The organism is Limnohabitans sp. (assembly GCF_044361985.1).
Taxonomy (GTDB): Bacteria; Pseudomonadota; Gammaproteobacteria; order Burkholderiales; family Burkholderiaceae_C; genus Limnohabitans_A.
Genome location: NZ_JBIKHV010000005.1, coordinates 1 through 55,905, shown reverse-complemented (window position 1 = coordinate 55,905; position 55,905 = coordinate 1). Strand labels below are relative to the sequence as shown.

Genomic DNA, 55,905 nt, shown 5'->3' with positions numbered 1-55,905 from the left:
TCAGGCTGATCATGCCGTTTTTAACCTGCGGCAATTCGGTCACCAGTTCTTTGTACCAGCCGCTGTAAAAGGCACGCACGCTTTCTTGAATGAGCGCGTTGGGTGCGTGCAAAGACAAATGGGTGGACGCGGCCCACACCACCGGCCCTGTGCAATCGTGCGGTGCCACAGGCAGTTGCCAGGCATCGGCCATGGCCGCGATCTTGCGCGCCTCGGTCAAACCGCCGCACCAACTCAAGTCCAGCATGGCCACACCGGCCACACCGGTTTGCAGGTAATCCTTGAACCCCCATTTGTAGCTCAAGGTTTCGCTGGCACAAATCAGCGCCTTGCAGTCCACCGCGTACTGCTTGAGCAAATCCAGGCTGTCCATGCGAATGGCGTCTTCGTGCCAGAAGGTGTCGAATTCCTGCAAGGCACGGGAAATTTTTTGCGCCATGGGCAAGCGCCACAGGCTGTGGAACTCGACCATGATGTCCATCTTGTCGCCCACCGCTTGGCGAATTTTTCGGAAAGGCTCGAGCGCCGTGTTCAAGTCTTGCGGGCTGATGTATTGGCCATGAGACTTTTCAGCAGCCACATCAAATGGCCAAATCTTCATGCCGGTGATGCCCTCGCTGAGCAGCGACTCGGCCACCTCGTCAGCACGGTGCAAAAAACCCTGCAAGTCTTCATACGGTCCGGCATGGCCGCCCAGCCCCCAGTTGGCACTGGTCTGGTTCACATTGCTGCGGATGTACTGGTAACCGGCACAGGTGTTGTAAACGCGAATTTCATCCCGGCTCTTGCCGCCCAGTGCCGTGCACACCGGCATGTTGGCGGCCTTGCCAAAAATATCCCACAAGGCGATATCGACCGCCGAATTGCCACGGGTTTCAACCCCAGACCCCCGCCAGCCCAGATAGCCCGTGACGTCGCGTTGCCGTGACTCAATGGCCAACGGATCCTGGCCCAACAGTTTGGGGGCGGCCCACTCGTGCAAATAGGCTTCTACCGCTTGCGCGCCCATGAAGGTTTCGCCCAGACCTACCAAGCCTTCATCGGTGTGCAAGCGCACCCAGATGATGTTGGGAAATTCTTCCAGACGGATGGTTTCAAGTTGGGTGATTTTCATGTTGGCAAGGATTTCAGACGTTAAAAAAGCCCCACAGCTTTGGACTGTGGGGCTGACAGCGATGGCTCAACCGCCGCGCGACTTTTTCAATTCGTCCTGCACCACCTTGATGGCGTCGGCACCAATCGAGTCCTTGTGCTTGTCATACACCGAAGCCACCTTGGCACGTATGCGGTTTTGCTCGGCCGCACTCACTTCGTTGACCTGCATGCCTTTGGATTTGAGGCTGATCAAAGATTTTTCGTTCAAGGCACGGTTGGCAGCACGCTGAACTTTCTGGCCTTCCATGGCCGCATCACGCAACACAGCTTGCTCTTGGGGGTTCAGTTGGTCCCACAGTTTCTTGCTGTACAAAATCAAGAAGGGCGTGTAGGCGTGGCGTGTCACGCTCAGGTACTTTTGCACTTCGTTGAACTTTGAAGTTTCAATGGTCACAAAAGGATTTTCCTGGCCGTCAATGGTCTTGGTTTCCAATGCGGTAAACACCTCGCCAAAGGCCATGGGCACAGCGTTGGTGCCCAGGGTCTTGAAGGTGTCCAGGAAAATATTGTTCTGCATCACGCGAACTTTGACGCCATCAAAGTCTTCCAGCTTGGTCACAGGCCGCTTGCTGTTGGTGAGGTTGCGGAACCCGTTTTCCCAATAAGCCAGGTTGACCAAGCCTGCCGCTTCCAGCTTGGCATTGAAGTATTTGCCGGCAGCGCCATCAAGCACAGCATCGGCCTCTTTTTCGTTGGCAAACAAGAAAGGCAGATCAAACACCCCCAACTCTTTGATGATGCCCACCAGTGGCGAGCTGGAAGTGCACACCATCTCTTGGGTGCCGGCACGCAAGGCTTGGGTGGCTGGCAAGTCGCCGCCCGCTGCGCCGCCCCAGAAGGCGGTGATCTTCATCTTGCCACCGGTCTTGGCAGCCAAGACTTCTTGCATTTTCTTGACGCCCACACCCACTGGGTGATCTTCGTTCACACCATTGGTGAACTTGATATTACGGTCGGCAAACTGCGCCATGGCGCTGGATGCCACCAGGAAAGTACCCGCAATCAGGGCCACCAGATTTCTGCGTTTCAACATGACTGTCTCCTTTAAAAAAACACACACAGGGTTACGAAATCATCTCAGCATCCATTTCATCGGCTCGATGACGATGGACGGAAAAGCAATCAACAAGGCCAGCACGCCCAACTGCGCCCACAAGAAAGGCAAGACCCCCTTGAAAGCGGTGTCCATGTTGATCTTGGCCACGCCACACACCACGTTGAGCACCGTGCCCACGGGCGGTGTGATCAAGCCGATGGCGTTGTTCATGATGAACAGCACACCAAAATAAACCGGGTCAATGCCCGCCTTGATGACCAGCGGCATCAACACGGGCGTGAGGATCAAGACTGTGGGGGTGAAGTCCAGCGCTGTACCCACCACAATGACCAAGAGCATCAACACCACCATGAGCAAGGTCTTGTTGCCCATGAGGGGCTCCATCATGCGGGCCACTTCGGCCGGAATGTTGGCCACGGTGATGAGCCAGGCGCTGACCATGGCGGCGGCCACCAAAAACATGATCACGGAGGTGGTCTTGCCTGCCGCAAGAATCAGCCCGTACAGCTTGCTCCATTGCAATTCCCGGTAGACAAACGCGCCCACAATAAAACTGTAAACCGCAGCCACCACCGCAGCTTCGGTGGGCGTGAAGACGCCAAATTTCATACCGCCAATGATGAACACCGGCAAGCCCAAGGCCAAAATTCCTTCTCGGGTGGCTGTGATCTTTTCTGAGAATGGCATGCGCGGTGCAGGTTTAACGTTCTCGCGCTTGGCCAACCACCACCAGGTCAGGCCGATGGCTACACCCATCAAAATACCCGGCACGATGCCCGCCAGAAACAACTTGGTGATGGAGACGTTTGCCGCCACACCAAAAATTATGAAACCAATGGAGGGCGGAATCACCGGGGCGATGATGCCGCCCGAAGCGATCAAGCCAGCCGAGCGGCCCACGTCATAACCCGCCCGCTTCATCATGGGGATCAGCAAAGCTGCCAAAGCCGCCGTGTCGGCCACGGCAGAACCCGACAACGAAGCCATGATGACAGCCGCCATAACGGCCACATAACCCAAGCCGCCCCTGAAATGCCCGACCCAGGCCATGGCCAAATTCACGATGCGGCGGCTCAAACCGCCTGCGTTCATGAACTCGCCCGCCAACAAGAAAAACGGTACCGCCAACAAGGGAAAGTTGTCTGCACCATCCACAAAGCGCTGCGCCAAAATTTGGCTGTCAAACGCGTGGATCATGCCGTTGCTGGCCATGTAGGCCATCAAGCTCAAACCGCACACCAGCAAGGCGTAGGCAATGGGCATGCCCAGGGCCATGGCACCCAGCAAACTGAATACAAAAACGGCGATGGTCATGCGCGGCCCCGCACGTCTGGGGTCATGACGCCGGGTGTGCCACCTTTTGGCTGCAAGTCGTCGAGCACCACCGTGTCCTCAGACTCCACCACCATGACCAAATCCTCCTCTTTCAGGCGACCCGTCAGCAGCAAGCGCAATTGGTTGAGGTTCATCACGGCCATGATGCTGGCTGTCACGTAACCGATGCCATAGATCCAGATCATGGAAATGCCGACCACCGGTGAAATATTGGTCACTTGCAATTCGTGCATTTGCCAGGTGCCCCAAAAAAACAGCACATTGCAACCGAGCATCAGAATTTCGCTCATGAAAAAACACAGCTGTTTGCCAACCAGCGACAGACGCCTGACCACGGTATCTACCCCCAGATGGCCCTTTTCACGCATGGCCACCATGGCGCCAATGTAAGTCAACCAGATGAAGCAGTAACGCGACATTTCATCGGAGATCGATATGCCCGAATTGAACCCATACCGCAGGACCACATTGCCAAACACCATGATCACCATGGCCACCAGGCACGCCACCACCAGAAACTCCAGCAGTTTAAAAAAATAATCAATGGCTCTTTGCAAGCGATGCTCCCGTTTTCTGAATGCCCAATTTGGGGATGGCTCTTGCCTTGGATTTTGTTTTGATCTGCGTCGCACTGCCCGAGACCACAGGCAATTTTCGGCGTGATGACAGCACTTGCTCGATGTCTTCACTGGCGCCCTGGATCAGCACCATGATGGCGCGTTCGGCCTTGGCTGGTTCGCGGGCAATCACCGCATCGAGCACTGCCCGGTGCAAAGGCAGTGAATTTTTGGTGCCGTCCTTGATGCGGGTCGATATTTCAAAGCTGGTGCGCAGCAAGGCATTGAGTGCCTTGCTCATTTGATTCAGCATGCGGTTGTGCGAGGCTTGCAGCAAGCCTTGGTGAAAGCGCATGTCATGGCTCACGTAGTCACCGCCCTGTTCCACGGCTTTTTTCATGCCTTCGTAGGCCGCTTCGATCAGCGCGATGTCTTCGGGCGTGGCCCGTTCAGCGGCCAGACGGACCGCCGCAGGCTCGACCACACGGCGCAGCTCCTGCAAGTCCTTGAGGAACTCAGGCGTCAAACCACACTGCGCCTGCCAAGCCACCACATCGGGGTCAAACCAGTTCCAGTGGGCATCGGGCAAGACACGTGTACCCACTTTTGGGCCTGTGAACAGCAAGCCTTTGGCCACCAGGGACTTGATGGCCTCACGCACCACGGTTCTGCTCACACCCAATTCATCGCACAACAACGGCTCAGGCGGCAAGCTGGCGCCCACCGCATAGCGGCCAGACAAGATGGCGATGCCCAGTAAGTCGAGGGTGTGTCCGTGAAAATTCTTGATCATTTGAGAAATGAGTGTTCTTCCTTATCATATGATGATTGAAGCTTTGTTGCTGACCATGGTAAACCCTAGGACGGGTCCTGTTGGCGTCTAGGGTTTGCCCGCATGTCGCTGGCTTTACAAGCCAGGCTTGTTTTTCTATCGTCATACGATAATATTTTTTGATCGAACTTTCCCCATCAACCCGGACGGACACCATGAGCGATACACCCCGCAAAAAACCCGAAGAATTGCGCAGCCAACAATGGTTTGGCAGACAAGACCGCGATGGCTTTGCCTACCGCAGCTGGGTCAAAGGCAAAGGTGTCCCGCACGACCAATTTGACGGCCGCCCCGTCATTGGCATTTGCAACACCTTCAGCGAACTCACGCCTTGCAATTCACACTTTCGCACCTTGGCAGAACAGGTCAAGATCGGTGTGTATGAAGCCGGTGGGTTCCCCCTTGAATTTCCTGTCATGTCCTTGGGTGAAACGCTGCTGCGGCCGACCGCGATGTTGTACCGCAACCTGGCCAGCATGGATGTCGAAGAAAGCATCCGTGGCAACCCGATCGATGGCGTGGTGCTGCTGATGGGCTGCGACAAGACCACCCCCAGTTTGCTGATGGGTGCATCGAGTGCGGGCCTGCCGAGCATTGGTGTGTCGGGTGGCCCCATGCTGAACGGTAAATGGCGTGGCCAAGAGCTGGGCTCTGGCACTGGCGTGTGGAGCATGAGCGAGCAAGTGCGCGCAGGTACATTGAAACTACAAGACTTTTTTGAAGCCGAAAGCTGCATGCACCGCAGTCACGGCCACTGCATGACCATGGGCACCGCCAGCACCATGGCCAGCATGGTCGAGGCGCTGGGCATTGGCCTGCCTGGCAACGCCGCCTACCCCGCCGTAGATGGCCGCCGCAATGTGTTGGCCCGCGAAGCCGGTCGCCGCATTGTCGAGATGGTGCACACCGACCAGACCATCAGCAAGGTGTTGACCCGCGAGGCCTTTGAAAACGCTATTCGAACACTGGCCGCCATTGGTGGCTCAACCAACGCGGTGATCCATCTGATCGCCATCGCAGGCCGTCTGGGGCTGAAACTCACCATCGACGACTTTGAAAGATTGGGCAGTGACCTGCCTTGTCTGCTCAATCTGCAACCCTCGGGTGAGTTCCTGATGGAAGACTTCTGCTATGCAGGAGGCCTGCCTGTGGTGATGAAAGAGATCGAGCACCTGCTGCACAAGGACATCATCACCGTCACTGGCAAGAGCGTGGCTGAAAACATTGCCAAGGCAGAAAACTACGACCCGCGCGTCATCAAGAAATTTGATGCGCCTTTCAAGGAAAAAGCCGGCATTGCCATCTTGCGTGGCAACCTGGCCCCCCGTGGCGCGGTCATCAAGCCGAGCGCCGCCACCCCCTCCCTGATGGTGCACACCGGTCGGGCCGTGGTCTTTGAAGACAGCCATGATTTCCACAAGCGCATTGATGACGAGGCTCTGGACGTGGACGAAAACTGCATCCTGGTCCTGAAAAACTGCGGCCCCAAGGGCTACCCCGGCATGGCCGAAGTGGGCAACATGCCCCTGCCCCCCAAAGTGCTGCGCAAAGGCATCACCGACATGGTGCGCATCAGCGATGCGCGCATGAGCGGCACCGCCTACGGCACGGTGGTGCTGCACACCACCCCCGAAGCGGCAGCAGGTGGCCCGCTGGCCGTGGTGCAAAACGGTGACATGATCGAATTGAATGTGCCCAAGCGGAAACTGCAACTGCTGATCAGCGACGAAGAGTTGTCCAGGCGCTTGGCCCTGTGGCAAAAGCCTGAGCCTGCCATGACATCGGGCTACTGGAAACTCTACATCGACCACGTTTTGCAAGCCGACGAAGGCGCTGACATGGACTTTCTTGTCGGCCAGCGCGGCGCAGCCGTGCCCAAAGACAACCACTGAAACTAGGAGACATTCATGCGCATTTTGATCACCGGCGGTGCAGGATTTTTGGGCGCACGCCTGGCCCGTGAAATTTTGAAGCGGGGCCACCTCAATGGGCAAAGCATCACGGAGCTGGCCATTGCCGACCTGTTTCCTGCGCCCGCTGATTTGCAAGCTGACCCTCGCGTCAAAAGCCATGCAGGCCCGATGCTGGAGCAAGGTGACTTGTTCAAAAGTGGTTTCGATGGCGTGTTCCATCTGGCCTCTGCTGTGTCTGGCGAATGCGAACTTGACTTCGATCTGGGCATGCGTTCCAACCTGGACAGCACACGCTTGCTGCTGGACAGTCTTCGCGCTTCGGGCAAAGTGCCACGCTTGGTGTTTGCCAGCTCGGTGGCGGTGTTTGGCCCCGATGCTGCCAACCCCATGCCCGACAAGGTGACAGACACCACCCTGCCCTCACCACAGACCTCTTACGGCACGCACAAGCTGATGCTGGAGTACCTGGTGGCGGATTGCACCCGCAAGGGCTTCATCGATGGCCGCGCGGCGCGCCTGATGACCGTGGCCGTTCGCCCCGGCAAACCGAACGGTGCAGCCTCCTCGTTTTTCAGCGGCATCATCCGCGAGCCCCTGGCGGGCACCCCCACCACCTGTCCGGTAGACCCCGATGTGTCGCACCCGGTTTCATCGCCTGGCAACACCATTCACGGCCTCATCACTGTGTTCGAGGCCAGTCGGGAAGCCTTGGGCGGACGCATGGCGCTGAACCTGCCAGGCTTGAACGTGAAGGTCAGTGACATGCTGGCCGCACTCGAAAAAGTGGCCGGCCCTGCCGTACGGGCTCGGGTGAAATTCGAGCGCGACGAACGGATCGCGGCCATTGTGGCCAATTGGGCCAAAGGCTCAACCTCCGACCGCGCCAATGCCCTTGGCTTGAAAGCCGATGCCAGCTTTGAGGCCATCATTGAACAGTACATCGAGGACTGCAAAACCAGACCCGGTTACCCGGCCGAGGCCCTGAACGGGCTGAAATGAGTTGACTGAACACGCCACCTCATGGCCCGGCTGAGGTGGCCTGTTTCCGCGCATTAAAAATGTGTGCTGATCGCCCCGCTGATGCGGCCATCCTCTTCGATCAGCGCCATCCAGCGCCATTTATCAAACGTGGTGCATGGGTGAGAAATGCCCAGGGCCACCCGGTCTCCGACCTGCGGCCAAACCCCATCAGGGGCAAACACCATGTGGGCATGCTGATCGCTGAGCGCCTTCACCTGCCAGCTGTCAGGCGTGGCCTGGAGTGCATCTTTGCCTCGTTGCCCCTTGGCCGCCCAACGCACGGGCATGGGCATGCACTGGTCATACGACAGATCACGCCGCCCAGCGCTCAAGATGGCCAACCCCGGTTCGGGCACCGACTGCACCATGGCCCAGACCTCCAGCGCGGGCTGCAACGAAGCGCTCAAGCCTTCACGAGCTTCCACCAGCTTGAGGTAGCGGGCATAGTTCCAGTGGTCGTGCGTCACATAACAACCCGAGCGCAACACGCCTTGCACCGGGCGGCTTTTGACCTGCAATTTCAGCATCGGAATGACCAGATCGAACACCGCCGAGCCACCCGCAGACAGCAACACCTCTTGACTGCCCCACAGGTTTTGAGCATCCAGTTGCTGCACCAACGCCTGCACGCTGCGCACCAGGGCGCTCACGGCTTCGATGTCGTGCGCACTGTCGCATCGGCCCAAACCGCCTTCGTAGCACTCCACACCCCCCAGGCAAACCACCTCCGAAAGGGCCATGGCCTGGGCCAAGGTGAGGGCCTGTTCGTGCGTTCGGCAGCCCGTGCGGTAAGCGGCGATGCCCAGCTCCAGCAACACATCCCAGCAGCGCTTGTTATGGCGACGCAAGCCCCAGTCGGCCAGGCGCGCCAACTGCGCCAGCGAATCCACCAAGAACCAGACCCGGGCCTGTGGGTATTGCCGCAGCAACCCGTCCAGCCCATCAAGGTCGGCATCAGACACCAGCTGGTTGGCGATGATGGCGCGCTGCGCTCCCGCGGCCAGGCCCACGCGCAACTGGTGCACATTGGCAAAGGTCAGCCCCCAGGCACCCGCCTGCAACTGCATGCGAAAAAGCTCAGGCGACATGGTGGTTTTGCCATGCGGGGCCAATGCCACGCCCTTGCGCTGCACAAAGTCCTGCATCCAGGCCAGGTTGTGCGTGAGCGCAGATCGGCGCAATGTGGCCACCGGGTAAGACAATGTGTCGTCCAGCAGGTTCCAGCCACGCTCACCCAATTCAGTCAGGCTGCAGGGCTTGCCTGCCAGGGGGAAACCTTTGCATGCTGCGTCCAGTACGAATTCGTTTTCCATGTCCCTGTGCCCCCTTCATTCCTGATGCATGATCTGATTCATTCGGCTGCCATTCTCCCACTGCACACTGAGAAAACCTTTATTTTTTTGCCATGACATCCCCACTGAAAACACTGGACATCGTCGCCCTGGGTGAAGCCATGGTCGAGTTCAACCAGACCTCAAACCTGCCACCTGACGAAGCGCCACTTTACCTGCAAGGTTTTGGGGGTGATACCAGTAACGCGGCCATTGCAGGCGCTCGCGCTGGGGCGCGAGTGGCCTACCTCAGTCGCCTTGGCACAGACCGCTGGGGTGACCGCCTGATGGATTTGTGGCAACGAGAAAACGTGAACACCGGCAGCGTGCTGCGCGATGGGCAGGCGCCGACCGGCATGTATTTTGTCAGCCACGACGCGCAAGGTCACCACTTCAGCTACGCACGCGCCGGATCGGCCGCGAGCCGCATGCAAGCGCAAGACCTGACGCAGCACTGGGCTGAGGCTGTAGCAAGCAGCCACTGGCTGCACCTGTCAGGCATCAGTCTGGCGATTTCGGCATCGGCTTGCGACACTGCATTCGCCACCATGCAATATGCCCGCAGCACGGGCACGCGCGTGGCACTCGATTCCAATTTGCGTTTGTCACTGTGGCCATTGGCCCGCGCACAGGCCTGCATCCGCCACGCCGTCAGCCTGTGCGATTTATTTTTGCCCAGCCTAGAGGACATGACTGCACTCACAGGCCTCACCCAAGCGCAAGACATCATCGGCTGGAGCCACGCCCAAGGTGCAGCTCAAGTGGTGCTCAAGCTGGGCGCTGAAGGCGCGCTGGCGAGCGATGGCCAAAGCCTTCGCCAAGTGCCAGGCCACACGGTCAAGGCCATCGATGCCACCGGTGCTGGCGATTGTTTTGCAGGCAACTTGCTGGCGCGTCTGGCCGCTGGCGACGACCTGTGGGGCGCCACCGCCTATGCCAACGCTGCAGCATCCTTGTCAGTCCAAGGCTTTGGCGCTGTGGCCCCTTTGCCTTACCTTGATGCGGTGATGAACGTCCTGAAACCCACGGCAAAGGTCACACCAGCATGAGAGCCTTGATCACCATCGACTGGGGCACCTCTTCTTTGCGCGGCGCACGGCTTGACGCCGCTGGCCAAGTGCTTGAGTCACGCGAGTTCCCACGCGGCATCATGAGTGTGCAGCCGGGTCAGTTTGAAGCTGTGTTCAACGAACTCTTTGGCGACTGGATGCAAGCGCCCGGTGCGTTGTGTCTCATCTCGGGCATGGCAGGGAGCCGCCAGGGCTGGCAAGAAGCGCCTTATTGCCCTTGTCCCGCAGGCTTTGCCGAGTTGGGCCAGCACCTGCTGTGGCTGCAAGCTGACCGCATCGCCCTGGTGCCAGGACTGAGCTGCATGGCCGATGGCCCCTTGGGCATTCCCGACGTGATGCGCGGCGAAGAAGTACAAATTTTTGGCGCGTTGCAACTGGCCAGGCGCGACAGCGCCACGCTGGTGCTGCCCGGAACACACAGCAAATGGGTGCAAGTACAGGCGGGCCGCGTCACGCAATTTCAGACTTTCATGACCGGTGAAGTCTTTGCCCTGATGAGCCAACACTCTATTTTGGGTAAGACCCTGGATGCACACGGCGCCTTCGATGAAGCGGTCTTTTTACAAGGCATTGACCAAAGCCAACAAGCTGGCAGCGTGCTGCACCACCTGTTTGCGGTGCGCACACTGGGCTTGTTTGAACGCTTGCCCGCCGTGGCTTTGTCCAGTTATTTGTCGGGTCTGCTGATTGGTGAAGAACTGCGCACGCAAGCCTTGTCAACCGACTGCACCCCATTGATCCTGATAGGCAGCGAGGCACTCACCCTGCGCTACACCCTGGCCCTGCAACACCTGAACATCGACTGCCAAAGCCAGGGGGCCGAGGCCACCTGGGCTGGGCTGTTTGCACTGGCTTCCTTTTACCTTGCCGCTTCTCAGTGATCCACCCCATGAACACTTTTCCACCCGCCCTCATCACGTCACAAACACCGGCTGAAACCCTGGCGCAGGCCATGGCCCAGTTGCCGCTCATCGCCATCCTGCGCGGCCTCACACCGGCCGAAGCGCCCGGCATAGGTCAGGCACTGATCAGCAGTGGCTTTGCCATCATCGAAGTCCCCTTGAACTCACCCGAGCCCTTGCAAAGCATCGCCCTGTTGAGCCAACAGTTTCCACAAGCCCTGATGGGTGCGGGTACGGTGCTCAACGCACAGCAAGTGAAAGACGTACACGCTGCAGGTGGTCGACTGATCGTCTCGCCCAACTTCAATCCAGTCGTGGTGGCGCAAGCTTTGGCGCTGGGCATGGTGGTGCTGCCTGGTGTGTGCACCCCCAGCGAAGCCTTTGCGGCACTGGCCGCAGGGGCACACGGGCTCAAACTGTTCCCCGCCGAAATGATTTCTCCGGCCGCCGTCAAAGCCCTGCGGGCCATCTTGCCCCCACAAGCAGCCCTGATGCCCGTGGGCGGCATCACGCCTGACAACATGGCCGCCTACCGCGCTGCTGGTGCCAACGGATTTGGCTTGGGTTCGGCACTGTATGCACCAGGCCGCAACGCCGATCAAGTCAGAGAAAAAGCCATGACGTTTGCCAAGACCTTTTGCCATGGAGCCAGCGCATGAAGTTCAGAGGCGAAGGCGACCGAGCAAGAGTTGCACCTTGGACCGCAGCGCCTAGGACAGCTTGGAGGCTTGTCACCATTCGATCGGCAACCGGCCCCTTTATCGATAGAAACACCGATTAACCCCAGCTCAGAGTTGTGGTCAAATTACATTTATTGAATAAATAAATATGACCCTCTAAGCACCGCCCCCTTTTACAGAAGCAACCCGCTGTAAATTAACACCTGTCCGCTTTCAGATTTTGTATTTTTAAATCTTGCACCTGGTCACCATTTATGCCATCCGACTCACAAAAAAGCATACCCAAAACCCATCAAAAACCGGAAAAAGCATTGGCCACACGTGTCAAGAAAAGCACCGCACGGCCAAGCTTGAAAGCCCCACCTCTCGCCCTCTCCAAGACCGCACAGCCCCGACAACGAAAAGCACAAGCCGCGTCCAAATCAGACGTTGAGAGGGAAGAGCCCTCTTTGTATGGCCCAGACATCGGACGCCGCATTCGCAACTTGCGACACATCAAGGGCTTGACGCTCAAAGATTTGGCAGTCCGCACCTTTTGCTCTGAAAGCATGCTTTCCAAAGTCGAAAACGGCAAGGCGCAGGTGTCCCTGACCTTGCTCCACCGCATTGTTCACAGCCTTGACATCACGATCACTGCCTTGTTCAGCGAGTCACGAGCAGATCAAGGTGTCGTGACCCGGGCCAAGGAGCGCTCCACATTTCGCATTGATGCCAAAGGCTCCCGACTGGAGCGCCTGATACCCCCCAACCTGGGTCATTTGCTGGAAGGAAATCTACACATACTGGCACCGGGTGGTGGCAGCGACGGCATCCTCATGCACGAAGGTGAAGAGGTTGGGTATGTTCTGAGTGGCGTGCTGGCGTTGACCGTCAGCGGCGTGCAATATTTGCTGTATGCCGGTGACTCGTTTGTCTACCGATCCGAAGAGCCTCACAGCTATCTCAATCCCAGCGAAGTCACCACCCAGGTTTTATGGGTGAGCACGCCCCCCACTTTCTGAGCGTCCTGCCTGCTGCGATCCACTGGACACCGGATCAAATCAGCATGTTCCGAATGCGTTGTGCCATAGCCAACAACTGGCGGTCACTGTGACGGCCTCCCATCAATGACAAGCCCAGGGCTTTGCCATCCAGCACGGCAAGCGGCATCGTGACCTGGGGCAGACCCGCCATGGAGGCGATGCAAAGCAGGCTCATGGCGTTGGTGCGATCTTCATCACTGCTGGCATGTCCTTTGAGGGGGGCGAGATTGGCCACCGTGGGCATGCAGATCACGGCATCGTCCAAATAGGCATGAACGACTTCGGCGTGCTTGAGCATGCTGGCACGGGCGCGATTTGCCTCTTCATCCTGAATGGTCGAGGCCCATTCAAACCTTTCCTTGATGCCAGGCCCCAAGCGGGGTTGGTGGCTTCGAATCCAGGCGCCATGTGACGCCCAGGCCTCGTGACCTTGCACACAGCGGAACGCATCTTGCCAAGCTTGCAAATGGTCTTGCGCAAGACTGGCATGCGAGAGACCTTGAAAAGAAGGCACGATCCGATCAATCGATGCTTGCAAGGCCGAACGAAAACCAGGCTGAACACGCAGCCAGAGGTCCTCGGGTAAAGCCAGCTTCAAGCGATCGGGCGCGGCAAGCTTCTGATCGGGCGGCAAGACCACTGAGCCCACTTGCAGCAAGTGGTCAACACTTTTCGACATCCATCCTGGCACATCAAAACTGGGCGCCAGCGGCACAACGCCTTGGCTGGACAGAGCGCCATGGCTGGGCCGAAACCCCCAAAGACCACAAAAACTGGCAGGTAAGCGCACGGAGCCAGCAGTGTCTGTTCCAACTGCAAAATCACACAATCCTGCAGCCGCTGAAACAGCCGCCCCAGAACTCGACCCCCCCGGAATGCAATCCGGGTTGTGGGGGTTGACTGGGGTGCCGTAATGCATGTTTTCACCGACCAAGCTGTAAGCAAACTCTTCGGTGATGGTTTTTCCAACGATGCAAGCACCTGCATCCAGCAGCGTTTGAACCAGTGGTGCGTGACGGTCAGGCACCGCGTGGGATGCCAGCCAATCCGGATTGCCTGCGCCAGTGGGGTGGCCCGCCACATCAAACAGATCTTTGACGGACAGGGTCAAACCACTCAGCGGACCCTTGACTTGGCCTTCCAGCAGAAATGTCTCACCTGGAACAAAGGCATTCCAATTTTCGATAGCTTTCAAGGTGTCTCCAATACCCGGATGGGTTGTTGTGTCATCGCTTAACTCTTGATGCGAAATAGTTTCAGGGCATTTCCACCCTTGATCAAATCGCGGTCTGAATCGCTGATGTGGCCAACATCCCGGATCAATTTGACCGGATTGTCTTCCCCCATGTCAAACGGATAATCGGTTCCGAGAAGAACATGTTTGGCGCCGTAGCGGTCCACCAGATTTCCCAAAATACGCGCATCGTGGGTGATGCTGTCAAAATAGATTTTCTCGAGGTAACTGGAAGGCTTTTTTGTGATGACGGTCCTGGCATCTTCCCGAGCCCGCCAGGCATGGTCCATCCGGGCCCAATAACTCGCAATATAGCCACCGCCATGCGAGGCCAGAATTTTCAACTTAGGGTACCGCGCCAGCACCCCGTCAAAAATGAGATGCCCGAGTGCCAAACTCGTCTCGAGCGGATTGCCCATCACATTGTTGAAGTAATGTTCCACAAAGCGCTCGCCTTGTGAGAACCCCATGGGGTGCAAAAACACCACAATGCCCATGTCCTGGGCTTTGGCAAAAAATTTCTCCAGCTTCAGGTCAGGGTCGGTCAAATTTTTACCGTTGACATTGGTGCATATTTCAACGCCACGAAAACCCAGCACATTGACGGCGTATTCCATCTCCTGAATGGCAAGGTCAACGTCTTGCAGGGGGATGGTGCCCATGCCCACAAACCGATCTGGCTGCTGGGCCACCACGCGCGCAATGCTTTCATTGACATCACGGGCAATCTGGGCGCCCAGTTCAGGCTCGGTAAAGTAAAAATACTGCCCGGGCGCAGGCGAGATCACCTGAACATCAATGCCCATTTTGTCCATGTCCTTGAGACGAACCGCCACCTGGCTAAATTTGGCACCCCGCTCCTGAATCTGCTTCATGTTGACTTGGCGCGAAAGTTCGGTCGCGTAAACAGCGGTGGCATCGTGCTTGAAAGGGTGCAAATGCGCGTACTTTGCACTGACCTCAGGACTCAAGTAGTGGCAGTGCACATCCACCACCTTGGCGGATGCGGCCGGCTTAACCGACAAGCTTTTGGAGGTTTTTGCTGACGTCACCCGATTCGATGCCAGCGCTTTGCCCGCTGCCTTCACAAGGGGGGAAAGCCCAGGTGCAACGCCGGCACCTGCCGAGTGCATGTGCGCTGAGTTTTGACAAGATGATGAGCAGGTATAGAACATGTTTAAACCAGACATTGAAAGAAAATCAGCAACAGTTTTTGCTTCACTGCTGTACGGTCAAGGCGCATTCAATCCGATGCAATCGTGGCATGAAACTGGCCATCTATTGCGCATCCCACACCAACTGTGTGACCCGCTCAATGGTCAATGGCAAATGCCTGGCCCGGATGCCGATGGCCCTGTAAAGCGCATTGGCCACAGCCGCAGGGACAGGGCCAGCGGCGACTTCACCACTGCCCAGACTTGGACAATCTGGACGGTCCATCACATGGACTTCGATGGCAGGTATTTCGCTGAAGGGGATGATCGGATACGCCTCCCATGTGCGTGAAGTGATGCCATCTTGGTCCCACTTGACTTGCTCCTTCAGTGTCCAGCTCAGGGACTGCACGATGCCCCCTTCGATTTGATTGATCAAGCCATCCGGGTTGACCACCAGCCCAACATCAACCACTGCCCAAACTTTTTCAACCGTCACATTTTGATCGACCCGGATCAAGGCGGCGACGGCGCAATAGCCAGCCGAATTTTTGTAACGCCCAAAACCCAAACCCATGCCATGCAGACCATCGGGTTCGCCTTGTTGACGCCAATCGGACACTGCAGCAAGCTGTTCCAAAACAGCCACTGCGCGCGGATCGCTCAGGTGCTTCAGGCGAAAATCCAACGCATCCACCTCAAGCTTTTCCGCCATTTCATCCATGAAAGATTCAATTGCAAACAGGTTGACAAACGAACCTAAACTGCGCAACGCCGAAGTGCGAAAAGGTGCATTGGGTATGAAGCAGTAATCCACTTGCTGATGGGCAAAGTCGTACAAGGCGATGGCATTGCGATGTCCACCGCCCGCAGGCAAAGGCAGGTCGGCGGGCACAGGCTTTTCAGGCCCGCCCTCCACCTGCCAAGCCCCCAGCAGATTGACACCGGCGCCTCCCCCGGGACGGTTCAGATGCGAGTGACTCCAGACGGACAGATGCCACTGGGAAATCCGTCCTGCCGAATCCACCCCGGCCTGAATGTCCACCAGACTGGGTGCACCCAGCGGAGAAGCCGTCATTTCGTCCTCTCGCATCCATTGAACGCGTATCGGAAAACCCAATTGGAATGAAATGAATGCCGCATCAAACGCCACATCGTCTGCACCGTTGTGGCCGTAACAACCTGCACCGTGCATGTGAAAAACCTGAACCGCATCGAGGTCCAGGCAAAGCGCCTTGGCCAGGTCAGCACGAAGCGGGAAAACCCCTTGCGTATGAGACCAGACACTCATTCGGCCATCGACGAAATGAGCCAAGGCACACGATGGACCGATCGACGCATGTGCGATGTAGGGTCTTGAAAAACGCGCCTGGTACGCCATGATCGGCGCCTTGATGGTGCCATGTTCGTGAACCGTTTTGGATTCACCCGCCAAGCCCAGCATGAGCTCTTCGATGTCTGCAACAATAGGGAGAGGGTGCGGCAGTGAGAACTTCACCAAACTGCGGACTTTTTTCAAAGACCCGACCAAGCTCGCCTCATCCGGCCCGATAACCGCCAGAAAGTCGCGCGAATGCACCACATGGCTGATACCAGGCAACTCCGAAATGGCCTGGCTATCCACAAAGTCGATGGTCGATTCGCCCACTGGGCCCCGAATCATTCTGGCGTGCAACATGCCGGATAACACGACATCGTGAATGAACCCAGTGCGCGACAGCTTATGCATGAAATCAGGACGCTGAACGCTTTGCCCAACCCATCGGCGGGGGGGATTTGTATTGGATGTTTTGATCGCTTGCGCCAAATTCACCCGGTCCGCCAAAGACCAATAACTGCAGGTGTGCTGTGTCAGAGTGCTTGAAAAAACACCTCTGGCCAGCGCAATGTGCTCAGCTGCAACTGCCAGCTCCTTGACCGCTTGCGCCATGAAAAGGTCGCGGGCAAACAAGCAGGCCATGCGAACCGCGCTGCCGCCCTGGTCGATGCTCTGACTTCCCGCCGTTTGTCCTTCGTCAGGCCCAAAAAGCGTGTTGCCGCCTTCAAATTGGAGCTGATCAGGGTCAATGCCCAAGGCATCACAGGCGATTTGTTGCAACGCAATTTCGACACCCTGACCCAGCTCAACCTTGCCCGAATGCAAGGTAATCGGATCCGTTGCATTAAAAAACAACCATTGCAGAAGTTGAGGATTTTTTTCAATCCCCGGCGGCATCAAGGTCGAGGCCATCTCAGGGTTTCCTAAAAAGCAGGGTCGTCATCTCGGTGCCTATTCAAACATCAACACGCACGTCGAGATCCAACACGGCCAATCTTTGCCTTGCAAGATCAACCGCCTTGAGGATCCGGGAATGGGCTCCGCAACGACACAAATGACGGTCCAGTACGGCCAGAACATGGTCTTGCTCTGGCTGGCTGGACTGCTGGAACATCACGATCAGCGAAACCAGAATGCCATTGATGCAGTAACCACATTGAGCAGCCTGAACATCGATGAAAGATTGACGAACCACTGCGCCTACTTGGCTGGCCACCAAATGCTCAACCGTCTCCACGGTCTGGTTTGCAGCAGACTCCACAGGGGTGTCACAAGACGCCACCGCGCGTCCATTCAGCGAAACATGGCACGCACCGCAGTGGCCACTGCCGCAACCAAAGCGCGTTCCCTTGCATTGAAGCTGGTGACGCAAGGCGTACAAAAGCGGTGATTGCTGGTCGGCTTCGACGGATTGCCATGCACCGTTGAAATGAATAGGGGTCAGCATTTGGAATCCACAAGACCATCCGGGCATGGCAAAGACTTTCCGGCAGCGGGCTGGGCCGACATCGACTTGAGCAGCAAATGAATCACCGAACTGTCCCGGTCACCGTGACCATCTTGGTAAGCCATGCTGTAGAGCGCTCTGGCTTGATCAAAAACCGGTGATGGCGCACCTGCCGCTGCAACGAATTGAGAAATGATGCCCATGTCTTTTTGCCAAAGGTGCATCGACATCATCGGTGAATAATCGGCCGCCACCATCCGAGGGCCTCGCACTTGCCACATTCTGGACTGCCCTGCACTGTCACCAATCGCGGCAAGCACCAGGTCCAGGTTCAGTCCTGCTTTTTCTGCCAGCACCAAGGCCTCTGCAGCTGCTGCGTTGTGTATGGCTACCAGGTAATTAGCAATGAGTTTCAATTTCATGCCATTGCCAAACGCACCCAAATAAAACTGTTTTCTTGAAAAGCCCTCGAGAATGGCCGTGACTTTTTTATACGCTGCCAACGGACCACTTCCATAAACCACCAAGTCTTTGGTTTGCGCCTGCGACCCCGTCCCGGACAAAGGACAATCCAGCAAAACGATTTGGGCAGGACTGAGAATCCGCCGCGCCATCAACTTGTCTTGGATCGGCAAGGTGCTGGTTTCAACCAAAGTCATGCGCTTGTGCGCTGATGCGACGAGTGAACGGGACACCAACAGCAAAGCCTCGGTCGATGGCAGAGAACTGATCAAAACATCGGCGTTTTCAGCCACTTCCTGGACGGATTGCCCAACAGTGGCCTTGGCTTTCTTCAGCAGTTTTCGCCTTGAAGGATCGATGTCGTAGCCGCACACCCTAAAACCGGCTTGCTGCAGGTTCTGGGCCATGGCCAGCCCCATCACGCCTAATCCGATCATGCCAACGGTGGTCATCTGTGGGTTCAATGAAGTTGCGGTCAAAAAAGCCCTTGCCTTCAGGCTGACAATGGCGGCCTCTTTTGGTGCCAAGTTGTCACGCGCTGGAAAGCATCGGCCATCTTCAACAACTTGCCCTCATGAAATTCTCTGCCCACCAGTTGAAAAGCCACGGGCAAGGCATTCACAAAACCTGCGGGTACGCTCAACGAAGGCAGCCCCAAATAGTTGATGCCCCGATTGCAATGCGTGATGGCCGATATCTTCTTGGCGATCTCGCTCCAGTCACCCTTGGTGGTTTCGGAGATGCTGGGAACAGGTACCGGTATGGTGGGCAGCAACGCACAGTCAGCGTCTGCCATGGACATGTTCACCCATTGCAAAGCCAGCACTTTTTTGGCGGTGATGGCTTCGTAATAATCCATGCCGCTGAAATCAAAACCAGGCTTGAAACGCGCGAGGACTTGCTCTGCGTAATCTTGCGGCCGCTCCCGGATCCAGTCTTTGTGCAATGAAGCGGCCTCGACCGTCAGGACGATCGACATCATGCGGTTGATAACGGCCATGTCGGGTGGCTCGGTGCTGATGATGGAGGCCCCCAGGTCTTCAAAAACCCGACAAGCCTCAGCGATGCAAGCGGCCACACCGGCATCCAAATGTTCCAGGTAATACCCACCAGGAACCGCTATTTTCATGCCCCGCACCTGGCCATCGAGCATCGCTTCGTAATCCGGCACGGCTTGCAGGCTGGTGCTACTGTCCAGTGGATCGAAACCCGCAATGACCTTCAGCAAGCGGGCGCAATCGCGAGCGCTTCGGGCCAGGGGCCCGACACAATCGAGCGACCTGGACAAAGGCATCACACCAAAACCACTGACTCTTGACCACGTTGGCTTAAGGCCCGTGACGCCACTCATGGCCGAAGGGTGGCGAATAGAGCCACCCGTATCGGTGCCCAAGGAGGCACAGGTCAACATGGCTGCAACCGCCGCACCTGAGCCACTTGAAGAGCCGCCCGGGCAGTAATCTGTGTTCCATGGGTTGCGTACATGACCGTAGTGCGCATTGAACCCGGTGGGGCTCATGGCGAATTCAGCCATGTGCAAAAGCCCCATGTCGATGGCACCCGCCTCGTCCAGACGCGTCAATGAGGTGGCGGTCACCTCAGGCACGAAATCCCGCGTGATGATGGAGCCGTCATTTGTTTTTCTGCCACGGCGATAAAACAGTTCCTTGTGGGCCATCGGTACGCCGTGCAAAACACCCAATGCCCCCCCTTTTGCACGCTGCACATCCGCACTGCGCGCAGCGACCAACGCGGCATCCGATTGAAGAGAGGCCACACAATTGAGCTGAGGGCCCCATTGTTGAAGACGATCGAGCGCAATTTGGGTCAGTTGCTCCGAGCTGACCTCATGGCGCGCGATCGCATCTGCCGCTTCGCACAAACCCAAATTAGCGAGTTGGTCTGTCATGACTTTTGCCGTTGGTGGTTAACGAACACCCAAAAATCGCTGCATGGTGTCGCGGTCATTCATGAGCTCGTCGGCCAGGCAGTGGTGAACAATTTCCCCGGTTTCCATCAAGTACACCTCGTGGGCCACCGAGAGCGCGCTGTAAAGATTTTGCTCAACCAACAAAATGCCCAGACCGGTTTTTCCCAGTTCGGCCACAATTTCTTCCAGGTGCTGAACCATCACAGGCGCCAGCCCTTCGGTCGGCTCATCCATCAACAACATTTCGGGGTCTGTCATCAGTGCCCTGGCCACGGCCAGCATTTGACGCTCACCCCCCGACAGTTGTGTGCCCAGATTGTTTTTCCGCTCTTCCAGGCGTGGAAACAATTCATAAATTCTCTTGACCGTCCATTGGCTGCTTTCACTTTTGGAGGCAAATACCGTCAAGTGTTCCGTCACACTGAGTGAGGCAAAAAGCCGTCGTCCTTGGGGCACAAACCCAATGCGCTTGCCGGCAATGACGTGCGGACTGAGACCGACCAATTCATGACCGTCGTACTGGATGCTGCCTTTGCTGATGCGGGGCGGATTCAAACCCATGATGGAGCGAATCAGGGTGGTCTTGCCCATGCCGTTTCGTCCCAGCAAAGCCACCACCTTGCCTTTGGGCACTTTCATGTTGACACCCCGCAGGATGTGGGCGTCACCGTAATAACTGTGCAGATCGTTGATTTCAAGCATGGCGCGGCTTTCCCAAATAAACCTCTTGGACCTTTTCATCGACACGGATCTCATCAGGCGTTCCCCCGGTGAGCACTTGTCCGAAATGCAGGCAAGTGACGAAGTCGACCAAGCCCAGGGCCAGATCCATGTCGTGTTCAATCAATATCAAGGTGAGATCTCTTGGCAGTGCGTTGATGACATCGGCCATCTTCACGCGTTCGGCCGGTGACAAACCGGCAGCCGGCTCATCGAGCAACAGCAGCTTGGGTTTTTGCACCAGGGCCATGGCCATTTCCAATTGCCGCTGCTCACCGTACGACATGGTTTTGACTTCGGTGTTGCGCTGAGCGGTCAACTGCGAATTTTCAAGCGCCAAATCGATGGCTTCTTTTTCTGCAGGATTGGACTGGCCGCTGCCAAACAACGCAAATTTTCGACGCGAGAGTCCGCAAACTGCCAAGCGAATGTTTTCCTGCACCGACAACTGTGGAAACAGATTGGTGATCTGAAACGTGCGCGAAATGCCCAGACTGGCACGCTTGTTGGTTGTGAAGCGGGTCATGTCCACGCCGTCAAACTGAACCGTGCCGCTTGAGATGGGCACCACACCTGCAATGGCGTTGAACAATGTGGTTTTCCCGGCCCCATTGGGACCAATGATGGCTCGCCTTTGGCCTGCAGGCACCGACAAGGTCACACCGTCTACAGCCCGCAAAGCACCAAAGGTGACGCTCACGTTTTGAAGAGAAAGAATGGAATTCGTCACAAAAATATCCCTAGATGACCAGTGTGTCTGAGGGGGCTCAAACACACTGGTTGGCGTACTTCAAGGCTGATTGATCCAGTGATCAGGATTTCTTGATACCCTGAAACTCACGGCTGTAAGGAGGCTGCTTCATGTAAACCTCAGGATCGTATTTGCCAAATTGCGAAACGCTTGGGTAAACCTCAATCGGCACGTTCCAGAATTTGCCATCAGGCCTGGCTTTTGTTTCACGAATGAACACGTCATAGACGGGGTTGCCATAGCGGTCCAACTTGACCGGCCGACCCAATGGTGAGTTGGTCAACTCGGTCGACTTGACTGCATTGAGCAGTGCCGTCTTGTCCTCCACCCTGCCATTGATTTTTTTGATCGCTTCGGCAATCCACATGGCACCCGAATAAAGCGAAAAACCGTAAATCGAGGGCAGTTTTTCGTAGGCGGCGGTGTATTCGGCGACAAACTTCTTGGTGGCTGCGTTGTCAGCGCCCTCGGCAAAGTGAGCGGAAGAAATGATGCCACCCGCCTCAGCACCCAGGGTGCGAATCACAGATTGGTCCGTCAGGTTCATGGCGCCGTACATGGGCAACTTGCCCTGCAGACCAAAGTTCTGAAATTGCTTGATGAAGCGGTTGGCGTCAGCGCCTGTCTCCATGACGAAGACCGCATCAGCCCCTGCGTTCTTGATTTGTGCCAGGTAAGGGCTGAAGTCCGCCGTGTTGATGGGGTGCCAGAACTGCTGCACCACTTGACCACCCAATTCAGTGAAGGTTTGGCAGAAGCCACCGCACTGCTCATGGCCAAAGGTGTAATCCTGGGAAATCGTCACGATCTTGCGGACTTTTTTCACGTTGTACGCATATTCAGCCAATGGCCGAGGCATTTGGCTGGCGGAATAACCTGCAACACGGACGATGTTGGGTACCGCTTTGCGCTGCGTCAATTCATCGGCCGCCACGACGGGAATGAAATAAGGTGTTCCGCTGGAGCGCGCGTACTCGGAAATCGCCAAACCGGTGTTGGCCAATACGCTGCCCATTAGAAAATGGACATTGCGCTGCTCAACCAACCTGCGGGATTTTTGCAAAGCCATATCCGGGTTGGAACCGTCGTCTTCAATCACGATTTCAACCTGACGGCCCGCCAGCGTCAAACCGTTTTGCTTCCAGTACAACTCGAAGCCCTCCACCAGTTCTTTGCCTCCAGCAGCCAGCACACCCGTCAAGGGTGACAGCAATCCGATGCGTATAGGCCCAGTCTGGGCCTGCGCAGTATTGACCCATGGGGCTGCGCCAGCGGCAGCAGTCAACCCTAGGGATTGGATGAAATTTCTACGTTTCATGATGCACTCCTGATTAATGAACAAACAAAGGAAAAAACAACTCGGCTCTCTGACCTCTAGCGCTGACCTCTTGCGCTTACTTCTTCTGACGGGAATTGATGAAATTACGGGCGGCCCCAAGGACGCCGGTCGGCGCAAAGATCATGGTGAAAATGAACATGAAGCCCAGCACCATCAACCAGCGTTCGGTGTACAAACTGACCACGTTTTCCAAAGAAATGACCAGGATGGCCCCGATGATGGCGCCAAACAAGGTACCTACGCCGCCCACAATGGCCATCAGCAAACCCTCGACCGACTGCGCCAAAGCCACGGTTGAAGGGCTGACAAAACTGTTGAAGAATGCGTACAAGGCGCCCGCAATGCCAGCGAAGAAGCCCGACACCACAAAGCCAATGAACAAGTGCAAGGGCACGTTGTAGCCCAGTGTTCGCATGCGCGACTCGCTGTCCCGAATCCCTTTCAATGTGAGACCGAAGGGTGAATTGACAAACTTCCACATGCAGAAGGTCACCACCGAAAAGCAGGCTGCAACAAAGTAATACAGATTCTGTTTGTTGAGCAACCACGCCGGCGCCACACTGCCTCGAATGCCGTTTTCACCTCCGGTGACAGAGGTCCAACGCAGGCAAACACCCCAGACGATCATGCCGAGCGCCAGGGTGAGTAAGATGAAATAAACCCCTGAGGTTCTGATCGCCAAAGCAGCAAAGATCATGGAAATGACCACGGCGGCCAGCACCCCCAGCATTGCGCCCACCCACACCGAGCCGCCCACCACGGTGACGTAGTGCAAAACCACGTAGGTGGCTACGCCAAAGATGGCGCCATGACACAAGGAGGTTCGCCCCGTGAAGCCAGCCATGATGTCAACCGACATGGCCAGCATCGCAAAAATCAAGATTTCGGTCGCAATGCTGGTTTTGTAACCAGGCAAGAGCGTGGGTATCAGCGACAGAGCAACCAAGCCCAAAGCCGCATACAACATTTGCTTTTTAGTGAACAACATTCAAGCCACCTTTCCGAAAAGACCCAGGGGTCTAAAGGCCAACAAAATCGCCATGGGTCCGAAAATCACAAAGTAAGCCAGCTCAGGGAACCAGACCTGACCAAATGTGGACAGCATGCCCACCAACAAACTGCCCACAGCAGCACCCTTCAGGCTGCCACGCCCACCAATGATGACCACGGCCAGGCTGTAAACCAGAATCTCGGAGTCGGCCGTGGGATACAGGGTCAAGAATGCGCCCCCCATTACCCCGCCCAAGCCCGCCAAAGCCGAGCCCAGCATGAAGGTGTAAATGAACACGCGACGAATGTCCACGCCCATGGCGGAGACCGTTTCGGCATCATCGACCCCGGCCCGGATCAATGCCCCCAAACGTGTTTTGGTGATCAGCAAACCGAGCGCGATGAAAATCACAATGCCCACCAACAGCACAAACAATCGGTAGATCGGATACGTGATTTCCCCGAATTCAGCGGGGCCATCCAGGAAAGCAGGCACCTGAATGCTGAAGGTGTCACCCCCCCAAAGCACCAGCGCCAGGTCGTTGAGCACAAATGCCACACCCAGCGTGAGCAGCACCTGCCTGAGTTCGACACCACGCACAAACCGCAGCAGGCCATAGTCGATGAACAAGCCGATCAGGGCAACGCCAACGGCCGCCCCGATGGCCCCCAAAAAGAAATTGCCCGTGAGGTTGGCCACCGCCAACCCCAAATACCCACCAAAAAGGTACAGGGCGCCATGGGCCAGGTTGACAATGCGCATCAGGCCAAAGATCAGGGTGAACCCGCTGGCCACAACGAACAGCAAGGCTGCAAAAGTTGCGCCATTGAGGAGTTGAAATATCGTCATCGACACGGTAGATTCATCCTTTTAGATTGGGACTTTCGCCACTTTAAACACACCACTGATCCTGCGCGAGTCGGCTTGAGGCATTCAAAAACCAAGGCCTGAGCCGAACTCAAAACTGCGACGCCTGCGATCCGTACCAGTCAAGAATCTGCTCCCCAGTCCAGAACAAAACGTCTTTGCGTGCACGAATTTCGGTCAACAACTGCTTGTAATATTTGAGCCGATGGGGGGCGCCCATGATGTAGGGGTGCACCACCAACGCCATCACCCTGGCCGAATCGGCCGAGTCTTCGTAAATCTGCTCGAATTGATCGATGCCCCGTCGGTAGTATTCCGAAGCCGTGTGGTGCTGAATCAGCATCATCGCCACGTCGTTGCATTCTTGCGTGTAGGGCACATTGACGATGGGCTGGTGCCGTGTTTTCAAATACACCGGCTGGTCATCCAGCACCCAATCGCACACGTATTCATAACCGTTTTCAGACAGCAAGTCAGGGGTGTGCCAGGTTTCAGTCAAGCCAGGACCCAACCAGCCACGTGGCCGCTTGTGGGTAAAGGCCTTGATCGCATCGGTTGTCCTGGCGATGTCTTCCTGCTCGTTTTCCACCTTCTGCATGTTGCGCTGGGTGTAACCATGCCCCATGAATTCCCAGCCCCGATCAAGGGCCGCTTGAGAAATCGGTTCATAGGCCTTGATCGCCGATCCGTTGATCGCCAACACGGCCTTGATGTCGAGTTGGTCCAGCACTTTCAACATCCGCCAAAAACCCACCCGGTTGCCGTATTCATGCCAAGCCCAGTTGGGAATATCCGGCATGGGCGAGCCTCCGGCAGGCGGCGTCAGCACGGTTCGGGGCATCGTTTGCTCGATGTCCCACTCCTCAATGTTCACGATGTTCCAAACCACCATGCGGGCGCCACCTGGCAGCTTCAAGGGCTTGCGCGCATTGATCGGTGAATACTTGATCCGGTCCAGTGGCTTCATGCGATTACCTCCTGTCACCGATGGTGATTTCAAGATCGCTCAAGCCATCCACGCGGCCCAGCAAGCGGTCACCCGGAAGCACCGGCGCCACCCCGGCAGGCGTGCCGGTATAAATCAGATCGCCCTCACCCAGGTCGTACAAGTGGGAGAGGTTGCTGACGATCTCGGGCACAGTCCAGATCATCTTTTCAATCACAGAGTCCTGCTTGGCTTGCCCATTGACCGAGACAAAGATACGCCCTTGGCGGATGTGCCCAACCTCAGACACGGGGTGCAGTTGGCCACACGGCGCTGATGCATCAAAACTTTTACCGATCTCCCAAGGCAAGCCCTTTTTGCCAGACTCACGTTGACGGTCGCGCCGGGTCATGTCAAAACCCACCGCATAACCAAAAATATGGTCGAGCGCTTGCTCCTTGCTGACCGCACGCCCTGCTTTGCCGATGGCCACCACCAACTCGACTTCAAACTGGAAGTCATCGGTCGCAGGTGGATAGGGCAGTGACTGGCCACTCAGGACCAGCGAATCCCTGGGTTTTTGAAAGAAGAACGGTGGATCGCGCTCATCCGACTCTTTCATTTCCCGAATGTGCTCGAGGTAATTGCGCCCGACGCAATAAATCCTTCTGACAGGAAAGCTGGCGTCGGTTCCGGCCACCGGAACGGCCACCACAGCAGGCGCCTGGATGACGTAAGTCATTACTTGGCCGTCTTTCTGGCTTCTTGGTACCAATCCAGAATTTGTTCACCGTTCCAGTGCATCACACCCGTGTGTTTGGCCATGTGCTTGTAAACGTCCTCGAGGTACTTGATGCGAAATGGCTGGCCAGAAATGTAGGGGTGAATGGCAATGGCCATCACGCGTGGGCGGTCCGAGCCTTCCTGGTACAAGCGATCAAAGGTGTCGATGCATTTTTGCGTCCAATAAGACGCCTCATGATGCTGAACGGCCATCATGGGAATGTCGTTGTTTTCAACCGTATAAGGAATGGTGACCAAAGGCCCATGCTCGGTCTGGATCTCGGTCGGCTCTTCGTCGTAAACCCAGTCACCAATGTATTTGATACCTGCGGCTGCAAGATGGTCAGGGGTTTCATTGGTCTGCGTCAAGCCTGGGCCAAGCCAGCCCACAGGCCGCTTGCCGGTGAATTTTTCAATCACATCCAGTGAGCGTTTGATCATGGCAGGCTGGTCGGGCTCAAGGTGAATCGGCCCCTGCTGGTAGCTGTGACCCATGAATTCCCAACCCGAATCTAGGCAGGCCTGAGCTACCCGGGGGTAATCTTCACAAACACGGGCATTGATGGACAAGGTGGGCTTGATGCCGAGTTTTTCGTACATCTCATGGAAGCGCCAAAAACCTACCCGCATGCCGTATTCGTGCCAACTCCAGTTGGCAACGTCGGGCAACAAAACAGCCCCGGTCGGCGCCGGAATCACCTGACGGGCCATGGGCTTGCTGATGTCCCAAACCTCCAGATTGACAATGGTCCAGACAATGATCTTGCCGTCGTTGGGCAACTTCATGACCGGACGGTCAACAATGGCGCTGTAGGGCACCCGCTCTCGAGGAATCATGGTCATGCGGTCACTCCTTTATTTCTGGACGTAGTTAATTTCCCAGCTCTCAACAATCTGGCTGCCTGCTTGCTTCAATATCACGGACATCGGGCACCGGGCGTTCAAGTCTTCACGCAAGCGGACCATGTCTTGTTCGGTGCCTGAAGTCGTCGCCTTGACCATCAACTCGATGGTGGGAAAAGGCACCGGCACATCAGCAACCCGGTCTATGCCGCGGTGATCCAAATGGCCAAGCACATCAATTTTGTCGATCTTCAAATCGATCTTCATTTCCATGGCGATGCGCCGCGCAATCACGTTGGTGCACCCGATCAAAGCACCCAGCAGGGTCTCCAAAGGGGTCGGCCCCACATCGGTGCCGTGCCGGTAAGGCGGCTCATCGATCACAAAGGAATGACCGCGCACGCGAACCTCGGTCAGGCTGGCGGTAGGCGCGTAACCTTCAAGCGCCACCTTGATCAATTTGTGCTCTTTGACATTCAACACGCTATTTCCTTTTTGAGAAGATCAAGGCTGGGCCTGATGAGGGACTCCAAACTGTGAAAGTTAAAAATAGCCCCCTTCTTTTGCCAAGCCTTGACATTGGCCAGCGTCACGGGCAATCCAAAACGCTCACCTTGGGCCATTATTTTTTCGGCAATTTCGTCGAGTGCTTGTTGTACCTGGGGCACGGTGATGTCGCCGCCAAATCCCATGCTGTGGGACAAATCGTAAGGGCCAATCAGGAACACATCAAAGCCCTTGACGGCCAAAATTTGGTCGATGTTTTCCATGCCCGCCTCAGATTCAATCTGAGGGATGATGATGATGTCTTTGGCCCTGGCACCACAGGCATAGCGCACTGTTTCCAGAATTGAATGGGCCTCTTGTGCGGTCTCCACCCGGGGGATCACCAAGCCATCGATGCCTCGGTCCAGGTAGCTCACCCAATCTTCCACGTTACGGGTTTTGCTGCGCACCACGGCGGCAGCACCATGGTGCTGGGCGGCACGGGCCATGGGCCCCACGGATTCAATGCCGATACCAGCGCGCTCACAATCGATGAACAAAATATCAATGCCCAATCGGGACACCAAATCGGCCACATCGAAGCCACCGGCGAAGGTGTTGATGGCCAACACAGGCTGGTTAGCCTGAATTTTGTTCTTGGCGTTTGAACGGGCCGTCATGCTGTCTTTTTCAAATCAGTCAAGGACATGACTTCAGCGCTGGTCATCACAAAACCCAAGGCCGTTCGAATGCACAGCAAGGCCGCATCGTGCAAAGCGGGGTCGTCCATGGTGTCCACACAATCGCTGGGCACAATCACAGCGTAATCTCTGGAGCAGGCTGCCGACACCGTCGACAACACACAGCTGTTGGTGTTAACGCCCGTGACGATCAAGGTGTTGATGCCATGCGCTCGCAAAGTAAAGTCAAGATCGGTGCCAATAAAGCAGTCATACCGCTTTTTGGTGTTGACGATCCAATCCTTTGCCGGATCGATCACCTGGGGCATCACCGTACAACCGGGTGAGCCCTGAATGTTGTGGCGTTCCACATTTTTCCGTGTGGCGTTGGGATCGTCGGCACGCGTTCTCCAGAACGGGTTAGAACGGATCTCAGGCACATCGCGGTACGTGGTCACCATGTGGATGACAGGCCAATCCTGCTCCCGACACCAGCCAAAAAGACGCGAGGCATTGCCCAACACCCGATCGGCTTGGGCTTGCGTTTTGACGGGCATGGTGGCCACAGAAAGATCCATGTGCCCCCGATGCAAATCGATCGCGATGACCGCTGCCTTGACTTTGTCCACACCGAAGTTCATGGCTGCCTCAAATCAAAGGGTTGTGCGAAGTACTCAACAACTTTTTCTGGTTGATACCGAATCGGTCTGCCAACCAGTCCGCCAGGATTTCCTGGCCAATGGTCGGGTTGTCGTGCTGGCAGTGCTCAGCGCCCGTCTCTTCTTCAGACAACAACCTTAACGTGACATCCACACCTTTGGCTTTTCCGTAGTCGTAAACTTTTTGGGCTTGAGACACGGTCAGCACGTCATGACCACCGTGCATCACCAAAAATGGGCATTTCATGTTTTCGAGGTGCCCGTCCAGCGTGAAGTCGCGGGCTTTTTCCATCGATTCCTTCATCGTCGGCTTACCGAACACCCACTTGATGTGCTCGGCCAAACCATGCTCTTCTGAGGCATTGCCCCACAGATCGGTGATGGCCCAGATCGCACCGTGCGCGATGCAGGCGGCCAAGCGAGGCTCGTAGCAACCGGCGCGGGCTGCGTAATAACCGCCCAAGCTTGAACCTGCCAGCGCGATGCGCTTGGCGTCCACATCGTCACGCTTTTCCAACCAGTCAATGCACCTGCCAATAGGCACTTCGGTGTCCACCCGGTTGACCACTTTGTGACGGCGCAAGGTGCCTCCCTGGCCTGGGCCATCGATCATCAAGACCGAGATGCCACGCTGAAGCGCTCCATGGGCCTGCATGAACCACATTTCGTCTTTGATCGAATCAAGGCCACCCATGCAAATCAGCACAGGCTGGCGCTTCTCGGGGAAGGGTGCGCGCACAAAATAGGCGCAAATGTTGACGCCGTTTTCGTAGGGGATTTCCACTGCTTCGCCAGCAGGGTTCAGGTGCGAAATGAATTTCTTGCTGCAAGCTTCCATTTTCTCGAAGGTTGCCAAGCGGCGGGGATCTTCGGGCTTGAGGAAAAATTCGGCTTGACGGTAGTTGTTGGCCGCACGCAAGTAGCAATTCATGGCGGTTTTGATGTGCCCAATGCCCTCTTCTTCACAACCCCGATCCCAGTTGCGATTGCCGACATGCATCCATTCTTTGTGCCAACTCTCCAGGTCACCAGGAATCATGCGGCTTGCAGCCTGAAATGCTTCACTGACCGAGCCACCGCCCTCTTGGGTCTCACCCAAACCTCGGCGAAACTGATAGGCAAGCCAAGGATGGTCAGGCCAATGGTGCCAACCGTAGGGCTCGTAATGAGGCAAGCGGTTTTCAGTGATTTTTTCGATCAGATTGTCTTCTGCCATTTGGAAAGCTCCAGCTGATAAATTCCAGATACATTCACCACTTTCAAGTGACTTGAATGATGGTACGCCTTCCAAAAAAGTCTGTCTATATTTTTTTTCCAGTAATTACCCGGCGAATTAAAGTAAACAATTCAAGCGGCATGCTGGCGCATTTGCAAAGGCTTTTTGGCTGCCCACTGAACGCGCGCAGAGGCCTTGTCACGGCCAAGAAATCCAACGGGACGCAGGGGCCGATCAGGCCACCTCGCCCAGACGCCCCTCGCGAAAATCTGCCAAGGCCTGGTAGATCTCTTCCTTGGTGTTCATGACAAACGGGCCGTATTGCACGATCGGCTCCTTGAGGGGTTTGCCTGCCACCAAAATCAGCTGGGCATCTTTACTGGCCTCGATCACCACCCCATCGGCCTGCGATGCGTTGGCCAAAATCGCCATGCGTTGCGCTGGCACGGCCTGTCCTGCGATGCTGACTTGGCCTCGGTAAACATATACAAAAGCGTTGTGCCCAGCAGGCAGCGCTTGCTCAAAGCGTGAGCCCATGGGCATGTGCGCATCGAGGTAAATCGGCTGGGTGATCTCGCGGGTCACTGCACCCTGCACGCCATGGCTAGAACCGGAAATGACCGTCACCGCCACGCCTTCTAACGTCTTGAATTGCGGCAACTGCGCGTTTTGAAAATCGCGGTACCAGGGGGTGTTCATCTTCTCCGAGCTGTGCAAATTCAGCCAGAGCTGAAAGCCCTCCATCACGCCCGCATCTTGCTGCGGGATTTCAGAATGGATCACGCCCTTGCCAGCCGTCATCCATTGCACCCCTCCGTTTTGCAGCAAGCCTTCGTTGCCGGCGCTGTCGCGGTGCAGCATGCGTCCGGCGATCATGTAAGTCACGGTTTCAAAGCCCCGGTGCGGGTGGTCCGGAAACCCGGCGATGTAGTCGTCGGGCTTGTCGCTGCCAAAGGCATCCAGCATCAAAAACGGGTCGAGCCGGTGCTGCAGGTCTTGCGTGAGGATGCGGCTGAGCTTGACGCCCGCGCCGTCCGATGTGGCTTGGCCAGCCACCAGGCGCTCGATGGTCCGGGAAGTGGCAACAGGGTGGGGGGCGGCAGGACTGGACAAGGAATTCTCCTTTGAAATTTGGGATAAAGCTTACACCTGCATCCAACTCCGCAAGCGCTCATGCGCCTGCCCTTGCCAATCCGGCGGCAACTGGTGCTTGGCTTGCAGGTAGTGGTGGGTGTAAACGTCCAGGTAGGCCTGCAAGGTTTGAGCGACATGGGCCTCACCGGCCAACTCGAAGCAAAGCGAGGCGACTTCGCTGGTGCAAAAGTGGTCATCGCGCCGTGAACGACGCAGTTGGTAGCGCGAGACTTGCTCAGGGTTCAGACTGAGCACCGGCAAGGTGTTCAGGTACGGGCTTTTGCGAAACATCTTGCGCGCTTCGGGCCAGGTGGCATCAAGCAATATGAACAGCGGTCGCTGGCCTGTCGGCGTGGTTTGAATCTCGTGCACGACCCTTTCTGGCAGCACGAATTCACCCGGGAAAACCACATAAGGCTGCCACTGCGGATCGGCCAGCAGCGCCAGCAAAGCCGGGTCGACCTCGGTGCGGGCCCAGCCAAAAGCAAAGGTGTCTTGCACCACGTCAGCAATCAGCCAGCCGGTGTTGCTGGGCTTGAGCGGTTCGATGTCGGCCATCAACAAACACACGCCAGCCCGTGTGGACAACACGCTGCGCACAGCGCACATGCAGTGGCTGGGCACCAAACGGCAGCCGGCGCAGCGCTGGCCTTTGATGCCTCCGCGCGCCAGAAAGGGTTTGATGCTGCGGGCCAGTCTGGCGCTGCGCAAACGTGAAACGGCGTGCGGCTCAAGCGCCAAAGTGGGGACGGGCCGAGGCACGGTTTGGGGCACCGCCTCAAGCCGCTGTGGACATGCGCAATCTGCGGGCAGCATCTTCGGCCCGTGCATCGTCGATTTCACGCAGCACAGCGTGCATGTCCACATCGGCATGGGTCCGGTCAAAGCGCCCAGTGAGTGGGGTGTCGTTGCCCAGCAATCCGCTTTGGTACAGGCTCCAGATTTCAGGGCCGTAGTCGGTTTTCAAAAGGGTGGGCGCAAACTGCCCAAAAAAATCACGCAGGTTGCCCACATCGCGCATCAGCATGCGCTGCGCATGGTTGTTGCCTGCGGCATCCACGGCTTGTGGCAAGTCGATGATGACGGGTTCGTCCACACCGGCTGCACCCTCTTCGCCCGGAACATGCGCCAGCAAGATGTTGAACTCTGATAAATCCCCGTGCACCACACCCGCGCACAACATGCGCACCACCTCGGCAATCAGGGTCGCGTGGTGCTGCAAAGCTTGCTCGGGGGTGAAGGCCACATCGTTCAGGCGCGGGGCAGCATCACCATGCACATCGGTCACCAACTCCATGAGCAACACACCGTCAAAAAAATTGTACGGACGGGGCACACGCACGCCTGCAGCGGCCAGCCGATACAAGGCATCCACCTCGGCACTTTGCCAGGCGGCCTCTTGCTCTTGCCGGCCAAACTTGCTGCCCTTGGCCATGGCCCGGGCCGAACGCGAATTTTTGACCTTGCGGTTTTCGGTGTAGTCCACCGCTTGCCGGAAACTGCGGTGCGTGGCTTCTTTGTAGATCTTGGCGCAACGGGTTTCTTCTCCGCAGCGCACCACAAACACCATCGCCTCTTTGCCACTCATGAGTTGGCGCACCACGGTGTCGATCAGGCCCTCTTCAATGAGGGCTTGCAATCTGGGTGGCGCCTTCATCCAGGACGGTGCAAGGCACAGAGTTTGTTGCCATCCGGGTCACGCAAATACGCCAGGTAAATTTTGCCGGCAGGGGTTTCACGAAAACCAGGTGGGTCTTCGCAGGTGGCGCCCCCGTTGGCCACACCCGCTGCATGGAAAGCGTTGCCCTGCTCAGCAGACTTGACCGAAAAGCCAATCGTGCTGCCGTTGCCGTGGGTGGCAGGATCGCCGTTGATGGGCGTGGTGATGGCAAAAGTGCCTGTAGGGCTGCGGTAGAAATACCGGTTTTTGTTGGCCACTCCGGGGCCCAGGTCCAGCGTGCCCAGCAGGGCGTCGTAAAACTTTTTGGAAACTTCCAGGTCACTCACACCCAGCATCACATGACTGAACATTGCGTTCTCCTTTGAAACCCGGCATCGGGCGAATTGAATTCGGACAATGTTACTTGATGAACAGACGCCAGGGCGTGGTCAGCCCATCGGTCTGAGGGTCCCATGGGTTACCCAAGGGACAGCTGGTGACTGCGTGCACATCGGCCTTGTGGCAGCATCGGCATGAGAACTCCAACCCGACTTGTACAGAAGGCTTTTCACCATGCCCATTTCCAACACCCTTTCGTTTGGCCTGCAGGGCCGCGTGGTCATCGTCACCGGTGCCGCCAACGGCATTGGCGAGGCCTGTGCCAGGCGTTTCGCCGCCGAGCAAGCCCATGTGGTGCTGGCCGACGTGAACAGCGAACGTGGCAGCACCGTGGCCGCCGAATTGCGCGCCCAAGGCCAAAGCGCTGACTTCATGGTCTGCGATGTGTCGCTGAAAGCCGATGTCGACGCCCTGGTGGCCCATGCGCTGCACACCTTTGGTCGCATTGATGTGCTGGTCAACAATGCGGGCATTTTCAAGGCGGCCGACTTTCTGGACGTGACCGAGGAAGACTTTGATGCCGTGATCAAGGTCAACATCAAAGGCTCGTTTTTGATGGGCCAGGCCGCAGCCCGCGCCATGAAAAGCTCCGGGGGCGGATCAATCGTGAACATGAGTTCGGTCAACGCGGTGCTGGCCATTCCCAACATTGCCAGCTACAACGTGAGCAAGGGGGGCATCAACCAGCTGACGCGGGCCATGGCTTTGGCATTGGCCGACTTCGGCATCCGCGTGAACGCGGTCGCACCCGGCACCATTGCGACCGAACTGGCCCGCCAGGCGGTACTGACCAGCGAAGCCGCCGAAAAGAAAATCATGATGCGCACGCCCATGAAGCGCCTGGGCGAGCCCGACGAGGTGGCCAAGGTGGTCGCTTTTCTGGCCAGTGATGCGGCCAGCTACATCACGGGCGAGATCGTCACCGTCGATGGCGGGCGCATGGCGCTCAATTACACCGTTCCGGTGTGAGTCCACGCCACGCATCGCCCTTAAAAATGATTGACACGAAACATTGAACTGAAACGGAACCCGAACATGAGACTTCTTCACACCATGCTGCGCGTTGGCAACCTGCAACGCTCGATCGATTTTTATACTCAGGTCTTGGGCATGAAACTGCTGCGCACCTCTGAAAACCCCGAGTACAAATACTCGCTGGCCTTTGTCGGCTATGGCAACAACCCCGACCATGCCGAGCTGGAGCTGACCTTCAACTGGGGCACGGAAAGCTACGACATGGGCACGGCCTACGGCCACATCGCGCTGGGCGTGCCCGACGCGTATGCGGCGTGCGAAAAGATCAAGGCTTCAGGCGGCAAAGTCACGCGCGAGGCAGGCCCTGTCAAAGGCGGCAGCACCGTGATCGCCTTTGTGACCGATCCCGATGGTTATAAGGTCGAGTTGATTCAGCGGCCCGAGTACGCTGCAGGTCAGGGCTTGCGCTGAATTTGGCAGGCCTCGCGTGCCAGCGCCTCGATGCGCGCCCAGTCGCCCTGGGCCAGCGCATCGGCGGGCACCAGCCACGAGCCGCCCACACAGGCCACATTGGACAGGCTGAAAAAATCAGCCGCATTGCCTGGCGTGACACCCCCGGTGGGGCAAAACTTCACGTCAAAGAACGGGCCGCTCCAGGCCTTGAGCATCGCCGGGCCACCGGCCTGCATGGCCGGGAAAAACTTGAGTTCGGTGTAGCCGTCTTCTTGCGCCATCATGATTTCGCTGCCGGTAGCCACACCGGGCAACAGCGACAAGCCATGGTCGCGGCAAGCTTGGCCCACAGCTTTCGTATAACCGGGGCTGACTGCAAACTGCGCACCGGCTTTGGCGGCGGCAGCAGCATCTGCCGGGCTGCGCACCGTGCCTGCACCCACCACGGCACCGGGCACTTCTTTGGCGATCGCTTCCATACAGGCCAGCGCCTGCGGGGTGCGCAAAGTCACCTCGAGCATGCGGATACCACCGGCGAGCAAGGCCCGCGCCATGGGCACCGCATGCGCCACATCGTTGAGCACGATCACGGGGATCACGGGGGCGTCCTGCATCACTTGCAGAGCGGTCAATGGACGCTTGAAATTCACAGCCATGTGCAGGCTCCTTCTTCGGCTTTGAGCGCGTTACGGCGCATATTGGCAAACAGTTCACGGCCCATGCCCACGCCATTGGCAGCGCGCAGCTCGGCAGGCATTTGGGCCAGTGGGCGCGCCGCCCATTCGGCCTCACTCACCAGCACTTGCAGGGTGCCCGCCACACCGTCGAGGCGGATCAGATCACCGTCTTGCACTTTGGCCAACGGGCCGCCGGCTGCGGCTTCAGGCGAGACATGGATGGCCGCAGGCACCTTGCCCGAGGCCCCACTCATGCGGCCATCGGTCACCAGCGCCACCTTGAAGCCTTTGCCTTGCAGCACGGCCAGCGGCGGCGTGAGTTTGTGCAGCTCGGGCATGCCATTGGCTTGCGGTCCTTGCCAGCGCACCACACACACCACATCGCATTCCAGTTCAAGCGCCTTGAAGGCAACGTGCAACTCCTCCTGAGAATTGAACACGCGCGCGGGCGCTTCAATGATGTGCAGGGGTTCGGGCACAGCCGAGACCTTGATCACGCTGCGGCCCAAATTGCCTTGCAGCAGCTTCAGGCCACCGGTGGCGCTGAACGGGCTGGCTGCGGGGCGCACCACGGTGTCATCTCGACTTACACCCACGTCTTGCCAAACCAGTTGGCCGTCTTGCGAGGAAGGAATGCGGGTGAATTCGCGCAGGCCCCCAGCACGCACCGTCAACACATCGGGGTGCATCAACCCCGCGTCGAGCAGTTCGCGAATCACATACCCCGGGCCACCCGCAGCCTGGAACTGGTTCACATCGGCGCTGCCGTTGGGGTAGACGCGACTCAGCAAGGGCACCACATCGGACAAGGCTGAAAAATCGTCCCAGTCGATCACGATGCCTGCAGCGCGGGCCACCGCCACCCAGTGGATCAAATGGTTGGTCGAGCCGCCCGTGGCCAGCAAAGCCACCATGGCGTTGACGATGCAGCGCTCGTCCACCAGGTGCCCGATGGGGGTGAAATTCTTGGCCTTCACCAGCGCCAGCACGGTGCGGGCAGCTTCCCGGGTGAGTTCTTGGCGCAGGCCTTCGGCAGGGTTGATGAAGGCGGTGCCCGGCACATGCAGACCCATGGCTTCGAGCAGCATCTGGTTGCTGTTGGCCGTGCCATAAAAAGTGCAGGTGCCTTCGCCGTGGTAGGCGGCCGACTCGGCTTCGAGCAATTCAGGGCGGCCAACCAAGCCCAAAGCGGCTTGTTCGCGTACCTTGGATTTTTCGTTGTTGGACAAGCCACTGGTCATGGGGCCTGCAGGCACAAACACCGTGGGCAAATGGCCGAACTGCAAGGCACCAATCAACAGGCCCGGCACGATCTTGTCGCACACGCCCAGCATCAGGGCGGCGTCAAACACGTCGTGGCTGAGCGACACGGCCGTGGCCATGGCGATCACGTCGCGGCTGAACAGGCTCAGCTCCATGCCGGGGGTGCCTTGGGTCACGCCATCGCACATGGCCGGCACGCCACCCGCCACTTGGGCGGTGGCGCCCAGCTTGCGAGCTTCGTCTTTGATCAGGTCGGGGTAATGCTGCAAAGGGGCATGGGCCGACAGCAAGTCGTTGTAGGCATTGACGATGCCGATGTTGGGCGCACGCGGTGCCACCACTTTGATTTTGTCAAGCGCGGTGGCGCGGCCCTTGTCGGCATCGGGCATGGCGGCAAAGGCATGGGCCACGTTGGCGCAACCCAGGCGCTGCGCACCGGGGTCTTTGCTGGCAGCGGCGTCCACCTGCTGCAAATAGACTTGGCGGGTCGGGCGGCTGCGCTCGGTGATGCGGGCCGTGACGGCGGCCACCGTGGGGTGAAGTGTCATGGGCATGGGTCTGACCAATCAGCAAAAGGAGGTGTGGCAGTCGGTTGTTTCATGTCGAAAAGCTCAACTTGCAGTTGATGCACGCAAGTTGGTAACTAAGTTACATGATGAATGGTAACCGGGTTCACTCTTTTGGCGCGTTCTGCGGGTTACATACCGGGTACGACTTTCAGGCGCATGTGCAGAACGTCACTGTTGTTGCTCTTATGCGTCACTGAAAATGCTATTTTCAGCAGCAATGTATTTGGTCTGTTTGAGGCTGGAAGCCGCCGTTGTCTGCGGCACACCACAGTGACTGCTTCCGCCCTCTCCTGCCATTGGCCACTGGCTTGAATCGGGAATTGAGAAGTGGGAATTGACTCACGCTGGAGCTCTTAAAGCGTGTGCTGTGGCGGAACCGAGACCTTTGTAAAACGCCCAATTGACTACTGCGGAGCCGCCATATACAATTGCTATATACTTTTCGTGGAGGTCATCATGTCCATCGGCACTGTTTTCGTCAATAACCGTACCCAGGCCGTTCGTCTCCCTTTGGACGTGCGTCTACCCGAGGGTGTCCAAAAAGTAGAGATACGCGTCAAAGGTAACGAGCGCATCCTCGCCCCCCTAGGCCAAACCTGGGACAGCTTCTTTCTGGGTGGCCCCACAGTTAGCGACGACTTCCTGCCCGAGCGCGCCACCCAGCACCAGCCGGAGCGGGAGGCGCTCTGATGCTGCGTTACCTGCTGGACACCAACATCGTCATCTACGTGTTGAAGCGGCGACCTGTCGAGGTGCTTTCCACTTTCAACACCAACGCCAGCCGCATGGCAATTTCCTCGGTTACCCTCGCCGAACTCTTGCACGGTGCGGAGAAAAGCAGCCGGGTGAGCGAGAACCTAGCCGCTATCGAAGACTTTTGCAGTCGCCTAGAAGTTCTGCCCTATGGCCCCAAGGCCGCGCAACATTACGGAGTCATTCGCGCCGCCTTGGAAAAACTCGGCCAGCCTATAGGTGTGAACGACACGCACATTGCAGCCCACGCCCGCAGCGAAGGCCTGGTGCTGGTGACGAACAACATGGGGGAGTTTGCACGGGTGCCTGCGCTGGAAGCAGAGAACTGGGTCCACACAGCGCAGTAATTTACGAGTTGTCGTGCATCAGCCGCACAAAAGTGCGTCGACTGCCACGCCAAGTTTGCCGCGATAGCTGCGGCGGGCCAGCAGCTAACCTTTGACGTGATTGCCACGCCGAGAGCTCTCAGGCAGAGAGCTGCCGTTGTCTGAAGCACACCACAGTGACTGCTTTGGCTGCAAACCAGTCCATTTGACTGTCGCCTTGGTCGCTCAGAAAGACCAAATCGAGCTCCTTAGAAAAATTGAAACTTCAGGGACGCAAAACTGGAAAAGTAGCAACTTCAATGACGCATTGATAGTAAGTACTGTGACGCAAATTTCAGATCGTCTATAAAAATCAATAACTTAGAAACCTAGGGTTAGCAACTTCAAGGACGCTCCGCAGCATGCCACTGTTCAACGGATCGCCCTGCAAAACCTGCCCGTTTGCGGATGAATGCTCGCATGAAGGCTTGGGCGTTTTTATTTTCTCCGAAAATGGTTTCAAAATGGTCAAAAGGGCCCTGATTGCACATGACAGATACAACTGCCAACGCGCCAACCAGCTTGGCCCATGCCAACGGATCGCCTGCTTTTCAGGGCCCTTTGCTTGAGCATTTTCGAAAGCAGTGTGCCGCCGGTCAGGACTTGTGGGTATTTGGCTACGCCTCCTTGCTGTGGCGGCCCGAATTCGAGGCGCAAGAGCAGCACATCAGCCGTGTCTGGGGCTGGCACCGCGCCCTCAAAATGTGGAGCCGCCTGAACCGGGGCAGCCCAGAATGCCCCGGCCTGGTGTTTGCCTTGCTGCCCGGTGGCAGCTGCCAGGGCATGGTTTACCGAGTTGCCAAAGACCAGGCCGATAAAGTGTTGACGCGGCTTTGGGCCAGGGAAATGCCCATGGACGTCTACACCCCCTGCTGGCTGCCCTGCGCCACGCCCCAGGGCCGGGTCAAGGCGCTGGCCTTCACCCTGCCGCGCAGCAGCCCCAGTTTCACTGGTCACTTGCCTGCAGAAACCTACCGTCAGATTTTTCAGCAGGCGTGCGGACGCTTTGGCACCACGCGGGACTACGCCCTGCAAACCTACGAGAGCTTGCTCGCCCATGGCATCGAAGACCGGGCTTTGGCCGCTTTACTCCGCCATGCCGACTGAAGTGCGCCCTGTCCATCCTGCGTCTTAAGCCCCTGCCCTGCTCAAGCTCACCAGCACCACCCGGGCCGGCATCAACAGGGCATGCCTATACTTGCTGTATGAACATCGCCGACCTGCGCAAGAGCTACGAAAAAGCCGAGCTCAACGAAAACGCCTCCAACGCCGACCCCCTCAAGCAATTTGAGCAATGGCTGCAAGAAGCCATTGCGGCTGAAGTGCCCGAGCCGAACGCCATGACACTGGCCACCGTGGCCAGCAACCTGCGGCCCAGCACGCGCGTGGTACTGATCAAAGGCTGCGACGAGCGCGGCATTGTCTGGTACACCAATTACGACAGCCGCAAGGGCCAGGAGCTGGCGGGCAACCCTTTTGCCGCGCTGCAATTTCACTGGGTGGAGCTGGAGCGCGTGGTGCGCATCGAAGGCCGGGTCGAGAAAGTCAGTGACGAAGAAAGCGATGCCTATTTTCACAGCCGCCCACTGGACTCACGCATTGGGGCCTGGGCCTCACCGCAAAGCCAGGTGATCGAGGGCCGCACCGTGCTGGTGACCAACGCCGCCAAATACGCCGCGCAATTCATGCTCAGGCCGCCACGCCCACCGCACTGGGGCGGTTACCGTCTGGTGCCCGATGAATGGCAGTTCTGGCAAGGTCGCAAAAGCCGACTGCACGACCGATTGCGCTACTCGCAAGGCGATGGCCAATGGTTGCGTGAGCGACTGGCCCCCTGACCTGCCGCCGTTCCCGGGGCTGGCAAACAACCGGGCAGCCAGGCTGGGTGCTTCAGCTGGACAACACTGCGGTACTGCCCCGAACCACCAGTTCGAATGGCAGCAAGGACTGCGCTGCAATGACCTCACCCGAAATGGCGGACAACATGTATTGCGCAGCAATTCGGCCCAGATCCTGCGTGGGCAGGCTGACGGTGGTGAGCCCTGGATTGATGGCTTCAGCGATCTCGAGGTTGTCAATGCCGCAAATCGAAAGTTGTTCTGGAACCTTCAGATGCATGCGCTGGGCTTCGAGCAATGCGCCCACGGCCAAGAGGTCGTTGCCGCAAAAAATGGCCGTGGGCGGCTGCCGGGCGCTCATCAGCTTGCGCAGCCCCAGACGTCCCCCCTCCAGATTGAAAGCCTGCTCTGTGATCAGGCTCGGTTGAAGTGTCAGCTTGTGCTGCGTCAGTGCTTGGCGCACGCCCTCAATCCGGCTGCGAGCGCGGTCGTTGTGCGCGCTGAACCCTGAGATGACGGCGATGTCCCGGTGCCCCAGCCCCAGCAAATGTTCAGTGGCCATGCGGGCCGCCCCCGCGTTGTCAAAGCCCAAGGACGGCAAGCGCGGGTCGCAGGACCAAGTCAGCAGGGTGGGTTTACGCCAAACGCTCAGCGCCTCCCACAGCCGGGGGGCATGGTCGGTGCCGACCAGCACCAGAGCATCCACGCCACGCTGTTGCAAAGCACGCACCAATTCCAATTCAGTGCCCGGATCGTATTCATGGCTGGCCACCAACAGCTGGTAGCCCGCCTGCGCCAGCGTGGTCTGCATGGCCTGGGTGCTGCGGGCAAAAATGGCATGGTCCAGGGTGGGAATGACGCAGCCGACGGTGTGGGTGCGGCCTGATGCCAGCGCGCGAGCCGCCGCGACAGGTTGATAGTCCAGTTGCCTGACCGCCGCCATCACCTGCTCTTGCGTGTGGCTGCGAACCACACCGGGCTTGCTGAGCACACGCGATACAGTCGCGGTGGACACCCCCGCCAGCCGGGCAACGTCCTGAATCGTGGCGCTTTGTTTCATGGGGACTTAGCATGCCATAAGTCGCCGATCGATGGCACTTAAATGTAAGCCCTTTCAAATTTCATTTCGGTGTTTTCCCTGATTTCGCGGGCTATTCGGGTTTTCATGATTGACAACATCAGGCAACAAAACAAAAATCCATGCAAGCGCTTACATTTTGAAAGCACTCCAAAAATCCCTGTGAAAGGAAGCATGGTGGCCCTGGCCCAAGGAATAAGTTACCGCCGCTCAGCGCTGGGCGTCGCCACCCTTTTGCTGGTCATGGGCTTGTGGTACCTCAGCACCACTCTCACCGGCTGGATCAACCCGTCTCGCTTTCCGCGCCCAGTCGAAGTGCTCAGTGCTTTCACCTTCATCCAGACCGAGGGCTACGGCAACGGCAAGTTGCACCAGCACATTCTGCACAGCCTGAAACTGGTCGCGATGGGTTTTGCCGTGGCGGTCTCTATCGGCGTGCCACTGGGTTTGCTGATGGGCTACTCACGCCGGGCCGAAGCGCTGATCAACCCGGCTTTTTTGCTGCTGCGCCCCATCCCCCCGTTGGCCTGGATTCCTTTGGCCATTGTCTGGCTGGGCCTGGACGATGGCTCCAAAATTTTGGTCATCTTCGTGGCCGCCTTTGTGCCCTCGGTCATCAACAGTTACACCGGTGTTCGGAACATCGAGACACCGGTGATGGAAGCGGCCAGCATGTTGGGCATTCGGGGCTGGCGCATGGTCTCCGAGGTGTTGGTCCCAGGTGCCTTGCCCATGATTTTCACCGGGCTGCGGCTGTCTTTGCAGGCCAGTTGGACCACCCTGGTGGCGGCTGAACTCATTGGCGCACTTTACGGCTTAGGCAGCATCTTGAATCAAGCCGCACAGGACATTTTTCCCGCCATGATTTTGGTGGCCATGGTCTTTGTGGGCCTGTGCGGTGCGTCCACCACCTGGCTGTTGGGGGTGCTGGAAGAGCGCGCCATGCTCTGGCGCAAAGGACGGGTGGCCACATGAACAAAGACCTGAGCCGAGCCCAGTTTTGGGGCCTCACGGTCACCGGCACGGTGGCGTTTTTTGCCTTTTGGTACTTGGCCCGGGCGCTGCATTTTTCACCGCCCCAATTTTTGCCCATGCCGCACGAGGTCTTGCTCAAACTGTTTGAACTCATGAACACGCCGTTTGCCGGCGCCACCTTGCCAGAACACATGTACGCCAGCTTGAAGCGCTTTGGCATGGGTTTTGGATTGGCGGCCTTGGTGGGTATTCCGTTGGGTTTGTCGATGGGCTGGTTTCGCTGGCTGGACGATGTCGTGACGCCGCTCTTTGATGCGGTGCGCTTCATCGCACCCGTAGCCTGGGTGCCCTTTGCCGCGCTGTGGTTTGGCACGGGCATCGGTGGGCCCACTTTGATCATTTTTGCCGGTGCTTTTCCGCCCTGCCTGATCAACGCTTACCGAGGCGCACGCAACGTCGAGGTGCGCTACTTGGAGGCGGCCAGCATGCTGGGCGTGGGCAGTTTCAAAACCATCACCGAGGTGCTGTTCCCAGCGGCTGTGCCATCCATCATTGCCGGTTTGCGCATTGGCGCGGGGCTGGGCTGGTTGTCTTTGGTGGGGGCCGAGCTGATCGTGGCCAGCAGCGGCATGGGCAATCTGATTGTGCGCGCGCAAAGCGCCTTGGCCACCGACACGGTGATGGTGGGCATGATCGCCATCGGCGCCGTGGGCGTGGTGATCGACATCCTGATTCGGCGTGTGGAAAAGCAATTGCTCAAACACCGCAACGCTTGAACCGTCATTTTTCAAACCCAAACCCACCCATGGCCACTATCCAGTTCAACGATGTCAGCCGCGTTTTTCAGCGCGATGGCAAGGACTTTCTCATCCTCGACAAGATCCAACTCCTGGTGCAAGACCAAGAGTTCGTGGCCATCGTGGGGCCATCAGGTTGCGGCAAAACCACCTGCATGCGCATGGCGGCAGGGCTTGAATTCCCCAGCAGCGGCACCGTAAAAGTCAACGACGTGGTGGTCACCGAGCCTGGCCCCGACCGCGCCGTGGTGTTTCAACAATTTGCCCTGTTTCCCTGGAAAACGGTGCAAGACAACATCGACTTTGGCCTGCGCAGCAAAGGCATTGCCAAAGACGAGCGCGAACACCTGATTGCCCACTACATCGCCTTGATGAACCTCAAGGGCTACGAGAGCGCTTACCCCCACCAACTCTCAGGGGGCATGCAGCAACGCGTGGCCATTGCGCGCGCCTATGCGCTCAACCCTCAAGTACTGCTGATGGACGAGCCCTTTGGCGCGCTCGATGCGCAGACCCGTGTGGTCATGCAAGAAGAGTTGGTCAAGCTGGCGCGCAAAAACCCGCGCACCGTGCTGTTCATCACCCACGCAGTGGAAGAGGCGGTGTACCTGGCCGATCGCGTCGTGGTCATGACCAGTCGCCCCGGAAAAATCAAAGAGATTTTGGATGTGAAGTCTGTGCGCGAAGCCGAGCAGTGGGACCAACACAGCAAGATCGAAGACGTGATGGACTTGGAAAGCTTCGTCCATTTGCGCACCCGAATCTGGAAGTCTTTGCGTGAAGAGCACGCGGGCACGGATCATTAAAGCAACCACCAACCGAAGGAGACAACGACATGAAAAAACTCGCCGCCGCAGCCCTGGGTATCAGCCTCGTGATGAGCCTGTCTGGCACCGCACAAGCGCAAGCACTGACGCCTATCAAGATCAGCTACCAGCCCTCTCTTTATTGGGCTTTACCGTTCCACATCGCCACCGAAAAAGGCTGGTGGAAAGACGTGGGCTTGGCGCCCGAGTTCTCCACCTTCCCAGCGGGCGTGCCACAGATCGCGGCCTCAGCCGCAGGTTCTTGGGATGTGGGCGGCACGGGCTCGGTGCCTGCCGTGTTGGGGCATGTGCGTTTTGGCATCAAGACGATTGGCATCACCAATGACGAGTCGGCCGCCAACGGGCTGGTGGGCAGCAGCAAAGCCGCTGCTGATTTCGCCAAAGACCCTGCCGGTGCTTTGCGCGGCAAGACCATCACCTTGACGCAAAACTCGACGGCCGACTTCGCGGTGCAGGCCTGCCTGAAAAAGTACGGCCTCAAAAAATCCGATGTTGTCATGAAGAACATGGGCCAAGCCGAGATCATTTCGGCGCTGTCGTCCAACAACTCTGACCTGGCTGGCATGTGGGCGCCCAACACCTACACGGTGGAAGAAAAAGCGGGTGCAAAAATGCTGTGCAACGGAAAGGACAGCGGCGCTATTGTTCCGGGTGCCTTGATCGCACGCGGTGATTACGCCAAGCAGAATCCGCAAAACGTGGCCAAATTCCTCGCTGTCTATCTGCGCGCCTGGAGCTGGATGGGCGTGAATCGCCCCGAAGCCATTCGCATGATGAAAGACTTTTACGCCAAGGGTGGCGTCAGCATCAGCGATGCCGCGATGAACAAAGAGTTTGAAACCCGGCCTACCTTCACACTGGCCCAGCAACTCAAAACCATGGAACGCACAGGTGGCAACGCCAACTCCATGATGGATGGCTGGTTCACTGAACTGTCGGGCTTCATGCGCGAAACCGGTGCCGTGCAACAAGTGCCAGCGGTGGCCGACTTCGTGACCGATGAGTACATGAAGCTGGTGCAGGCCGACCCCAAACTGCGTGAGTTGGCCAACTCGACCCGGTAATTTTCCAAGCCAGAACCCGGAACATAAATCCTGGTTCTGGCGCACCCATTTTTCTGTCGACTTGTGCACGATTTGACGTGCATGGGGACTTCATTTGCCTCGATTCTTACAACACACTTCAGCCTGGAGATCAACGTGGCCATCACGTATTTAAAAAAAGCAGACAAGACACCCGAGACCGAAACAGCCAAGGCTCAAGAGGTTGTCAACACCATGCTGGCCGAGATCCAGAAAAACGGTGAAGCTGCAGTGCGCAAGTACGCCGCCGACCTGGACCAATGGACGGGCGAGATGGTCGTCACTCAGGCGCAGATCGACGCCAATGCACGCGAAGTGCCTGCACAGGTCAAGGCGGACATTGACTTCGCCATCAAGCAGGTCTTTGATTTTGCGCAAGCCCAGCGACGCTCTCTGTCGGAATTCCAGGTCGAACTGCACCCAGGTGTCACCGCCGGTCAGCGGGTGCTGCCCGTGAATGTGGCCGGCTGCTATGCCCCGGCCGGACGTTACGCACACATTGCGAGTGCCTACATGGGTGTGGCCACCGCCAAGGCGGCAGGTGTCAAGACCATCATCGCTTGCTCGGGGCCTTTTCGAGGGGGGCCGATGCACCCTTATCTGCTCTACGCCTTCAACAAAGCCGGGGCCGACATCATCATGACCCTGGGTGGGGTGCAAGCCATTGCCACCATGGCCTATGGTCTGTTCACAGGCAAACCAGCCGACGTGATCGTGGGCCCGGGCAACAAATTTGTAGCCGAGGCGAAACGCACCTTGTTTGGCAAAGTGGGCATTGACGTGTTTGCAGGCCCCTCAGAGATCGGCATCATCGCCGACGAAACGGCCGACCCGGCCATCGTCGCCAGCGACTTGGTGGGTCAAGCAGAACACGGCCACGAGTCACCCGCTTGGCTGTTCACCACCAGCCGCAGCTTGGCCGAAGAAGTCATGCGGCAAGTGCCCCCATTGATTGATTTGCTGCCCCCCACCGCACGCGATGCCGCCGGTGCCGCTTGGCGCGATTACGGCGAAGTCATGCTGTGTGACAGCCGTGACGAGGTGGTGGAAATCTCCGACCGCTATGCCAGTGAACACCTGGAAGTGCACGCCGCCGACCTCGATTGGTGGCTCAAAACACTGACCTGCTATGGCTCCTTGTTTTTGGGCGAAGAGACCACCGTGGCCTACGGTGACAAAGCCAGCGGCCCCAACCACGTGCTGCCCACCAAAGGCGCGGCGCGTTATTCAGGCGGCTTGTCGGTGCACAAGTTCCTGAAAACCTTCACTTGGCAAAAAATGACGCGTGAAGCCGCACGCGACATCGGCCTGGCCACCGCCCGCATCTCCAGGCTGGAAGGCATGGAAGCCCATGCCCGCACGGCCGATGACCGCTTGGCCAAATACTTTCCAGGCCAGTCGTTTGAACTGGGTGAACCCGTGAAAGTATGAGCATGAAGCACCCGTTCGATCAACACAGCGTTCAAAAACCTGGGGCCATCGCATGAACCGGTTGCCTGCTTCTTTTGATCTGACCGGTCGCACCGCACTGGTCACCGGGGGCAGCTCCGGGCTGGGCGAAGCCATGGCGGAGGCACTGGGCATGGCCGGGGCACAACTTGTCTTGATGGCCCGCAGACAAGACCTGTTGACGCAATCTGCTGAAAAAATGTCCGCCATGGGCATCTCGGTGCGCACCCTGGTTTGCGACCTCGCCTCTCCAGAGGCCGCTCAGGAAGGCGCACGCCAAACGCTGGCCCTCGGTCCGGTCGATATTTTGGTGAATGCAGCCGGCGTGAACCTGCGTGAACCTTTCGGAGATATCTCGGTAGCGAGCTGGATGACCCAAATCAACCTGCACTTGAGCGCCCCGTTTTTCCTGACCCAGGCGCTGGCACCAGCCATGAAGCAGCGCGGCTGGGGTCGCATCATCAACATCGGTAGCCTGCAAAGCCACCGGGCATTTGCCAACAGCGCACCCTATGGCGCAGGCAAAGGCGGCATCGTTCAGCTGACCCGGGCCATGGCACTCGAATGGGGCCCACACGGCATCACCTGCAACGCCATCGGGCCTGGATTTTTTCCGACGGCTTTGACAGCACCTGTCTTTGACAACCCGGAGTTGGTCGCACGGCATGCTGCACAAACCTGTTTAGGTCGAAATGGCGAGCTCTCAGACATCCATGGCCTGGCTGTTTTCTTGGCCAGCGATGCGTCCAGCTACATCACGGGCCAAACCATCATGATTGACGGCGGTTATACCGCCAAGTAGCACCCTCAAGCACATGGAAGAATCATGTCGTCACCAGGCGCGTCAATGCCTGCTCTGGAACACATCAAATGACCCGCTTTGACCAATCCCAATTGAAACCAGCCGACATTCATCCGGCCCTGCTCGGATCCTTGCGTCCCCCCAGCGGTGTGACACCGCTGAATTTCAGCCCTGGGCCTACATCCCTTGCGGCTGAAGTACAAGCTGGCATCAAGGCCTTGTTCGACGCGGAACGCATGTGCTCGATGTACCTCTCGCATCGATCGCCTGAGTTTTTAGACATCCTTGCCAGCGTGGTGCAACGCTGCCGCACGGCGATGAGCATTCCTGATCAGTATGAAATTCTTTTCATGCATGGTGGTGGGCACGGGCAGTTTGCGGCGGTTCCACTCAACCTTTGTCCCAAGGGCGATGAAAAAGCGACGTACCTGGTGAATGGCACCTGGTCCAAACGCGCCTTGTCCGACGCCTCAAAATACTGCCGCCCCATCGTTGTTTCCTCCGAGAACAAAGATGGCACGTTTACCCATAACCCATCCTTTGAGAATTTGGATCCCGAATCCAAGTACGTGTATCTATGCTCGAATGAAACGGTGAACGGGATTGAGTTGCATCAGCTGCCCAAGCTGGGCATCAAAGCACCCCTGGTCGTTGACGCATCGTCAGACTTTTCCACCAAGCCCATTGACTGGGTGGGCTGCAATGTGGGCGTTCTGTATGCCTGCGCATCCAAAAACATCGGTCACCCCGGCCTCACTCTGTGTGTCATTCGACGGGACTTGCTGGGCACGCCCAGTCAACTTTGCCCAGGCGTCCTGTGCTACACCACCAATGCCCGTGAGGGCAATTTGTGGAATACCATCGCCACCTTCAACGTTGAGGTGGTCAACATTTATATGCAGTGGATGATCGCGGAGGGTGGCGTGCAAGAAATGGAACGCCGAGCTATTGCAAAGTCGGCCATGTTGTACAACTTGATCGACAAGTCAGAGGGCTTTTATTCCACCCCCATCGCTGATCCCTCCATCCGCAGCCGCATGAACATCCCCTTTGATGTCGACGGTGGCGACGAGGAATCTACTCGAAACTTCTTGATCCAAGGCTGGGAGCAGGGAATCGTCGGCTTAAGAACACTGACCCCATTTGGGGTTGGGAAGTACTTGAGGGCCAGTTTGTACAACGGCGTCAGCATGGATCAAGTGGAGGTATTGGGCGCCTTCATGGCAGATTTCATGAAGACCTGTCGCACCCAACATTCGGCAGCGTGATGTCAAACACCCTTCAGCTGCCAGCACCAAACCATTCACACCACGCCTTAACTCGGAACACATCCCATGAAAGCACTCGTCTACACCAACCCACTCGAAGTCCAAATCCAGGAACGTCCTGAACCCGACTTGGTCCCGGGCGAAGTCGTTTTGCGCATTGACGCTGTGGGCATTTGCGGCTCCGACATGCATGCTTACCATGGGCACGATCCCCGCCGTAAACCCGGACTGGTTCTGGGGCATGAGTTCTGCGGCACGGTGGTCAAGAGCGCAGCTCCCGGCTTCGAGACAGGGCTGCGCGTGACGGGCAACCCACTGATCACCTGCGGTGTGTGTGACTACTGCGTGCAAGGGCGCAACAACCTGTGCAGCCGCCGCACCATGGTGGGTATGACCCGCCCCGGCGCATTTGCCGAGTTCATGTCCATCCCAGCCGCCTCTCTGATCGAGATGCCGCAAGACATGCCCGCCATCCAAGCCGCCCTGACCGAACCCGCTGCCACAGCGCTGCATGCCATCAACATGAGCCTCAAGGCCATGGCTCGACCTTTGCCAGAAAATCGCACGCTGATCATTGGCGGGGGTGCCATTGGCATGTTGGCCGCCTTGTTGCTCAAAAGCTATGGGGCGCGTGGCACGGTCTTGGCCGAAGTCAATCCGTTGCGACGCGAATCGGCCGAAAAACACGCCGGGGTGGTCACTTATGACCCCCGAACTGAGCAGCCCGAAGAAAATGGTTTTGACTATGTGATCGACGCCGTGGGCAGCAAGCTGACCCGCGTGGCCGCACTCAGCGCTGTCAAGCCTGGCGGTGTGGTGATGCACATCGGTCTGCAAGACTGGGCCAGCGAGATCGACATGCGCAAACTCACCCTGGCCGAAATCACCTTGATGGGCACCTACACCTACACCACGGCAGACCTGCGGGCCACGGTGAAGTTGCTGCATGAAGGCGCCTTTGGCGACTTGTCGTGGGTGCAAAGCATGCCGATGAGCGACGGCGCGAAGGCTTTTGCAGACCTGGACAGCGGCCAAATCGCCTCCAGCAAGCTGGTGCTGCTGCCCTGACAGAGCTGCCACCGGCATGCCTCATCGGGTAAACACCGACGTTAGAATTCATATAGATGATTTACATTAATTTCCAAGAACCAATGCCCAGCCTGTGCATTTTTTCAGGCACAGCGTGTTCCAGTCAGTCCACCCACTCCAGGAGAATCTTGTGATCCATTGCGTACTGCATGAAGAAAAAGACAGCGTTGCTGTTGTCGTCGTCGAAGGCATCGAAGCCGGTCAGAACATGACCGCGCTCATCCTGGACGACAACCGCACCATCACGATCAAGGCCAACGCGGCCATTCCCATCGGCCACAAAGTGGCCGTGAAGGCGATGGCCCTGGGTGACACGGTCATGAAATACGGCACAGACATTGGCAAAGTGGTCGCGCCCATTGCCATTGGCGACCACGCCCATGTGCACAACATCAAGACCAAGCGCTGGTGATCCGCTCGCCACTTGACCCCTCCTCTTTTTCAAGGCTTATCCCATGACCCTCATTGACAAAAACACCACTTTCTGGGGCTACCGCCGTGAAAACGGCCGTGTCGGCGTTCGCAACCACGTCATCATCTTGCCGCTGGACGACTTGTCCAACGCTGCCGCCGAAGCCGTGGCCCACGCGGTCAAAGGCACCATGGCCATTCCCCACCCCTATGGTCGTCTGCAATTTGGTGCTGACCTCGAGCTGCACTTTCGCACCTTGATCGGTGCAGGCTCCAACCCCAACGTGGCGGCTGTGGTGGTGATTGGCATTGAGGACAGCTGGACCAAGAAAGTGGTCGACGGCATTGCGGCCACCGGCAAGCCCGTGGTTGGCTTTGGCATCGAAGGCCACGGCGACCACGACACCATCATGCGCGCCTCCAAAGCGGCCAAGACCATGGTGCAGCACGCCACCAGTCTGCACCGCGTCGAGTGCCCTATCTCTGACCTCTGGATCTCGACCAAGTGCGGTGAGTCCGACACCACCTCAGGCTGCGGTGCCAACCCGACCGTCGGCAATGCCTTCGACAAACTCTATGGCCTGGGCACCACGCTGGTGTTTGGCGAAACCTCCGAGTTGACCGGTGGCGAGCATCTGGTGGCCGCGCGTTGCCGCACCGAGCAGGTGCGCACCGACTTCATGAAAATGTTCAACGACTACCAGGACATGATCAAGCGCCACGCCACCACCGACTTGTCTGACTCGCAACCCACCAAGGGCAACATCGCCGGTGGTTTGACCACGATCGAAGAAAAAGCGCTGGGCAACATCCAGAAAATCGGCAAGGAATGCATCGTCGATGGCGTGCTCGACAAGGCAGAGACACCCACAGCCCCCGGGCTTTGGTTCATGGACTCGTCCTCTGCCGCAGCCGAGATGGTCACGCTGTGCGCGGCCTCGGGTTTTGCGGTGCACTTTTTTCCCACAGGCCAAGGCAACGTGATCGGCAATGCGATCGTGCCCGTCATCAAGATCTGCGCCAACCCACGCACCGTGCGCCTGATGAGCGAGCACATCGATGTGGACTGCTCCGGCCTGCTGCAACAAGAGCAAACCATGGACGAGGCCGGTGACTTGTTGCTCGACATGATGATGCAAACCATCAACGGGCGCTTCACCTCGGCGGAAGCGCTGGGCCATCGCGAATTTGTGATGACCCGCTTGTTCGAAAGCGCTTGACCCCCCAAGGGCTGTGGAAACCTCCTCAGCCCTTTTTTTACACTCAGGAGACAGACATGCGCACCAGACGATCGGCACTTCACGCGTTGGCATCGGCTGCGGCCATGTCCGCCTTTCCCACCTCGGTTTTAGCGCAAGCAGCGAGCGACTTTCCGTCCAAACCGGTGCGCTACATCGTGCCGTTTGCGCCCGGTGGTCAAACCGATGTCATGGCCCGCTTGATCGGGCAACAAACCGGCATCGAATTCAAACAACCCATCACGGTGGACAACCGTGCTGGGGCCAGCGGCAATCTGGGCGCCGATCTGGCGGCCAAGTCGCCGCCCGACGGCTACACCTGGCTGGCCATCACTTTGGCACATGCGGTCAATCAGTCGCTGTTCAGCAACCTGCCTTACAGCCTGGAGAAAAACCTCACGGCTGTCGCGCACTTGGCCAGCAGCCCGTTGGTGTTGGTGGTCAACGAAAACAACCCAGCTAAAAACCTGGCCGAGTTTTTGGCCCAAGCCCGCGCCAAGCGCCTGAGCGGTGGCTCCAGCGGCAACGGCACGCCGCCCCATTTGGGGCTGGAACTGCTGGCCCTGAATGCCAAGTTGGAGGTCACCCACATCCCCTACAAAGGCGGTGCCCCCTCATTGAACGACCTGCTGGGTGGGCAAATTGACTTCATTGTCTCCAACCTGCCCGAAGCCTCAGTGCACGTGAAGGCTGGCAAACTGCGGGCTTTGGCCATCACCTCGGCCGCACGCCACCCTTTGTTGCCCGATGTCCCCACCTTCAACGAATCCGGTTTGCCCGGTGTCGAGTTGGAAAACTGGACGGGTTTGATGGTGCCAGCGGGCACACCCGTCGCCATCGTGGACAAAGTCGCGGCCTCAGCGATCCGCGCGCTCAAGTTGAAAGATGTCTCTGAACGCGTGGCGGCATTGGGCTTTGCCCCCACCGGTCTGGGCCCTGCCGCATTTGCCGACATTCTGAAAAAAGACGTGGCCCGTTGGCGTGAGATCGTCAAAACACGCAACATCCAACCTGGCTGACCAAGCCCCCACCCCACCCCTTTCAAGGCTTGGCTAAATGCTGCACCCGTTTCAAGAAATCCTGTCTCTGGTGCAAGCAGCGCTGGTCCACAACGGGGCCTCCCCGCTGCAGGCCCACGCCACAGCGCTGGCGCTTGTGACAGCACAAGCCAGCGGTTTGCCCTCACACGGGCTCTCACGCGTGTCCATGTACGTCTCGCACCTGCGCGCAGGTCGGGTGCTCGGGAATGCCGAGCCGAGCATCCTGCACGAACGCTCGGCAGCGGTGTTGATCGATGCGGGCAATGGTTTTGCATTCCCGGCTTGCCAACTGGCCATCGAGCAGGCCATCGGTCGGGCTCGGCAGCAAGGCATCGCCATCGCAGCGGTCACCAACAGCCACCATTTCGGCATGGCGGCCTACCATCTGGACCCTGTGGCTGAAGCGGGCATGGTCGGTATTGCCTGTGGCAACTCCCCGGCAGCCATGCCTGCAGCGGGCGGCAAGCGCGCCATTTTCGGCACCAATCCGATCGCAGCCATTTTTCCTCGAACAGGCCAGCCGCCGGTCAGTGTCGACTTGTCTTTGTCCGAGGTGGCCCGGGGCAAGTTGATGGTGGCTGCAGACAAGGGCGAATCGATCCCGCTGGGCTGGGCCCTCGACTCGGATGGAAATCCGACCACCGATCCGGCCAAGGGCCTGGAAGGCTCGATGCTGGCGATGGGCGGCACCAAAGGTGCGATGCTGGCACTGGTGGTTGAACTGTTGGTCACCACCCTGACCGGGGCCCATTTTGGCGCCGAGGCCGACACTTTTTTCAAAGCAGAAGGCAACCAGCCGCGGCTTGGCCAGGTCTTCATCGTGATCGACCCTGAGGCACTGGGCGGACAGGCGGTGTACAGCGAACGGATCGAGGCCCTGGTCTTGGCCATGCTGGCCGACGAGGGCGTGCGCCTGCCCGGCCAGCGCCGCATTCAGCTGCTGGCGACGGCCCAGCAAGCGGGCGTGGATGTGCCCCAGTCGACATGGGACGCCATCCGCGCGCTGTGCTGATGGGTCAGCCAAGAAAAGCCATGGGCAGCAGAGGTGCCCAGTTCAAAGCGCATGTACCGGGTGTCTTGATCTGCGCCCTGATTGCCTTGTCTGCGACCTTTTTGTCCGAACACTACGGCGGGCCCCAGCTTCTGTACGCCCTGCTCATCGGCCTGTCGCTGCATTTTTTGGCGCAACAAGGCAGCAACAGTGTGGGCATTCAGTTTTGCGCCCGCACCGTGCTGAGGTTTGGCGTGGCCTTGCTGGGCATTCGCATCACCCTGGACCAAGTGGCGCATTTGGGAGCCAGTGTGGGTTTGGTTTTGGTTTTGGCCGTGGGCCTCACCCTAGCATCGGGACTTTTGATGGCCCGGGCCTTTCGCCGACCCGCTGCGCACGGTCTGCTGTCGGGTGGGGCTGTGGGCATTTGCGGTGCCTCTGCGGCCATGGCCATCTCTGCCGTGCTGCCCCCTACACGCGAGAACGAGCGGTTCACCTTGATGGCGGTGGTCGGGGTCACGGTGCTGTCGACTTTGGCCATGGTGCTTTACCCCTTGTTTTTGAATGAGCTGCCCCTGTCAGCCCTGCAATCAGGCATTTTCTTGGGCGGCACCATCCACGATGTGGCCCAAGTGGTGGCCGCCGGAATGATGATGGGGCCTGAAGCGGGCGACGCGGCCACCGTGGTCAAGTTGTTCCGCGTGGTGTTGTTGCTGCCGGTGGTGATGTTGATCGCACTGGGCTACCGCCATTGGGGCAAGCAGCAAGAAGCCAGTGGTGTCACGCCTCCCAAACCGCCCTTGGTGCCCGGCTTTTTGGTCGGCTTTTTGGCGATGGTGCTGCTGGCCAGCTCTGGCTGGGTGCCCACCGAGGTGTCGAGCATGGCCAACAGCATCTCGCGTTGGTGCTTGGTCGTTGCAATTGGCGCAGCGGGTGTCAAAACCAGTTTGGGGGAACTGGCCCAACTGGGCTGGCAACCTGTCTTGATGCTGGTGACCGAGACGCTGGTGATCGCTGTTTTTGTGCTTTGCGCCCTGTTTTTCTTGCCGCTTGGGGCCTTCTAACGCAGCCTTGAGGCCGATGATGCGCCACTGTTCGGCCCCAAATATTTGTATTAAATTGCCCTTGAACAGCATTCATTTTCTTTTGGAAAGTCATTGCCCATGCTTTACCGCCAAGTCAAACGGCAGTTGATCAACGACATTCAGACCGGCGTAGCTGCACCGGGTGCAGCACTGCCCAATGAAAAAGATTTGGCCCAGCGCTTTCAGGTCTCGGTGGGCACCGTGCGGCGCGCCGTGGACGAGTTGGTGGCCGAACACGTGTTGCTGCGCCAACAAGGACGGGGCACTTTTGTCGGCAAGCTCGATCGCGAGCGCTTCATGTTTCAGTTTTTCAAAATCGCAGCACGCGACGGACACAGTGAATTTCCCGAGGTCAGGTTGCACAAATTTTCCAAATCCAGGGCCAGCCAAACCGAGGCCCAGGCCCTGGGGCTGCATGGCAGCCAGTGGGTGTTCCGAATTGAGAACATCTTGCACCTGCAAGGCCAGCCCGTGATCCACGACCGGATTGCCATCGCGGCGGCCATGTTTCCAGGCTTGAACCAAGCGTCCTTCACGGCCCGGACCACCACGATTTACGGCCACTACCAGGCCGCGTTTGGCATCACCATTGTGGAGGCCGATGAACGGGTGCGCGCGGAGCTGGTCACGCCCGAGAGTGCCCAGTTGCTCAACCTGGACGAGGCCACGCCGGTGCTGTGCATCGACCGGGTGGCGCACACCTTTGACCGCCAGCCCGCCGAGTTTCGGACCTCGATTGTGGACACCCGGCATTTTGACTACGTCTCGCGCATGCGAGAGATGACATGAACACGCTGGCCGCACAAGCCCGAGATTTTGCGCAGACCTTGGCGCTGGAAGCCGCGCACATGGTCCGCCAAGCCACTGGCCAGCAACATGCCGTCGAGTTCAAGTCGGCCGGTGACTGGTGCAGCGCGCTGGACCGCCGCATCGAAGACCACCTTCGGGCCCGCATCGCCGCAACTTTTCCAGCACACGGGTTTCTGGGAGAAGAAAGCGCCCAGGCAC

Annotated in this window: 58 protein-coding genes (1 of these 58 only partly in view); 27 read left to right on the top strand and 31 right to left on the bottom strand. The window is 57.9% G+C overall.

Translation table 11 applies throughout. The features are described from left to right. The 5 genes from ACIQ3A_RS02140 to ACIQ3A_RS02120 form a co-directional block, all read right to left on the bottom strand. Positions 1 to 1,114, bottom strand: partial view of a mandelate racemase/muconate lactonizing enzyme family protein gene (locus ACIQ3A_RS02140; protein ID WP_396430112.1) — the 5' portion only. 80 nt of this gene lie to the left of the window's left edge; the window shows 1,114 of its 1,194 coding nt (coding positions 1-1,114); its start codon is at positions 1,112 to 1,114; the stop codon falls past the left edge of the window. A 66-nt stretch (positions 1,115 to 1,180) separates the two neighbouring features. Next, positions 1,181 to 2,188 (bottom strand): TRAP transporter substrate-binding protein, encoded by a 1,008-nt coding sequence (locus ACIQ3A_RS02135; RefSeq protein WP_396430111.1) that lies wholly within the window; start codon positions 2,186 to 2,188, stop codon positions 1,181 to 1,183. 39 nt (positions 2,189 to 2,227) lie between these two features. Beyond that, on the bottom strand, positions 2,228 to 3,526 hold the full coding sequence (locus tag ACIQ3A_RS02130; protein WP_396430110.1) for a TRAP transporter large permease subunit: 1,299 nt from the start codon (positions 3,524 to 3,526) through the stop codon (positions 2,228 to 2,230). After that, positions 3,523 to 4,104 (bottom strand): TRAP transporter small permease, encoded by a 582-nt coding sequence (locus tag ACIQ3A_RS02125; protein ID WP_396430109.1) that lies wholly within the window; start codon positions 4,102 to 4,104, stop codon positions 3,523 to 3,525. Before ACIQ3A_RS02125 ends, ACIQ3A_RS02130 begins: the two co-directional genes overlap by 4 nt. Next, positions 4,088 to 4,897 carry a FadR/GntR family transcriptional regulator gene (locus ACIQ3A_RS02120; protein WP_396430108.1) on the bottom strand — a complete coding sequence of 270 codons (810 nt, stop codon included), beginning with the start codon at positions 4,895 to 4,897 and terminating at the stop codon, positions 4,088 to 4,090. The genes ACIQ3A_RS02125 and ACIQ3A_RS02120 overlap by 17 nt, the downstream gene beginning before the upstream one ends. Positions 4,898 to 5,091: 194 nt before the next feature. Here ACIQ3A_RS02120 and ACIQ3A_RS02115 point away from each other — a divergent pair, with 194 nt between their 5' ends. Both ACIQ3A_RS02115 and denD read left to right on the top strand, forming a co-directional pair. Then, positions 5,092 to 6,828 (top strand): IlvD/Edd family dehydratase, encoded by a 1,737-nt coding sequence (locus tag ACIQ3A_RS02115; protein WP_396430107.1) that lies wholly within the window; start codon positions 5,092 to 5,094, stop codon positions 6,826 to 6,828. 15 nt (positions 6,829 to 6,843) lie between these two features. Continuing rightward, positions 6,844 to 7,848 carry a D-erythronate dehydrogenase gene (gene denD, locus ACIQ3A_RS02110; RefSeq protein WP_396430106.1) on the top strand — a complete coding sequence of 335 codons (1,005 nt, stop codon included), beginning with the start codon at positions 6,844 to 6,846 and terminating at the stop codon, positions 7,846 to 7,848. A gap of 53 nt (positions 7,849 to 7,901) precedes the next feature. Here denD and ACIQ3A_RS02105 read toward each other — a convergent pair whose 3' ends face one another. Further along, a complete protein-coding gene (locus ACIQ3A_RS02105) occupies positions 7,902 to 9,182 on the bottom strand; it encodes an amino acid deaminase (RefSeq protein ID WP_396430105.1) in 1,281 nt (426 codons plus the stop codon). 92 nt (positions 9,183 to 9,274) lie between these two features. Between ACIQ3A_RS02105 and ACIQ3A_RS02100 the strand changes: the two genes are divergently transcribed. From ACIQ3A_RS02100 to ACIQ3A_RS02085, 4 genes are all read left to right on the top strand, one after another. Next, positions 9,275 to 10,249, top strand: a complete 975-nt coding sequence (locus tag ACIQ3A_RS02100) for a sugar kinase (RefSeq protein WP_396430104.1) — start codon at positions 9,275 to 9,277, stop codon at positions 10,247 to 10,249. Continuing rightward, entirely contained in the window at positions 10,246 to 11,151 is a 906-nt protein-coding gene (locus tag ACIQ3A_RS02095) for a 2-dehydro-3-deoxygalactonokinase (RefSeq protein ID WP_396430103.1), read from the top strand. The genes ACIQ3A_RS02100 and ACIQ3A_RS02095 overlap by 4 nt, the downstream gene beginning before the upstream one ends. Before the next feature lie 8 nt (positions 11,152 to 11,159). Then, positions 11,160 to 11,831, top strand: a complete 672-nt coding sequence (locus ACIQ3A_RS02090) for a 2-dehydro-3-deoxy-6-phosphogalactonate aldolase (protein WP_396430102.1) — start codon at positions 11,160 to 11,162, stop codon at positions 11,829 to 11,831. Positions 11,832 to 12,301: 470 nt separating this feature from the next. Beyond that, positions 12,302 to 12,853 carry a helix-turn-helix domain-containing protein gene (locus tag ACIQ3A_RS02085; RefSeq protein ID WP_396430101.1) on the top strand — a complete coding sequence of 184 codons (552 nt, stop codon included), beginning with the start codon at positions 12,302 to 12,304 and terminating at the stop codon, positions 12,851 to 12,853. 34 nt (positions 12,854 to 12,887) lie between these two features. On the opposite strand, the gene ACIQ3A_RS02080 is transcribed toward ACIQ3A_RS02085, so the two are convergent. From ACIQ3A_RS02080 to ACIQ3A_RS01975, 22 genes are all read right to left on the bottom strand, one after another. Further along, positions 12,888 to 14,069, bottom strand: coding sequence for an amidase (locus tag ACIQ3A_RS02080; protein ID WP_396430100.1), 1,182 nt, complete (start codon positions 14,067 to 14,069; stop codon positions 12,888 to 12,890). A 38-nt stretch (positions 14,070 to 14,107) separates the two neighbouring features. After that, on the bottom strand, positions 14,108 to 15,160 hold the full coding sequence (locus tag ACIQ3A_RS02075) for an amidohydrolase family protein (protein ID WP_396430099.1): 1,053 nt from the start codon (positions 15,158 to 15,160) through the stop codon (positions 14,108 to 14,110). A gap of 226 nt (positions 15,161 to 15,386) precedes the next feature. Beyond that, positions 15,387 to 17,492, bottom strand: a complete 2,106-nt coding sequence (locus ACIQ3A_RS02070) for a molybdopterin cofactor-binding domain-containing protein (RefSeq protein WP_396430098.1) — start codon at positions 17,490 to 17,492, stop codon at positions 15,387 to 15,389. A 43-nt stretch (positions 17,493 to 17,535) separates the two neighbouring features. After that, positions 17,536 to 18,027, bottom strand: coding sequence for a (2Fe-2S)-binding protein (locus ACIQ3A_RS02065; RefSeq protein WP_396430097.1), 492 nt, complete (start codon positions 18,025 to 18,027; stop codon positions 17,536 to 17,538). Further along, positions 18,021 to 18,941 carry an NAD(P)-dependent oxidoreductase gene (locus ACIQ3A_RS02060; RefSeq protein WP_396430096.1) on the bottom strand — a complete coding sequence of 307 codons (921 nt, stop codon included), beginning with the start codon at positions 18,939 to 18,941 and terminating at the stop codon, positions 18,021 to 18,023. Before ACIQ3A_RS02060 ends, ACIQ3A_RS02065 begins: the two co-directional genes overlap by 7 nt. 41 nt (positions 18,942 to 18,982) lie before the next feature. Next, entirely contained in the window at positions 18,983 to 20,398 is a 1,416-nt protein-coding gene (locus ACIQ3A_RS02055) for an amidase (protein WP_396430095.1), read from the bottom strand. Positions 20,399 to 20,416: 18 nt separating this feature from the next. Beyond that, a complete protein-coding gene (locus ACIQ3A_RS02050; RefSeq protein WP_396430094.1) occupies positions 20,417 to 21,121 on the bottom strand; it encodes an ABC transporter ATP-binding protein in 705 nt (234 codons plus the stop codon). Further along, positions 21,114 to 21,869, bottom strand: a complete 756-nt coding sequence (locus ACIQ3A_RS02045; protein WP_396430093.1) for an ABC transporter ATP-binding protein — start codon at positions 21,867 to 21,869, stop codon at positions 21,114 to 21,116. The genes ACIQ3A_RS02050 and ACIQ3A_RS02045 overlap by 8 nt, the downstream gene beginning before the upstream one ends. An 82-nt stretch (positions 21,870 to 21,951) precedes the next feature. After that, positions 21,952 to 23,208, bottom strand: coding sequence for an ABC transporter substrate-binding protein (locus ACIQ3A_RS02040; protein ID WP_396430092.1), 1,257 nt, complete (start codon positions 23,206 to 23,208; stop codon positions 21,952 to 21,954). 76 nt (positions 23,209 to 23,284) lie between these two features. Next, complete coding sequence (locus tag ACIQ3A_RS02035) at positions 23,285 to 24,217, bottom strand: branched-chain amino acid ABC transporter permease (protein WP_396430091.1); 933 nt, start codon at positions 24,215 to 24,217, stop codon at positions 23,285 to 23,287. Next, entirely contained in the window at positions 24,218 to 25,069 is an 852-nt protein-coding gene (locus ACIQ3A_RS02030) for a branched-chain amino acid ABC transporter permease (protein ID WP_396430090.1), read from the bottom strand. A 109-nt stretch (positions 25,070 to 25,178) separates the two neighbouring features. Next, entirely contained in the window at positions 25,179 to 26,054 is an 876-nt protein-coding gene (locus ACIQ3A_RS02025; RefSeq protein WP_396430089.1) for a polysaccharide deacetylase family protein, read from the bottom strand. Positions 26,055 to 26,058: 4 nt separating this feature from the next. Beyond that, positions 26,059 to 26,754 carry a fumarylacetoacetate hydrolase family protein gene (locus ACIQ3A_RS02020; protein ID WP_396430088.1) on the bottom strand — a complete coding sequence of 232 codons (696 nt, stop codon included), beginning with the start codon at positions 26,752 to 26,754 and terminating at the stop codon, positions 26,059 to 26,061. Continuing rightward, complete coding sequence (locus tag ACIQ3A_RS02015; protein ID WP_396430087.1) at positions 26,754 to 27,638, bottom strand: polysaccharide deacetylase family protein; 885 nt, start codon at positions 27,636 to 27,638, stop codon at positions 26,754 to 26,756. The genes ACIQ3A_RS02020 and ACIQ3A_RS02015 overlap by 1 nt, the downstream gene beginning before the upstream one ends. 12 nt (positions 27,639 to 27,650) lie before the next feature. Beyond that, complete coding sequence (locus ACIQ3A_RS02010) at positions 27,651 to 28,121, bottom strand: OsmC family protein (RefSeq protein ID WP_396430086.1); 471 nt, start codon at positions 28,119 to 28,121, stop codon at positions 27,651 to 27,653. Then, a complete protein-coding gene (locus tag ACIQ3A_RS02005; RefSeq protein ID WP_396430085.1) occupies positions 28,115 to 28,804 on the bottom strand; it encodes an HpcH/HpaI aldolase/citrate lyase family protein in 690 nt (229 codons plus the stop codon). Before ACIQ3A_RS02005 ends, ACIQ3A_RS02010 begins: the two co-directional genes overlap by 7 nt. Continuing rightward, entirely contained in the window at positions 28,801 to 29,445 is a 645-nt protein-coding gene (locus ACIQ3A_RS02000; protein ID WP_396430084.1) for a cysteine hydrolase family protein, read from the bottom strand. The genes ACIQ3A_RS02005 and ACIQ3A_RS02000 overlap by 4 nt, the downstream gene beginning before the upstream one ends. 7 nt (positions 29,446 to 29,452) lie before the next feature. Beyond that, positions 29,453 to 30,679 (bottom strand): alpha/beta hydrolase family protein, encoded by a 1,227-nt coding sequence (locus tag ACIQ3A_RS01995; RefSeq protein WP_396430083.1) that lies wholly within the window; start codon positions 30,677 to 30,679, stop codon positions 29,453 to 29,455. A 234-nt stretch (positions 30,680 to 30,913) separates the two neighbouring features. Next, positions 30,914 to 31,792, bottom strand: a complete 879-nt coding sequence (locus ACIQ3A_RS01990) for a pirin family protein (protein WP_396430082.1) — start codon at positions 31,790 to 31,792, stop codon at positions 30,914 to 30,916. A 30-nt stretch (positions 31,793 to 31,822) separates the two neighbouring features. Next, on the bottom strand, positions 31,823 to 32,629 hold the full coding sequence (locus tag ACIQ3A_RS01985; protein WP_396430081.1) for a tRNA-uridine aminocarboxypropyltransferase: 807 nt from the start codon (positions 32,627 to 32,629) through the stop codon (positions 31,823 to 31,825). After that, positions 32,592 to 33,470, bottom strand: a complete 879-nt coding sequence (locus ACIQ3A_RS01980; RefSeq protein WP_396430080.1) for a PA4780 family RIO1-like protein kinase — start codon at positions 33,468 to 33,470, stop codon at positions 32,592 to 32,594. Before ACIQ3A_RS01980 ends, ACIQ3A_RS01985 begins: the two co-directional genes overlap by 38 nt. Continuing rightward, complete coding sequence (locus ACIQ3A_RS01975; protein WP_396430079.1) at positions 33,467 to 33,844, bottom strand: VOC family protein; 378 nt, start codon at positions 33,842 to 33,844, stop codon at positions 33,467 to 33,469. Before ACIQ3A_RS01975 ends, ACIQ3A_RS01980 begins: the two co-directional genes overlap by 4 nt. A 202-nt stretch (positions 33,845 to 34,046) precedes the next feature. Between ACIQ3A_RS01975 and ACIQ3A_RS01970 the strand changes: the two genes are divergently transcribed. Then, positions 34,047 to 34,841 (top strand): SDR family NAD(P)-dependent oxidoreductase, encoded by a 795-nt coding sequence (locus tag ACIQ3A_RS01970; protein ID WP_396430078.1) that lies wholly within the window; start codon positions 34,047 to 34,049, stop codon positions 34,839 to 34,841. 66 nt (positions 34,842 to 34,907) lie between these two features. After that, entirely contained in the window at positions 34,908 to 35,318 is a 411-nt protein-coding gene (gloA, locus tag ACIQ3A_RS01965) for a lactoylglutathione lyase (protein ID WP_396430077.1), read from the top strand. Here gloA and eda read toward each other — a convergent pair. Continuing rightward, the gene (eda, locus tag ACIQ3A_RS01960) at positions 35,303 to 35,956 is read right to left on the bottom strand and encodes a bifunctional 4-hydroxy-2-oxoglutarate aldolase/2-dehydro-3-deoxy-phosphogluconate aldolase (protein WP_396430076.1); all 654 of its coding nucleotides are present in this window, start codon (positions 35,954 to 35,956) and stop codon (positions 35,303 to 35,305) included. The genes gloA and eda overlap by 16 nt on opposite strands. Continuing rightward, on the bottom strand, positions 35,947 to 37,788 hold the full coding sequence (gene edd / locus ACIQ3A_RS01955) for a phosphogluconate dehydratase (protein ID WP_396430130.1): 1,842 nt from the start codon (positions 37,786 to 37,788) through the stop codon (positions 35,947 to 35,949). The genes eda and edd overlap by 10 nt, the downstream gene beginning before the upstream one ends. 477 nt (positions 37,789 to 38,265) lie before the next feature. On the opposite strand from edd, the gene vapB reads away from it, so the two are divergent. The 4 genes from vapB to pdxH all read left to right on the top strand — a co-directional run bounded on the left by vapB (position 38,266) and on the right by pdxH (position 40,765). Continuing rightward, positions 38,266 to 38,499: a type II toxin-antitoxin system VapB family antitoxin gene (gene vapB, locus ACIQ3A_RS01950; protein ID WP_396430075.1), complete on the top strand. Its 234-nt coding sequence runs from the start codon at positions 38,266 to 38,268 to the stop codon at positions 38,497 to 38,499. Continuing rightward, positions 38,499 to 38,909 carry a tRNA(fMet)-specific endonuclease VapC gene (gene vapC / locus ACIQ3A_RS01945; protein WP_396430074.1) on the top strand — a complete coding sequence of 137 codons (411 nt, stop codon included), beginning with the start codon at positions 38,499 to 38,501 and terminating at the stop codon, positions 38,907 to 38,909. Before vapB ends, vapC begins: the two co-directional genes overlap by 1 nt. A gap of 507 nt (positions 38,910 to 39,416) precedes the next feature. After that, on the top strand, positions 39,417 to 40,034 hold the full coding sequence (locus tag ACIQ3A_RS01940; protein WP_396430073.1) for a gamma-glutamylcyclotransferase: 618 nt from the start codon (positions 39,417 to 39,419) through the stop codon (positions 40,032 to 40,034). Positions 40,035 to 40,132: 98 nt separating this feature from the next. Beyond that, on the top strand, positions 40,133 to 40,765 hold the full coding sequence (pdxH, locus tag ACIQ3A_RS01935) for a pyridoxamine 5'-phosphate oxidase (RefSeq protein ID WP_396430072.1): 633 nt from the start codon (positions 40,133 to 40,135) through the stop codon (positions 40,763 to 40,765). A gap of 52 nt (positions 40,766 to 40,817) precedes the next feature. On the opposite strand, the gene ACIQ3A_RS01930 is transcribed toward pdxH, so the two are convergent. Then, complete coding sequence (locus ACIQ3A_RS01930; protein WP_396430071.1) at positions 40,818 to 41,825, bottom strand: LacI family DNA-binding transcriptional regulator; 1,008 nt, start codon at positions 41,823 to 41,825, stop codon at positions 40,818 to 40,820. A gap of 192 nt (positions 41,826 to 42,017) precedes the next feature. Between ACIQ3A_RS01930 and ACIQ3A_RS01925 the strand changes: the two genes are divergently transcribed. From ACIQ3A_RS01925 to ACIQ3A_RS01855, 15 genes are all read left to right on the top strand, one after another. Further along, positions 42,018 to 42,818, top strand: coding sequence for an ABC transporter permease (locus ACIQ3A_RS01925; RefSeq protein ID WP_396430070.1), 801 nt, complete (start codon positions 42,018 to 42,020; stop codon positions 42,816 to 42,818). After that, complete coding sequence (locus tag ACIQ3A_RS01920; RefSeq protein ID WP_396430069.1) at positions 42,815 to 43,594, top strand: ABC transporter permease; 780 nt, start codon at positions 42,815 to 42,817, stop codon at positions 43,592 to 43,594. The genes ACIQ3A_RS01925 and ACIQ3A_RS01920 overlap by 4 nt, the downstream gene beginning before the upstream one ends. Before the next feature lie 29 nt (positions 43,595 to 43,623). Beyond that, positions 43,624 to 44,421, top strand: a complete 798-nt coding sequence (locus ACIQ3A_RS01915; RefSeq protein WP_396430068.1) for an ABC transporter ATP-binding protein — start codon at positions 43,624 to 43,626, stop codon at positions 44,419 to 44,421. Between the two features lie 29 nt (positions 44,422 to 44,450). Next, positions 44,451 to 45,506 carry an ABC transporter substrate-binding protein gene (locus ACIQ3A_RS01910; RefSeq protein WP_396430067.1) on the top strand — a complete coding sequence of 352 codons (1,056 nt, stop codon included), beginning with the start codon at positions 44,451 to 44,453 and terminating at the stop codon, positions 45,504 to 45,506. A gap of 135 nt (positions 45,507 to 45,641) precedes the next feature. After that, positions 45,642 to 46,955 carry a histidinol dehydrogenase gene (gene hisD / locus ACIQ3A_RS01905; protein WP_396430129.1) on the top strand — a complete coding sequence of 438 codons (1,314 nt, stop codon included), beginning with the start codon at positions 45,642 to 45,644 and terminating at the stop codon, positions 46,953 to 46,955. Between the two features lie 52 nt (positions 46,956 to 47,007). After that, on the top strand, positions 47,008 to 47,775 hold the full coding sequence (locus ACIQ3A_RS01900; RefSeq protein ID WP_396430066.1) for an SDR family NAD(P)-dependent oxidoreductase: 768 nt from the start codon (positions 47,008 to 47,010) through the stop codon (positions 47,773 to 47,775). Positions 47,776 to 47,843: 68 nt separating this feature from the next. Continuing rightward, on the top strand, positions 47,844 to 49,043 hold the full coding sequence (gene serC, locus ACIQ3A_RS01895; protein WP_396430065.1) for a 3-phosphoserine/phosphohydroxythreonine transaminase: 1,200 nt from the start codon (positions 47,844 to 47,846) through the stop codon (positions 49,041 to 49,043). Between the two features lie 66 nt (positions 49,044 to 49,109). Then, complete coding sequence (locus ACIQ3A_RS01890; RefSeq protein ID WP_396430064.1) at positions 49,110 to 50,111, top strand: galactitol-1-phosphate 5-dehydrogenase; 1,002 nt, start codon at positions 49,110 to 49,112, stop codon at positions 50,109 to 50,111. Positions 50,112 to 50,262: 151 nt separating this feature from the next. After that, positions 50,263 to 50,544: a UxaA family hydrolase gene (locus ACIQ3A_RS01885; protein WP_396430063.1), complete on the top strand. Its 282-nt coding sequence runs from the start codon at positions 50,263 to 50,265 to the stop codon at positions 50,542 to 50,544. Between the two features lie 43 nt (positions 50,545 to 50,587). Further along, complete coding sequence (locus tag ACIQ3A_RS01880; protein ID WP_396430062.1) at positions 50,588 to 51,763, top strand: UxaA family hydrolase; 1,176 nt, start codon at positions 50,588 to 50,590, stop codon at positions 51,761 to 51,763. A 56-nt stretch (positions 51,764 to 51,819) separates the two neighbouring features. Continuing rightward, the gene (locus tag ACIQ3A_RS01875; protein WP_396430061.1) at positions 51,820 to 52,800 is read left to right on the top strand and encodes a Bug family tripartite tricarboxylate transporter substrate binding protein; all 981 of its coding nucleotides are present in this window, start codon (positions 51,820 to 51,822) and stop codon (positions 52,798 to 52,800) included. A 37-nt stretch (positions 52,801 to 52,837) separates the two neighbouring features. Beyond that, on the top strand, positions 52,838 to 53,833 hold the full coding sequence (locus ACIQ3A_RS01870) for an Ldh family oxidoreductase (protein ID WP_396430060.1): 996 nt from the start codon (positions 52,838 to 52,840) through the stop codon (positions 53,831 to 53,833). Positions 53,834 to 53,853: 20 nt separating this feature from the next. Continuing rightward, the gene (locus ACIQ3A_RS01865) at positions 53,854 to 54,876 is read left to right on the top strand and encodes a YeiH family protein (RefSeq protein ID WP_396430059.1); all 1,023 of its coding nucleotides are present in this window, start codon (positions 53,854 to 53,856) and stop codon (positions 54,874 to 54,876) included. Positions 54,877 to 54,975: 99 nt separating this feature from the next. After that, positions 54,976 to 55,686 (top strand): GntR family transcriptional regulator, encoded by a 711-nt coding sequence (locus tag ACIQ3A_RS01860; protein WP_396430058.1) that lies wholly within the window; start codon positions 54,976 to 54,978, stop codon positions 55,684 to 55,686. Next, positions 55,683 to 55,905 (top strand): inositol monophosphatase family protein (locus tag ACIQ3A_RS01855; RefSeq protein WP_396430057.1); only part of this gene is annotated, 223 nt, incomplete at its 3' end. The genes ACIQ3A_RS01860 and ACIQ3A_RS01855, both read left to right, overlap by 4 nt.

Excerpts from the sequence above, each read along its gene's own strand:
- denD (WP_396430106.1), top strand. The coding sequence starts at position 6,844 with ATGCGCATTTTGATCACCGGCGGTGCAGGATTTTTGGGCGCACGCCTG.
- ACIQ3A_RS02070 (WP_396430098.1), bottom strand. The coding sequence starts at position 17,492 with ATGGCCTCGACCTTGATGCCGCCGGGGATTGAAAAAAATCCTCAACTT.
- ACIQ3A_RS02050 (WP_396430094.1), bottom strand. The coding sequence starts at position 21,121 with ATGCTTGAAATCAACGATCTGCACAGTTATTACGGTGACGCCCACATC.
- ACIQ3A_RS02040 (WP_396430092.1), bottom strand. The coding sequence starts at position 23,208 with ATGAAACGTAGAAATTTCATCCAATCCCTAGGGTTGACTGCTGCCGCT.
- ACIQ3A_RS02135 (WP_396430111.1), bottom strand. The coding sequence starts at position 2,188 with ATGTTGAAACGCAGAAATCTGGTGGCCCTGATTGCGGGTACTTTCCTG.
- ACIQ3A_RS01980 (WP_396430080.1), bottom strand. The coding sequence starts at position 33,470 with ATGAAGGCGCCACCCAGATTGCAAGCCCTCATTGAAGAGGGCCTGATC.
- ACIQ3A_RS01920 (WP_396430069.1), top strand. The coding sequence starts at position 42,815 with ATGAACAAAGACCTGAGCCGAGCCCAGTTTTGGGGCCTCACGGTCACC.
- ACIQ3A_RS01995 (WP_396430083.1), bottom strand. The coding sequence starts at position 30,679 with ATGGCAGAAGACAATCTGATCGAAAAAATCACTGAAAACCGCTTGCCT.
- gloA (WP_396430077.1), top strand. The coding sequence starts at position 34,908 with ATGAGACTTCTTCACACCATGCTGCGCGTTGGCAACCTGCAACGCTCG.
- ACIQ3A_RS02105 (WP_396430105.1), bottom strand. The coding sequence starts at position 9,182 with ATGGAAAACGAATTCGTACTGGACGCAGCATGCAAAGGTTTCCCCCTG.
- ACIQ3A_RS02090 (WP_396430102.1), top strand. The coding sequence starts at position 11,160 with ATGAACACTTTTCCACCCGCCCTCATCACGTCACAAACACCGGCTGAA.
- ACIQ3A_RS02020 (WP_396430088.1), bottom strand. The coding sequence starts at position 26,754 with ATGACTTACGTCATCCAGGCGCCTGCTGTGGTGGCCGTTCCGGTGGCC.
- ACIQ3A_RS01940 (WP_396430073.1), top strand. The coding sequence starts at position 39,417 with ATGACAGATACAACTGCCAACGCGCCAACCAGCTTGGCCCATGCCAAC.
- ACIQ3A_RS02030 (WP_396430090.1), bottom strand. The coding sequence starts at position 25,069 with ATGACGATATTTCAACTCCTCAATGGCGCAACTTTTGCAGCCTTGCTG.
- ACIQ3A_RS02100 (WP_396430104.1), top strand. The coding sequence starts at position 9,275 with ATGACATCCCCACTGAAAACACTGGACATCGTCGCCCTGGGTGAAGCC.
- ACIQ3A_RS02035 (WP_396430091.1), bottom strand. The coding sequence starts at position 24,217 with ATGTTGTTCACTAAAAAGCAAATGTTGTATGCGGCTTTGGGCTTGGTT.
- ACIQ3A_RS01875 (WP_396430061.1), top strand. The coding sequence starts at position 51,820 with ATGCGCACCAGACGATCGGCACTTCACGCGTTGGCATCGGCTGCGGCC.
- ACIQ3A_RS02065 (WP_396430097.1), bottom strand. The coding sequence starts at position 18,027 with ATGCTGACCCCTATTCATTTCAACGGTGCATGGCAATCCGTCGAAGCC.
- ACIQ3A_RS02025 (WP_396430089.1), bottom strand. The coding sequence starts at position 26,054 with ATGAAGCCACTGGACCGGATCAAGTATTCACCGATCAATGCGCGCAAG.
- ACIQ3A_RS02005 (WP_396430085.1), bottom strand. The coding sequence starts at position 28,804 with ATGACGGCCCGTTCAAACGCCAAGAACAAAATTCAGGCTAACCAGCCT.
- ACIQ3A_RS02130 (WP_396430110.1), bottom strand. The coding sequence starts at position 3,526 with ATGACCATCGCCGTTTTTGTATTCAGTTTGCTGGGTGCCATGGCCCTG.
- ACIQ3A_RS01870 (WP_396430060.1), top strand. The coding sequence starts at position 52,838 with ATGCTGCACCCGTTTCAAGAAATCCTGTCTCTGGTGCAAGCAGCGCTG.
- ACIQ3A_RS01900 (WP_396430066.1), top strand. The coding sequence starts at position 47,008 with ATGAACCGGTTGCCTGCTTCTTTTGATCTGACCGGTCGCACCGCACTG.
- ACIQ3A_RS02115 (WP_396430107.1), top strand. The coding sequence starts at position 5,092 with ATGAGCGATACACCCCGCAAAAAACCCGAAGAATTGCGCAGCCAACAA.
- ACIQ3A_RS01915 (WP_396430068.1), top strand. The coding sequence starts at position 43,624 with ATGGCCACTATCCAGTTCAACGATGTCAGCCGCGTTTTTCAGCGCGAT.
- ACIQ3A_RS02060 (WP_396430096.1), bottom strand. The coding sequence starts at position 18,941 with ATGACCACCGTTGGCATGATCGGATTAGGCGTGATGGGGCTGGCCATG.
- vapC (WP_396430074.1), top strand. The coding sequence starts at position 38,499 with ATGCTGCGTTACCTGCTGGACACCAACATCGTCATCTACGTGTTGAAG.
- ACIQ3A_RS01925 (WP_396430070.1), top strand. The coding sequence starts at position 42,018 with ATGGTGGCCCTGGCCCAAGGAATAAGTTACCGCCGCTCAGCGCTGGGC.
- ACIQ3A_RS02015 (WP_396430087.1), bottom strand. The coding sequence starts at position 27,638 with ATGACCATGATTCCTCGAGAGCGGGTGCCCTACAGCGCCATTGTTGAC.
- eda (WP_396430076.1), bottom strand. The coding sequence starts at position 35,956 with ATGGCTGTGAATTTCAAGCGTCCATTGACCGCTCTGCAAGTGATGCAG.
- ACIQ3A_RS01865 (WP_396430059.1), top strand. The coding sequence starts at position 53,854 with ATGGGCAGCAGAGGTGCCCAGTTCAAAGCGCATGTACCGGGTGTCTTG.
- ACIQ3A_RS01975 (WP_396430079.1), bottom strand. The coding sequence starts at position 33,844 with ATGTTCAGTCATGTGATGCTGGGTGTGAGTGACCTGGAAGTTTCCAAA.
- serC (WP_396430065.1), top strand. The coding sequence starts at position 47,844 with ATGACCCGCTTTGACCAATCCCAATTGAAACCAGCCGACATTCATCCG.
- ACIQ3A_RS01890 (WP_396430064.1), top strand. The coding sequence starts at position 49,110 with ATGAAAGCACTCGTCTACACCAACCCACTCGAAGTCCAAATCCAGGAA.
- pdxH (WP_396430072.1), top strand. The coding sequence starts at position 40,133 with ATGAACATCGCCGACCTGCGCAAGAGCTACGAAAAAGCCGAGCTCAAC.
- ACIQ3A_RS02000 (WP_396430084.1), bottom strand. The coding sequence starts at position 29,445 with ATGAACTTCGGTGTGGACAAAGTCAAGGCAGCGGTCATCGCGATCGAT.
- ACIQ3A_RS02120 (WP_396430108.1), bottom strand. The coding sequence starts at position 4,897 with ATGATCAAGAATTTTCACGGACACACCCTCGACTTACTGGGCATCGCC.
- ACIQ3A_RS01930 (WP_396430071.1), bottom strand. The coding sequence starts at position 41,825 with ATGAAACAAAGCGCCACGATTCAGGACGTTGCCCGGCTGGCGGGGGTG.
- ACIQ3A_RS02055 (WP_396430095.1), bottom strand. The coding sequence starts at position 20,398 with ATGACAGACCAACTCGCTAATTTGGGTTTGTGCGAAGCGGCAGATGCG.
- vapB (WP_396430075.1), top strand. The coding sequence starts at position 38,266 with ATGTCCATCGGCACTGTTTTCGTCAATAACCGTACCCAGGCCGTTCGT.
- ACIQ3A_RS01985 (WP_396430081.1), bottom strand. The coding sequence starts at position 32,629 with ATGCTGCCCGCAGATTGCGCATGTCCACAGCGGCTTGAGGCGGTGCCC.
- ACIQ3A_RS01880 (WP_396430062.1), top strand. The coding sequence starts at position 50,588 with ATGACCCTCATTGACAAAAACACCACTTTCTGGGGCTACCGCCGTGAA.
- ACIQ3A_RS02095 (WP_396430103.1), top strand. The coding sequence starts at position 10,246 with ATGAGAGCCTTGATCACCATCGACTGGGGCACCTCTTCTTTGCGCGGC.
- edd (WP_396430130.1), bottom strand. The coding sequence starts at position 37,788 with ATGACACTTCACCCCACGGTGGCCGCCGTCACGGCCCGCATCACCGAG.
- ACIQ3A_RS01910 (WP_396430067.1), top strand. The coding sequence starts at position 44,451 with ATGAAAAAACTCGCCGCCGCAGCCCTGGGTATCAGCCTCGTGATGAGC.
- ACIQ3A_RS01860 (WP_396430058.1), top strand. The coding sequence starts at position 54,976 with ATGCTTTACCGCCAAGTCAAACGGCAGTTGATCAACGACATTCAGACC.
- ACIQ3A_RS01970 (WP_396430078.1), top strand. The coding sequence starts at position 34,047 with ATGCCCATTTCCAACACCCTTTCGTTTGGCCTGCAGGGCCGCGTGGTC.